General features: G+C 74.5%; 47 protein-coding genes and 2 pseudogenes (1 of these 49 running past the window's edge). 28 read left to right on the top strand and 21 right to left on the bottom strand.

The genetic code is table 11. From position 1 onward, the window contains the following. Nucleotides 1–14: 14 nt before the first annotated feature. From ABTY40_RS17835 to ABTY40_RS17860, 6 genes are all read left to right on the top strand, one after another. The gene (locus ABTY40_RS17835; protein WP_352060380.1) at nt 15–1,220 is read left to right on the top strand and encodes an RNA ligase; all 1,206 of its coding nucleotides are present in this window, start codon (nt 15–17) and stop codon (nt 1,218–1,220) included. A gap of 2 nt (nt 1,221–1,222) precedes the next feature. Beyond that, the gene (locus ABTY40_RS17840) at nt 1,223–2,140 is read left to right on the top strand and encodes a phosphatase domain-containing protein (RefSeq protein WP_352060381.1); all 918 of its coding nucleotides are present in this window, start codon (nt 1,223–1,225) and stop codon (nt 2,138–2,140) included. Nucleotides 2,141–2,215: 75 nt separating this feature from the next. Beyond that, on the top strand, nt 2,216–2,917 hold the full coding sequence (locus ABTY40_RS17845; protein WP_352060382.1) for a ribonuclease H family protein: 702 nt from the start codon (nt 2,216–2,218) through the stop codon (nt 2,915–2,917). Nucleotides 2,918–3,268: 351 nt separating this feature from the next. Beyond that, nucleotides 3,269–3,952 (top strand): GNAT family N-acetyltransferase, encoded by a 684-nt coding sequence (locus ABTY40_RS17850; protein WP_352060383.1) that lies wholly within the window; start codon nt 3,269–3,271, stop codon nt 3,950–3,952. A gap of 282 nt (nt 3,953–4,234) precedes the next feature. Continuing rightward, nucleotides 4,235–5,302, top strand: coding sequence for an enoyl-CoA hydratase/isomerase family protein (locus ABTY40_RS17855; protein WP_352060384.1), 1,068 nt, complete (start codon nt 4,235–4,237; stop codon nt 5,300–5,302). Continuing rightward, nucleotides 5,299–6,222, top strand: coding sequence for a glutaminase (locus ABTY40_RS17860; RefSeq protein ID WP_345282988.1), 924 nt, complete (start codon nt 5,299–5,301; stop codon nt 6,220–6,222). Before ABTY40_RS17855 ends, ABTY40_RS17860 begins: the two co-directional genes overlap by 4 nt. Nucleotides 6,223–6,353: 131 nt before the next feature. Here the strand turns inward: ABTY40_RS17860 and ABTY40_RS17865 are convergent. The 3 genes and pseudogenes from ABTY40_RS17865 to ABTY40_RS17875 all read right to left on the bottom strand — a co-directional run. After that, nucleotides 6,354–7,016: pseudogene (locus ABTY40_RS17865) on the bottom strand (lysophospholipid acyltransferase family protein); the annotation flags it as partial. A 137-nt stretch (nt 7,017–7,153) separates the two neighbouring features. After that, on the bottom strand, nt 7,154–9,301 hold the full coding sequence (locus ABTY40_RS17870) for a hypothetical protein (protein ID WP_352060385.1): 2,148 nt from the start codon (nt 9,299–9,301) through the stop codon (nt 7,154–7,156). Nucleotides 9,302–9,353: 52 nt separating this feature from the next. After that, complete coding sequence (locus ABTY40_RS17875; RefSeq protein WP_352060386.1) at nt 9,354–9,785, bottom strand: hypothetical protein; 432 nt, start codon at nt 9,783–9,785, stop codon at nt 9,354–9,356. A 159-nt stretch (nt 9,786–9,944) separates the two neighbouring features. Here ABTY40_RS17875 and ABTY40_RS17880 point away from each other — a divergent pair. Beyond that, nucleotides 9,945–11,997: pseudogene (locus ABTY40_RS17880) on the top strand (pectinesterase family protein). 102 nt (nt 11,998–12,099) lie between these two features. Here ABTY40_RS17880 and argG read toward each other — a convergent pair. The 6 genes from argG to ABTY40_RS17910 form a co-directional block, all read right to left on the bottom strand. Continuing rightward, the gene (gene argG, locus ABTY40_RS17885) at nt 12,100–13,545 is read right to left on the bottom strand and encodes an argininosuccinate synthase (protein ID WP_345282981.1); all 1,446 of its coding nucleotides are present in this window, start codon (nt 13,543–13,545) and stop codon (nt 12,100–12,102) included. Nucleotides 13,546–13,645: 100 nt separating this feature from the next. Beyond that, on the bottom strand, nt 13,646–14,812 hold the full coding sequence (locus ABTY40_RS17890) for a Cmx/CmrA family chloramphenicol efflux MFS transporter (protein ID WP_502990613.1): 1,167 nt from the start codon (nt 14,810–14,812) through the stop codon (nt 13,646–13,648). 434 nt (nt 14,813–15,246) lie between these two features. Then, complete coding sequence (locus ABTY40_RS17895) at nt 15,247–15,870, bottom strand: isochorismatase family protein (RefSeq protein ID WP_352060388.1); 624 nt, start codon at nt 15,868–15,870, stop codon at nt 15,247–15,249. 206 nt (nt 15,871–16,076) lie between these two features. Next, the gene (locus tag ABTY40_RS17900) at nt 16,077–17,114 is read right to left on the bottom strand and encodes a GlxA family transcriptional regulator (RefSeq protein WP_352060389.1); all 1,038 of its coding nucleotides are present in this window, start codon (nt 17,112–17,114) and stop codon (nt 16,077–16,079) included. Between the two features lie 136 nt (nt 17,115–17,250). After that, complete coding sequence (locus ABTY40_RS17905; protein WP_352060390.1) at nt 17,251–19,167, bottom strand: glycosyl hydrolase family 8; 1,917 nt, start codon at nt 19,165–19,167, stop codon at nt 17,251–17,253. A 423-nt stretch (nt 19,168–19,590) separates the two neighbouring features. Continuing rightward, a complete protein-coding gene (locus ABTY40_RS17910; protein WP_352060391.1) occupies nt 19,591–20,181 on the bottom strand; it encodes a TetR/AcrR family transcriptional regulator in 591 nt (196 codons plus the stop codon). 200 nt (nt 20,182–20,381) lie between these two features. Here ABTY40_RS17910 and pyrF point away from each other — a divergent pair, with 200 nt between their 5' ends. From pyrF to ABTY40_RS17925, 3 genes are all read left to right on the top strand, one after another. Continuing rightward, nucleotides 20,382–21,077 carry an orotidine-5'-phosphate decarboxylase gene (gene pyrF / locus ABTY40_RS17915; protein WP_352060392.1) on the top strand — a complete coding sequence of 232 codons (696 nt, stop codon included), beginning with the start codon at nt 20,382–20,384 and terminating at the stop codon, nt 21,075–21,077. Nucleotides 21,078–21,565: 488 nt separating this feature from the next. Then, the gene (locus ABTY40_RS17920) at nt 21,566–22,213 is read left to right on the top strand and encodes an alpha-ketoglutarate-dependent dioxygenase AlkB (RefSeq protein WP_345282969.1); all 648 of its coding nucleotides are present in this window, start codon (nt 21,566–21,568) and stop codon (nt 22,211–22,213) included. A 160-nt stretch (nt 22,214–22,373) separates the two neighbouring features. Further along, nucleotides 22,374–23,798: an FAD-dependent oxidoreductase gene (locus ABTY40_RS17925; RefSeq protein ID WP_352060393.1), complete on the top strand. Its 1,425-nt coding sequence runs from the start codon at nt 22,374–22,376 to the stop codon at nt 23,796–23,798. A 15-nt stretch (nt 23,799–23,813) separates the two neighbouring features. On the opposite strand, the gene xdhC is transcribed toward ABTY40_RS17925, so the two are convergent. The 3 genes from xdhC to ABTY40_RS17940 are packed head-to-tail and all read right to left on the bottom strand — an operon-like array spanning nt 23,814 to nt 28,628. Further along, a complete protein-coding gene (gene xdhC / locus ABTY40_RS17930; RefSeq protein ID WP_352060394.1) occupies nt 23,814–24,641 on the bottom strand; it encodes a xanthine dehydrogenase accessory protein XdhC in 828 nt (275 codons plus the stop codon). Further along, the gene (xdhB, locus tag ABTY40_RS17935; protein ID WP_352060395.1) at nt 24,634–27,102 is read right to left on the bottom strand and encodes a xanthine dehydrogenase molybdopterin binding subunit; all 2,469 of its coding nucleotides are present in this window, start codon (nt 27,100–27,102) and stop codon (nt 24,634–24,636) included. The genes xdhC and xdhB overlap by 8 nt, the downstream gene beginning before the upstream one ends. Beyond that, nucleotides 27,099–28,628 (bottom strand): xanthine dehydrogenase small subunit, encoded by a 1,530-nt coding sequence (locus ABTY40_RS17940; protein ID WP_352060396.1) that lies wholly within the window; start codon nt 28,626–28,628, stop codon nt 27,099–27,101. Before ABTY40_RS17940 ends, xdhB begins: the two co-directional genes overlap by 4 nt. Nucleotides 28,629–29,154: 526 nt before the next feature. Here ABTY40_RS17940 and gvpO point away from each other — a divergent pair. The 13 genes from gvpO (at nt 29,155) to gap (ending at nt 37,021) form a co-directional block, all read left to right on the top strand. Beyond that, entirely contained in the window at nt 29,155–29,490 is a 336-nt protein-coding gene (gene gvpO / locus ABTY40_RS17945) for a gas vesicle protein GvpO (RefSeq protein WP_345282958.1), read from the top strand. Between the two features lie 64 nt (nt 29,491–29,554). Continuing rightward, nucleotides 29,555–29,986 (top strand): gas vesicle structural protein GvpA, encoded by a 432-nt coding sequence (locus tag ABTY40_RS17950; protein WP_352060397.1) that lies wholly within the window; start codon nt 29,555–29,557, stop codon nt 29,984–29,986. Further along, on the top strand, nt 29,983–30,702 hold the full coding sequence (locus ABTY40_RS17955; protein ID WP_352060398.1) for a GvpL/GvpF family gas vesicle protein: 720 nt from the start codon (nt 29,983–29,985) through the stop codon (nt 30,700–30,702). The genes ABTY40_RS17950 and ABTY40_RS17955 overlap by 4 nt, the downstream gene beginning before the upstream one ends. A 1-nt stretch (nt 30,703) precedes the next feature. Continuing rightward, nucleotides 30,704–30,937 carry a gas vesicle protein GvpG gene (locus ABTY40_RS17960; RefSeq protein ID WP_345282952.1) on the top strand — a complete coding sequence of 78 codons (234 nt, stop codon included), beginning with the start codon at nt 30,704–30,706 and terminating at the stop codon, nt 30,935–30,937. Continuing rightward, on the top strand, nt 30,934–31,170 hold the full coding sequence (locus ABTY40_RS17965) for a hypothetical protein (protein WP_352060399.1): 237 nt from the start codon (nt 30,934–30,936) through the stop codon (nt 31,168–31,170). The genes ABTY40_RS17960 and ABTY40_RS17965 overlap by 4 nt, the downstream gene beginning before the upstream one ends. Next, on the top strand, nt 31,167–31,475 hold the full coding sequence (locus ABTY40_RS17970) for a gas vesicle protein (RefSeq protein ID WP_345282948.1): 309 nt from the start codon (nt 31,167–31,169) through the stop codon (nt 31,473–31,475). The genes ABTY40_RS17965 and ABTY40_RS17970 overlap by 4 nt, the downstream gene beginning before the upstream one ends. Nucleotides 31,476–31,518: 43 nt before the next feature. Beyond that, nucleotides 31,519–32,313 (top strand): GvpL/GvpF family gas vesicle protein, encoded by a 795-nt coding sequence (locus tag ABTY40_RS17975; protein WP_352060400.1) that lies wholly within the window; start codon nt 31,519–31,521, stop codon nt 32,311–32,313. Beyond that, nucleotides 32,310–32,495, top strand: coding sequence for a gas vesicle protein (locus ABTY40_RS17980; RefSeq protein WP_345282944.1), 186 nt, complete (start codon nt 32,310–32,312; stop codon nt 32,493–32,495). Before ABTY40_RS17975 ends, ABTY40_RS17980 begins: the two co-directional genes overlap by 4 nt. Beyond that, nucleotides 32,492–32,767, top strand: a complete 276-nt coding sequence (locus tag ABTY40_RS17985; protein ID WP_309049431.1) for a gas vesicle protein K — start codon at nt 32,492–32,494, stop codon at nt 32,765–32,767. Before ABTY40_RS17980 ends, ABTY40_RS17985 begins: the two co-directional genes overlap by 4 nt. Nucleotides 32,768–33,113: 346 nt before the next feature. Then, nucleotides 33,114–34,079: an LLM class F420-dependent oxidoreductase gene (locus ABTY40_RS17990; protein WP_352060401.1), complete on the top strand. Its 966-nt coding sequence runs from the start codon at nt 33,114–33,116 to the stop codon at nt 34,077–34,079. Between the two features lie 11 nt (nt 34,080–34,090). After that, nucleotides 34,091–34,831 carry an HAD family hydrolase gene (locus ABTY40_RS17995; RefSeq protein WP_352060402.1) on the top strand — a complete coding sequence of 247 codons (741 nt, stop codon included), beginning with the start codon at nt 34,091–34,093 and terminating at the stop codon, nt 34,829–34,831. Between the two features lie 79 nt (nt 34,832–34,910). Further along, nucleotides 34,911–35,867: a GlxA family transcriptional regulator gene (locus ABTY40_RS18000; protein ID WP_352060403.1), complete on the top strand. Its 957-nt coding sequence runs from the start codon at nt 34,911–34,913 to the stop codon at nt 35,865–35,867. Nucleotides 35,868–36,022: 155 nt separating this feature from the next. Further along, entirely contained in the window at nt 36,023–37,021 is a 999-nt protein-coding gene (gene gap / locus ABTY40_RS18005; RefSeq protein ID WP_352060404.1) for a type I glyceraldehyde-3-phosphate dehydrogenase, read from the top strand. 52 nt (nt 37,022–37,073) lie between these two features. On the opposite strand, the gene ABTY40_RS18010 is transcribed toward gap, so the two are convergent. From ABTY40_RS18010 to ABTY40_RS18040, 7 genes are all read right to left on the bottom strand, one after another. Then, complete coding sequence (locus ABTY40_RS18010; protein WP_352060405.1) at nt 37,074–39,611, bottom strand: helix-turn-helix transcriptional regulator; 2,538 nt, start codon at nt 39,609–39,611, stop codon at nt 37,074–37,076. 105 nt (nt 39,612–39,716) lie between these two features. Next, complete coding sequence (bdeA, locus tag ABTY40_RS18015; RefSeq protein WP_502990612.1) at nt 39,717–40,661, bottom strand: bis(hydroxyethyl) terephthalate hydrolase; 945 nt, start codon at nt 40,659–40,661, stop codon at nt 39,717–39,719. Nucleotides 40,662–40,786: 125 nt separating this feature from the next. Then, complete coding sequence (locus tag ABTY40_RS18020; protein ID WP_352060406.1) at nt 40,787–43,837, bottom strand: alpha-mannosidase; 3,051 nt, start codon at nt 43,835–43,837, stop codon at nt 40,787–40,789. Between the two features lie 79 nt (nt 43,838–43,916). Continuing rightward, nucleotides 43,917–45,254 (bottom strand): glycoside hydrolase 5 family protein, encoded by a 1,338-nt coding sequence (locus ABTY40_RS18025; RefSeq protein WP_352060407.1) that lies wholly within the window; start codon nt 45,252–45,254, stop codon nt 43,917–43,919. Continuing rightward, nucleotides 45,251–46,093: a carbohydrate ABC transporter permease gene (locus ABTY40_RS18030; RefSeq protein ID WP_345282922.1), complete on the bottom strand. Its 843-nt coding sequence runs from the start codon at nt 46,091–46,093 to the stop codon at nt 45,251–45,253. The genes ABTY40_RS18025 and ABTY40_RS18030 overlap by 4 nt, the downstream gene beginning before the upstream one ends. A gap of 1 nt (nt 46,094) precedes the next feature. Then, a complete protein-coding gene (locus ABTY40_RS18035; protein ID WP_352060408.1) occupies nt 46,095–46,967 on the bottom strand; it encodes a carbohydrate ABC transporter permease in 873 nt (290 codons plus the stop codon). 123 nt (nt 46,968–47,090) lie between these two features. Next, nucleotides 47,091–48,371 (bottom strand): ABC transporter substrate-binding protein, encoded by a 1,281-nt coding sequence (locus tag ABTY40_RS18040; RefSeq protein WP_352060409.1) that lies wholly within the window; start codon nt 48,369–48,371, stop codon nt 47,091–47,093. A gap of 127 nt (nt 48,372–48,498) precedes the next feature. Between ABTY40_RS18040 and ABTY40_RS18045 the strand changes: the two genes are divergently transcribed. The 4 genes from ABTY40_RS18045 to ABTY40_RS18060 all read left to right on the top strand — a co-directional run bounded on the left by ABTY40_RS18045 (nt 48,499) and on the right by ABTY40_RS18060 (nt 54,700). After that, nucleotides 48,499–49,524, top strand: coding sequence for a LacI family DNA-binding transcriptional regulator (locus tag ABTY40_RS18045; protein WP_352060410.1), 1,026 nt, complete (start codon nt 48,499–48,501; stop codon nt 49,522–49,524). Nucleotides 49,525–49,872: 348 nt separating this feature from the next. Continuing rightward, nucleotides 49,873–52,338 (top strand): endo-beta-N-acetylglucosaminidase, encoded by a 2,466-nt coding sequence (locus ABTY40_RS18050; protein ID WP_352060411.1) that lies wholly within the window; start codon nt 49,873–49,875, stop codon nt 52,336–52,338. 248 nt (nt 52,339–52,586) lie between these two features. After that, on the top strand, nt 52,587–53,825 hold the full coding sequence (locus tag ABTY40_RS18055) for an MFS transporter (protein ID WP_352060412.1): 1,239 nt from the start codon (nt 52,587–52,589) through the stop codon (nt 53,823–53,825). A gap of 41 nt (nt 53,826–53,866) precedes the next feature. Continuing rightward, nucleotides 53,867–54,700 (top strand): aldo/keto reductase, encoded by an 834-nt coding sequence (locus tag ABTY40_RS18060; protein WP_352060413.1) that lies wholly within the window; start codon nt 53,867–53,869, stop codon nt 54,698–54,700. 159 nt (nt 54,701–54,859) lie between these two features. On the opposite strand, the gene ABTY40_RS18065 is transcribed toward ABTY40_RS18060, so the two are convergent. After that, nucleotides 54,860–55,420, bottom strand: a complete 561-nt coding sequence (locus ABTY40_RS18065) for a TetR/AcrR family transcriptional regulator (RefSeq protein WP_352060430.1) — start codon at nt 55,418–55,420, stop codon at nt 54,860–54,862. An 85-nt stretch (nt 55,421–55,505) separates the two neighbouring features. Between ABTY40_RS18065 and ABTY40_RS18070 the strand changes: the two genes are divergently transcribed. Beyond that, nucleotides 55,506–56,684 carry an FAD-dependent monooxygenase gene (locus ABTY40_RS18070; RefSeq protein WP_352060414.1) on the top strand — a complete coding sequence of 393 codons (1,179 nt, stop codon included), beginning with the start codon at nt 55,506–55,508 and terminating at the stop codon, nt 56,682–56,684. A gap of 93 nt (nt 56,685–56,777) precedes the next feature. On the opposite strand, the gene ABTY40_RS18075 is transcribed toward ABTY40_RS18070, so the two are convergent. Then, nucleotides 56,778–57,517 carry the 3' portion of a hypothetical protein gene (locus ABTY40_RS18075; RefSeq protein ID WP_352060415.1) on the bottom strand. 367 nt of this gene lie beyond the right edge of the window, so the window shows 740 of its 1,107 coding nt (coding positions 368–1,107); its start codon lies off the right edge, out of view; the stop codon is at nt 56,778–56,780.

The raw sequence follows: 57,517 nt of genomic DNA on the forward strand, positions 1-57,517 counted from the left end.
CGGGAGGGACCCCCATGAGCCAGGCGACCCTGACTCTCCACGACCTGATACCGCCCGACGAGCTGACGGCCGCCCTCGCGGACGGACACGTCACCTGCAAGGCACACCCCGAGCTGCCGCTGTCGATCTACACCTACACCCGCGCCTGCCAGTACGCCCAGCACTGGAACACCGCCACCACCCGCTGCCGGGGCCTCGTCGCCGACGACGGCGGACGGATCGTCGCGCTGCCCTTCCCCAAGTTCTTCAACGTCTCCGAGCACGCCGAGGGCCGCCCCTACGCCCCGCCGCTGCCCGACGAGCCGTTCGAGGTGTACGACAAGGTCGACGGCAGCCTCGCCGTGGTCTTCCACTACGCGGGCGGCTGGCGCGCCGCCTCCAAGGGCTCCTTCACCAGCACGCAGGCCACCTGGGCCCAGCGCCGCCTGGACGCCGCCGACACCTCCGGACTCACCCCCGGCGTCACCTACCTCGCCGAGATCCTCTACCCGGAGAACCGGATCGTCGTGAACTACGGCGAGCGGCGCGACCTGGTCCTCCTCGGCGCCTTCGCCGCCGACGGCACCGAGATCCCGCCGGCCGAGGCCGCGGCCGGCTGGGGCCCGCTGGGCTCGGTCGTCCGCACCTGGCCCGTCACCGGCCTCGCCGAGCTGATCGCCCTCACCGCGTCCGACACGCTCCCCGGCGGCCGGCGCGCCACCGGCACCGACGCCGAGGGCTTCGTCCTCCGCTTCGCCTCCGGGGTGCGCGCCAAGGCCAAGCTGCCCGAGTACGTACGCCTCCACAAGGTGCTCACCGGCGTGACCGAGCGGGACATCTGGCGCGGCCACGGCATCCAGCGCTTCGCCGGGCTCCCCGCCGCCGAGGTGGCCAAGGGCATCGGCTGCGCCGTCTCCGAGGTGGAGGCGCACGGCGGCAAGCCCCTCGACGCGCTCCTCGAACAGGTCCCCGACGAGTTCGACGCCTGGGTCCGCTCCGTCGTCGCCCGGCTCGAAGAGGCCGCCGCCCGTCGCGAGCGGACCGTGGACGAGGCCTTCGAACGCCTCGCCCACCTCGCCGCCGACCGGGCCGCGTTCGCCCGCGCCGCCGCCGGTCTCACCGACCGCGGCCTGCGCGCCGCCGTCTTCCTGCGCCTCGACGGGCGCCGCACCGACCTCCTCGTCTGGCGGCAGCTCCGCCCCGAGGCCACCGACCCCTTCGCCCGTGACGAGGAGAACTGACCGTGCCCGTCGTCCACGTCATGACCGGCCTGCCCGCCTCCGGCAAGACCACCGCCGCCCGCGCCCTCCAGGAGGCCGCCGAGGGCCGGATGCGGCGCGTCAACCTCGACGATCTGCGCGCCATGCTCGACCGGCCCGAGGCCGGCCGGGGCCGCTCGCACGCCCACGAGCAGACCGTGCTCGGCATCCAGGACGCCGCCGTCCGCGCCGCCCTCGACGACGGCTTCGACGTCGTCGTCGACAACACCCACCTCACCCCGCACATCCCCAAGCGCCTCAAGGCGGCCGTCGCCGGCCGCTCGGCCACCTTCGTCGTCCACGACTTCACCACCGTGCCCGTCGAGGAGTGCCTCCGCCGCGACGCCGCCCGTGAGCGCCCGGTCGGCGAGGAGATCATCCGCCTGCTCGCCGACAAGCACGCCAAGGCCACCCGCGGCGGCTGGCGGCTCACCGGGGACTGGCTCAACGACCGGCCCGCCGCCCTGCCGTACGTGCCGGACCCGGCGCTGCCCTCCGCCGTCCTCTGCGACATCGACGGCACCCTCGCCCTGCGGGGCGACCGGGGACCGTACGACTTCACCCGCTGCGGCGAGGACCTCCTCAACGTCCCCGTGCGCGACGCCCTGCGCGCCTTCCGGCACAGCGAGCGCGACCGGATCGTGCTGCTCTCGGGCCGGAGCGAGGACCACCGGGCCGTCACCGAGGCCTGGCTCGCCCGCCACGAGGTCCCGTACGACGAACTGTGGATGCGGGCGGCCGGCGACGGGCGCGGCGACGACATCGTGAAGGCGGAACTGTTCGACGCGCACATCCGCGACCGCTACGCCGTCCGCGTCTCCCTCGACGACCGGGACCGCGTCGTGGCCCTCTGGCGCCACATGGGCCTGGCCACCTGGCAGGTCAACTACGGCGCCTTCTGACCCGCCCCGCCGGGAGGGCGGCCCGGCCTCCCGGGGGTGGTCGGGCCGCCCGCACGGCCGTGTCAGGATCGTGGGATGGTGCAGAAGATCATCGCGGCGTGCGACGGCGCGTCGAAGGGAAACCCGGGACCGGCCGCCTGGGCCTGGGTCATCGGCCGGGCCGACGGCGGCGTCGAGCGCTGGGAGGCCGGCCCGCTGGGCCGCGCCACGAACAACGTGGCCGAGCTGACGGCCCTGGAACGCCTGCTCGAAGCACTCGACCCGGCCGTCCCCGCCGAGGTCCGCATGGACTCCCAGTACGCCATGAAGGCCGTCACGACCTGGCTGCCCGGCTGGCGCCGCAAGGGCTGGAAGACGGCGGCGGGCACGCCCGTCGCCAACAAGGACCTCGTCGTCCGGATCGACGCCCTGCTCACCGGCCGTGACATCGACTTCGTGTACACCCCCGCCCACCAGGTCGACGGCGACCCCCTGAACGACGCCGCCGACCGGGCGGCCAGTCACGCGGCCCGTACGCAGGAGGCCATCGGCTCCGCCGCCGGCGCCGAACTCCCGCCCGCCGAACCGGGAACGCGCCCCCCGGCGCCCCGTACGCGCTCCTCCGCGCCCCGCGGGAGCGCCGCCGGCGCCGGTACCGGCACCGCGCGCCGCGGTCGCCCGTCCGGCGGCACCCTCAAGGCCAAATTCCCCGGCCGCTGCCGGTGCGGTCGCGCCTACGACAAGGGCGAGACCATCGCGAAGAACCCCGACGGCTGGGGTCACGCCACCTGCGTCTGATCCGCCCCCGCCCGCCCCTGACCTGCGCCCGAGCCGGACCGGGGGCGGGCGGGACCGGCGCGGGGAGGGACGGGCCGTCCGACTGGCGGGCGGGCGTGTCCGCCCGCTGAGACCGCGCGGGCGGCCCGCGCGGCAGCCTTCACCCGGGCGTGGACGCGGGTTCTCCCGGGGTTCTGTTCTCCGAGCGGTTGTGGCTGCATACTGTTCCTCCTCGCACCTGGTGACGAACCGTTTTACCTGCGCGTTTGTGCTTCCCACGACGTGCTCGGCACCCGGCGAGAACCTCCCCCCAGCTGCTGCCGCGGCGCATCCGCGGCAGAAGCTCCCTGCCCGTGAAAGACCCGAGGTTCCGTGCCAGTACCTGTTCTCCTGACCGGGCGCTCCGTGCGCCTGGAGCCGCTGGCGATGCGGCACGCCGAAGCCCTCGCCCGGGCCGGCGGGGCGGACCGATCGGCGTACGCCTTCACTCCCGTTCCCGACGGCCTGGAGTCGGCGCTCGACTACATCGCCCGTGCCCTCACCGATCAGGCGGCGGGCCGCTGCCTGCCCTTCGCCCTGGTGAGTACGGCCGACGACCGGGTCATCGGCTCCACACGCTTCCTCGAACTCGACTACTGGAGAGGCCCGCTCGTCTGGCCCCCCGTCCCCGGGATGCCCCACGGCGACCCCCTCACCGCCGTCCCGGACGCCGCCGAGATCGGCAACACCTGGATCTCCGGTGACGCCCGGGGCACCGGCATCAACAGCGAGGCCAAACTCCTCATGCTGCGGCACGCCTTCGAAACGTGGGGCGTGCGCCGGATCACGCTGCGCGCGGACGCCCGCAACACCCGCTCCCGCATCGCGATCGAACGGCTCGGTGCCACCTGCGAGGGCGTCCGCCGCGCGCATTCACGGGGGCTCGACGGCGCCGTCCGGGACACGGCCTTCTACTCGATCCTCGACGAGGAGTGGCCCACCGTCCGGGACATCATCGAGCTCCGTCTCTCCGCCCCCCGTCGCGTCCCGGGCCTGCAGGACCTGCTGCCCGCTTAGGGGGTGTCGCCACCCGGGCGCGAGCGCCCCGCCGGCGCTCGCGCCCCACGGCGCGCGGTGGTTCCATGGAGGGGACGGGAAGGACTCGCGTGAGGCGCGGAGCAGCGGCCGTCACCGGCCGCGCACCGCGCGATCAGGATCCGCGAGAAGCGGATGAGCCTTCCCGTCCTCCCGCCCCACCCCGTGTCCCCGGGCGCCCGCCACCGCCCGGTACGGTGGCCCCCGAGAGCGACCCGCGCCACGGGAAGGGACCCAGTGAACGTGCCGACCGGAACTCCTGACGTGCTCCTGAGGACGGAGGGCCGGGCGGGGTTCGTCACCCTGAACCGCCCCCGCGCCCTCAACGCCCTCACCCACGCCATGGTCCTCGCCGTCGACCACGCCCTGACCGCCTGGGCGGACGACCCCGCCGTCACCACCGTCGTCATCGACGGCGCCGGCGAGCGCGGGCTCTGCGCCGGCGGCGACATCCGCGCCATCCACGACGACGCCCGCGCCGGCGGCTCCGCCTCCGCCGCCTTCTGGCGCGACGAGTACCGGCTCAACGCCCGTATCGCCCGCTACCCCAAGCCGTACGTCGCCCTCATGGACGGCATCGTCATGGGCGGCGGCGTCGGCGTCTCCGCGCACGGCTCCGTCCGCGTCGTCACCGACCGCTCGCGCGTGGCCATGCCCGAGACCGGCATCGGCTTCGTGCCCGACGTCGGCGGCACCCACCTCCTCGGCCGTGCCCCCGGCGAACTCGGCACCCACCTCGCCCTCACCGGCACCCCCGTCGGCGCCGCCGACGCCCTCCTCGCCGGCCTCGCCGACCACCACGTCCCCGCCGAACGGCTGTCCGCCCTGGCCGGGGACCTCACCCGGCTCCCCGCGGACGAGGCCGTCGCCCGGCACGCCGAGCCCCCGGCCCCCGGGGTCCTCGCCGACCGGCGGGCCTGGATCGACCACTGCTACGCGGCCCCGACCGTCGAGGAGATCGTCGACCGCCTCTTCGAGACCGGGGAACCCGCCGCCAAGGAGACGGCGACCACGCTCCTCGCCAAGTCGCCCACCGCCCTCAAGGCGACCCTCGCCACCCTCCGCCGCGCCCGGGCCCTGGCCACCCTGGAGGAGGTCCTCGACCTGGAGTACCGCGTCTCCTGCGCCGCCCTGACCACCGCCGACCTCGTCGAGGGCATCCGGGCCCAGGTGGTCGACAAGGACCGCGACCCCCGCTGGTGCCCGGCGAAGCTCACCGAGGTCACCGACGCGGACGTGGCCCGCTACTTCGCCGTACCGGCCGGGGGAGACCTCGGCCTGGCCGCCGCCCGCCGCGCCGGGGACACCGCCGCCCGGGAGGGCGGCGCGTGAGCGACACCCACTCCTTCCGGCCCGTCCTCGACCGGATCGCCGAGGAGATCGCCGGACTCACCGAGCGCGGCCGGCCCGCCGACTACATCCCCGCCCTCGCGGCCGGCGACCCGGCCCGCTTCGGCATGGCCGTCGCGGAACTCGACGGCACCGTGTACGGGGTGGGCGACTGGCGGCACCCCTTCTCCACCCAGTCCGTCACCAAGGTCTTCACCCTCGCGCTCGCCCTCGCCGGAGAGGGCGACGCGCTCTGGGCCCACGTCGGCCGCGAGCCCTCCGGCGACCCCTTCAACTCCCTGGTCCAGCTGGAGTACGAGAACGGCATCCCCCGCAACCCCTTCATCAACGCGGGCGCCCTCGTCGTCACCGACCGGCTCCAGCGCCTCACCGGCGACGCCTCCGGAAGCCTCCTGGACTTCCTGCGGGCAGAGAGCGGCAACCCCGGCCTCGACTTCGACCCCGGGGTCGCCGGTTCCGAGGCCGCCCACGGCGACCGCAACGCCGCCCTCGCCCACTTCATGGCCTCGTACGGCAACATCACCGGCCCCGTCCCGGACCTGCTCCGCGAGTACTTCCGCCAGTGCTCCCTGGAAGCCTCCTGCGCCGACCTCGCCCTCGCCACCGGCTTCCTCGCCCGCCACGGCATCCGCGCCGACGGCAGCCGGCTGCTGACCCGCAGCCAGGCCAAGCAGGTCAACGCCGTGATGCTCACCTGCGGCACGTACGACGCGGCCGGCGACTTCGCCTACCGGGTGGGCCTGCCCGGCAAGAGCGGCGTCGGCGGCGCCGTGGTGGCCGTCGTCCCCGGCAGGTGCACGCTCTGCGTCTGGAGCCCGGGACTCGACAGCCGGGGCAACTCGGTCGCGGGCGTCGCCGCGCTCGACCGCTTCACCACCATCACCGGCCTGTCGATCTTCTGAGCCGCTGCCGCCGGCCGGCCGGGACCCGGGGTCCTTACGCCGCCGCCGGCCGGAGCGCCGGCGTGGACCCGCCGCGCACCGGGGCGGCGCCGCCACGCCGAACGGCGGGTCCCGGCGGGCCCGTCGGGGCCACCGGCGAAGGCCGCCGGTTCGCCGAGGGCCCGCGCCGCCGTCGCCCACGCCTCGGTCACCGCCCCGTGCGCCAGGGCGGTCGCGGCGGCCACGTCGGCCGGCAGCCGCAGCGGCGGGCCGATGTGCACATGCAGACCGGGCCGGCGGACCGGGGCCGTGAGGACCCCGGCGATCTGCTTGGCCCATCCGCCGGACGTGATCCGCCGGGCGCCGGCCTGTCCGACGGGGACGACGGGTGCCCCCGTGACCGCCGCGAGCCGGGCCAGTCCGGTACGGAACGGCTCCGGCGGGTTCTCGCCGGCGTCACGGCGCGGCGGGATCCGCCCCTCCGCGTACAGCATCACGGGGCGGCCCGAGGCGAGGGCGACGGCGGCGTGGTCCAGGGCGGCCGCCGCCCGCGCCGACCCCCGGTGCACCGGCACATGCCCCTCCCGCGACAGCGCCCGCCCCAGGCCGGGGATCCGCCACAGCCCCGCCGTGGCCAGCACCACCGGCTCGACGGCCATCCGCCGGCGCAGCGCGGCCAGGACGAGCGCCGGATCGGCCAGGGAGGTGTGGTTCACGACCAGGATGCTGCCCGGCTCGACCCGGGCCTCCGGGTCCGCGGTGACGGTCAACCGCCCGAAGAACGGCACGACATGGGCGGCGAGACGACTGAGCACGAGGAGCCCCCTGATCCCGAGGACGGACACGCTGACACCCCTCATGCTTCCGGCGGCGCACCGCCCGGACATGAGCACGCGTACTCAGCCGGCGCGCGTGCCGGAACCCAGGACGGCCGGCCCCGGCGCCCAGGTCCCTACGCGCCGCACGCCTCCAGGACCGTCCGGGCGCGGGCCAGCAGGAGTTCGTCGTCCGCGCAGTGGTAGCGCATCCGGCCCGTGCCGCCGGTGTTGTTGTGGCGCCGGACGGCGGCGATCTCCCGGCGCAGCAAGGGAACTGCGGGCGCGGCCGCCACCCCCATCTCGGCCCAGGCCCCCGCGACGGCGGGACGGTTGTCGTAGTGCTCCCCCCACGCCCACGCCAGCACCGGCAGGCACTCCGCCACGTCACCGCCCGCCCGCCACAGGGCGACCGCCAGACGTCCGGCCGACCATCCGCCGCACTCCTCCGGCGCGGCCACCAGGCGGCGCAGCTGCGGCAGGAGCGCCGCCGCCTCCGGCCCCATGCGGCCGACGAGTTCGAGCGCCTGGTACCGGCGCGTGCCCCGCCGCTCGCCGGTGAGCACGCCGGACACGGCCCGCAGGACCGCCGCGCTCTCGTCCGGGCCTCCCACCGACCACAGCGCGGCCGCGGCCAGGGGGCGTTCGTGCGCCGCGCCGCTCCCGGTGAGCTCCCGCAGGACCGGTACCGCCTCGCCCGCCACCGCGCCCAGCCGGGCCAGCGCGCGCAGCGCGTCCGGCCGCACCGGGCGCAGTACGTCCCCGGGCGCGCGCAGGATGCCGACGGCGACGCCCGTCGCACGGGCCGAGCCGGCGGCCGCCGCCGCCCGCAGCAGGTTCCCCGCACCGCGGAGCCGCCCGGCGGCGGCGCTCCGGGTGAGCCGCGACTCCAGGACGGGTGCCAGACGCCGTACCGCCGCCGGGTCCATGCGCCCGATCCACGCCTCCAGTTCCTCCGGCACCTTCCCCGCGCGCAGCACCTCCACGAGCCCCGGCACCGCCCGCCCGTCGCCCTGCGCGGCCAGCGCCCGCAGCGCCGAGCCGTAGGAGGTCTCGGCCCACGGGTGCTGGGGGGCGAAGGCGGGGCCCGCCGCCACCCGGTCGGCCAGCGCGTCCGCGGCCGGGCCGCCGATCGCGTACAGCCACGCCAGCTCGGCCCCGGCCCACCGCACGATGCGGGGATCCGCCTCGCGGAGCTGCTCGCCCAGGAGACGCACGGACAGCTCGTGCGGTCCCCGCCAGCCCGTGAGGAACTGGCCGGCCGTGTCGATCGCCTCGCGCCGCTGCCCCCAGTCGGGACTGCGCAACTGGTCCTCCAGGAGCGCGAAGCGCTCGGCCACCCGGTCGTCGAGGGCCTCGTGGAGCCGGGTCAGCAACTCCGTCGCCCAAGGGGCCCGTGCGGTGCGGCGGTGCGAGGCCCGGAGCCGGCGCAGGTGGCCGAGCAGGGTCGGCGTTTCGGGGGTCGCAGGCCCGGCGGTCCCGTCCGGCCCGGGGTCCTCCTCCCGCGCCCGGCGCATCACCTCCGAGGCGACGGCCGCGGTGGTCCCCGGCAGCCGGTCGGGCGCGCACCGCGCCAGCTGGACCAGGGCCGCGAGCGGCACCCCCGCGCCGGCCGCGTGCCCCGCGCCGGGCCCGGCCCCGCCCGGAGCCACGAGCGCGGTCAGGACGTCCACGGCCGCGAGCGCCGCCGCGGACCGCGCGCGCCGTACGGCGAGATCGCCCAGGGCCGCCACCACGGCCCGCAGCGCCGCCGGGTCGTCCTCCACGGCGAGCCGGCCGCGCAGCACCGCGAGGACCGCTTCCGGGTCGTCGTGCAGCCGCACCAGCGCCTTCGGCAGGGCACGCCGCAGTCCCGCGTCGGGGTCGGACGAGGCGTCGGCCCGCCTGAGCAGCCCCAGCAGCATCCCGGCCCCGGCCCCGACCTCCGACTCGGCGCGGGCCAGGAGCGCGGCCCAGGCCGCGTACTCCTCCTCGTCGTCGGACCAGAAGTCCATGGTCTCCGGATCGCGCCCGTCGCCGTGGATGCCGCACAGCAGCTCCACGACCTCCCCGCGCCCGGGCAGTCCGTCCGTCGCCACCAGTTCGAACAGGAACGGTACGCACGCCACCGTGCAGTCGTACACGTCCCCCTGGTGGTGCACCGCGCCGTACATGCCGTCCAGCGCGCTCTCGCGTTCCTCCGCGTCCGGGGACGCGAGGCCGCGCAGCAGAGCGGGCACGTCGTCGGCCGCGCCGTACGCGTGGCTCATGGACGCCCAGTCGATTCCGTCGATCCCCGTGAACATGATCGCCAGTCTGCCGCACCCCACGGACAACGGGCCGTCCGCGGCGTCCGGTTCACGTCCCGCCGGTGCGCCGGGGCCGCCGGATCAGGGAGGAGAAGGCGGTGACGGCCACCACGAGCGCGAGCGAGGACAGCGGCAGCACCGCTCCGGGCACGTCGTCGATCCGGCCGAGCCCCGTCCAGACCGCCACCGCCCAGCTCGCCGTGCCGGTCAGGACGAAGGCGCCGAGCCGGCGCTCGCCGGTGACACGCATGCCGGCCCACAGAACCACCGGCATGGTCAGCAGGGTGTTGACGAGCGCCGTGGTGAAGGCCTGGTCCGCCGAGTAGCCCGGACCGGCTCCCAGGGCGGAGGCACCCTGGGCGAGGAGCCCCATCCGCAGCGTGTCCGAGAGGACGACGTGGGAGGCGGCGACGGCGACCGGAGTGACGAGGAGCGCCTTGACCAGCCGGGTGGAGGGTGTCGTACGCAAGGTCGAAGCCATGCGGGCATTATACGCGTCATGTATACACACCGTGTATAGAAGGGGGTGCCGGGAAGTGCGTCGGCGACGGCAACCTTCCGGTGTCCGGCGGCCACCAAGCACCGTGCACCGATCGCCCCACGGGGCGGCGAACCCCCCACGTACGGAAGGAAGAACGACGTGAACCAGACGCGCGGCAGAGCGAGGCACCGCAGGCGCGGGAGGGCCCTGGTGGCCGGGGTCCCCGTGGCGCTCGCGGCAGCCGGGGGCACTGGCCTACGGAACCGCGTTCGGTCTGTTCGGCGAGGACGCGCGGCCCACCGCCGGGGCCGCCACCCCCGCCTGGGCCGAGGAGGCCGCCGACGGCTTCGCCTCCGCCGAGGCGTTGGGACAGAAGGGCACGTACGGCGGACGCGGCGGCCCGGTCGTCACCGTCCGCACCCTCGCCGACCTCGAGAAGTACGCCACCGCCCCGGGGCCGCACGTCATCGTCGTCGCCGGCACCATCCCGGTGAACCCGGTCGGCAAGGAGATCAAGGTCGCCTCCGACAAGACGATCATCGGCTCCGGCACCTCCGGCCACATCGTCGGCGGCGGCTTCTTCCTCGGCCCCGGCGTCCACAACGTGATCATCCGGAACCTCACGATCCGGGACACGTACCAGGGTGTGTGGAACGACAAGGACCACGACTTCGACGCCGTCCAGATGGACGGCGCGCACCACGTGTGGATCGACCACAACGACCTGCGTCACATGGCCGACGGCCTCATCGACAGCCGCAAGGACACCTCGTACGTCACCGTGTCCTGGAACCGGCTCGGCGACAACAACAAGACCTTCGGCATCGGGTGGACCGAGAACACCACCGCCGACCTGACGATCCACCACAACTGGTTCCGCGAGACCGAACAGCGCAACCCGTCCACCGACAACGCGGCCCACGCCCACCTCTACAACAACTACCTCCAGGACGACCCCGGGACGGCCGTGACCTCCGCCTACGGCAACTACGCCCGGGGACGGACCGCGATGGTCCTGGAGAACAGCTACTTCCAGGGCCTCACCAACCCCGTCATCAAGGACGCCACCGCCTCCCTCGTCCAGCGCGGGAACGTCTTCTCCGGGACCAGGGGGCGCAACGAGAGCGGCGGCACGGGCTTCGACCCGCGCCGCTTCTACCCCTACACCCTCGACGCCGCGGCCGACGTGCCCGCGATCGTCACGGCGGGCGCCGGTCCCCGGAGCGCGCTCGGCACCCCGCGGGCCGCCGCCACCCGTACGCTGACCGTCGCCAAGGACGGCAGCGGCCAGTTCACCAGCGTCCAGAAGGCCGTCGACGCCGTACCCGCCGGCAACTCCTCCCGGGTGGTCATCCAGGTGAAGCCCGGCACGTACCGGGAGGCGGTGAAGATCCCGTCGAACAAGCCGCACGTCACGCTCCAGGGCACGGGCGCGAGCCGCAAGGACACCGTCCTCGTCGAGGGCCGCGCCTCCGGCACGCCCCGGCCCGACGGCTCGGGCACGTACGGCACCGGCGGCAGCGCCACCCTCGCCGTCGAGGCCGACGACTTCCAGGCCCGCAACCTCACCGTCGCCAACGACTTCGACGAGGCGCGGAACCAGCACCTCACCGGCCACCAGGCCGTCGCCCTGCGGACCGCCGCCGACCGGGTCCTCCTCGACGCCCTGATCATCAGCGGCGACCAGGACACCCTCCTGCTGGACACGGCCGCCAAGGACCGGCCCGGCCGCGTCCGCCTCACCAACTCCTACGTCATCGGCAACGTCGACTTCGTCTTCGGCCGCGCCACGGCCGTCATCGACCGTTCGGTCCTCACCCTGAAGAAGCGCTGGGACGGCACCTCGGCCGGCTATGTGACGGCGCCGAGCACCCCGGCCGGACGCAAGGGCTTCCTGATCACCCGCTCGACGGTCAACGGCGACGTCACCGCCGGAAGCTTCTTCCTCGGCCGGCCCTGGCACGCCGGCGGGGACGCCACGCTCGACCCGCAGACCACGGTCCGCGACAGCGTCCTGAGCGCCGCCGTCCGGCCCGCCCCGTGGACGGACATGGGCGGCTTCTCCTGGAAGGACGACCGCTTCGCCGAGTACCGCAACACCGGTCCCGGCGCCGGACCGGCGGGCGCGGACCGGCCGCACCTGACCGACGCGCAGGCGGCCGACCAGGAGATCGCCGACTGGCTCGGCGACTGGACCCCCGCCGCCGGCTGACCCGCCGCCCCACAGGGGAGGCCACGGCGAAGGCCGGTCCGGCGCGTCGCGCGCCGGACCGGCCTTCACCACGGGGCGGACGGCCGGGGCCGCCGGCAGGGGTCAGTCCGTGCCGAACTCCATCGCCGCGCGGTCCAGCATCTCGTCGTCGCCGGAACCCTCGCCCCGGGAGGCGATGGCCTCGGCGCCGCCCTCGGGCATGGTGCCGATGAGACCGGTCGCGGCGGCCTGAGCCGCCCCGATCGCCGGGTTGGCGGAGCCGATCAGGCCCATGCCGGCGTACTGCTCCAGCTTGGCGCGGGAGTCGGCGATGTCCAGGTTCCGCATGGTCAGCTGGCCGATCCGGTCCACCGGGCCGAAGGCCGAGTCCTCGGTGCGCTCCATGGACAGCTTGTCCGGGTGGTAGCTGAACGCCGGGCCCGTGGTGTCGAGGATCGAGTAGTCCTCACCGCGCCGCAGCCGCAGCGTCACCTCGCCGGTGACGGCCGCGCCCACCCACCGCTGCAGGGACTCACGGACCATCAGGGCCTGCGGGTCCAGCCAGCGGCCCTCGTACATCAGCCGCCCGAGACGCCGGCCCTCGGTGTGGTACTGGGCGAGGGTGTCCTCGTTGTGGATGGCGTTGACGAGCCGCTCGTACGCGGCGTGCAGCAGGGCCATGCCCGGAGCCTCGTAGATGCCCCGGCTCTTGGCCTCGATGATCCGGTTCTCGATCTGGTCGGACATGCCCATGCCGTGCCGGCCGCCGATGGCGTTGGCCTCCATCACCAGGTCGACGGCGGAGGGGAACTCCTTGCCGTTGATCGACACCGGGCGGCCCTGCGCGAAGCCGATCGTCACGTCCTCGGCCGGGATCTCGACCGACGGGTCCCAGAACCGCACCCCCATGATCGGCTCGACGGTCTCCACACCCGTGTCCAGGTGCTCCAGCGTCTTGGCCTCGTGGGTGGCGCCCCAGATGTTGGCGTCGGTCGAGTACGCCTTCTCCGTGCTGTCCCGGTAGGGGAGGCCGTGGGCGAGGAGCCACTCCGACATCTCCTTGCGGCCGCCGAGCTCGGTCACGAAGTCGGCGTCCAGCCACGGCTTGTAGATGCGCAGGTGGGGGTTGGCCAGCAGGCCGTAGCGGTAGAACCGCTCGATGTCGTTGCCCTTGAACGTCGAGCCGTCGCCCCAGATCTGGACGTCGTCCTCCAGCATCGCCCGGACCAGCAGCGTGCCGGTCACGGCGCGGCCGAGGGGGGTGGTGTTGAAGTAGGCGCGTCCGCCCGAGCGGATGTGGAACGCCCCGCACGCGAGCGCGGCCAGGCCCTCCTCGACGAGCGCCGCACGGCAGTCGACCAGACGTGCGATCTCGGCGCCGTACGTCTTGGCGCGGCCGGGCACCGAGGCGATGTCGGGCTCGTCGTACTGGCCGATGTCGGCGGTGTAGGTGCACGGGACGGCGCCCTTGTCGCGCATCCACGCGACCGCCACCGAGGTGTCGAGGCCGCCCGAGAAGGCGATGCCGACGCGCTCGCCGGCCGGAAGGGAGGTGAGGACCTTGGACATAGGAAGAGTATGCATCATCGCGCATGTTCATGCAATCCCGAGGTCGGGTCCGCGTACGGAACACGCCGGGGGGCGCCCACCCGGCCCGGGCGGTCGGCGTTCAGGGCCGCGCGCCCACGGACGCGGACACGGTACGGCCCGTCCGCGAGGCCACCAGGACCACGAGGGCCAAGACGGCGAGGACCGCGCTCGTCCAGACGGCGGCCCGGTGGTCCCCCGTAGCGCCGGCCGCGGCCGCCGCGAGCAGGGGACCGGCGAAGGCGCCCGCGTTCAGGGCCACCGTCGCGGCCGCGCCACCCAGGGCCGGAGCCCGGTCCGTCAGCGACAGGATCCGGTCCACCAGGGCCGAACCGGCGCCGAAGGACAGCGCGCCCAGCACCAGCGCCAGCGCGAACAGCGCCACCGGACGGGCGCCGCCCACCGCCAGCGCCGCCCACGCGGCCGGCAACAGGCCGAGCGGGACGAGCAGCCCTCGCCGCCGCACCTCCTCACCGGCCCGCCCGGCCACCGTCACCCCGAGGAAGGAACCGGCGCCGAAGACGGCCAGGAGCGCGGGGACCGCGCCACCCGGCAACCCGGCCACCTCGGCGCCGAGCAGCCCGAGATGGGCGAAGGTCGCGAAGGTCGCGCCGTTCGTGAGGGCCGCGAGCAGCAGGACACGCCGGACCGGCCGCGCCCCCAGCACCCGCAGTTCGCGCCGGACCGGCACGCCCGCCCGCCCGGCCGCGCCGGCGGGGGCGTACCGGAAGACGAGGACCAGCGCGGGGAGGCACAGGACGCCCACCGCCCAGAACGCGGCCCGCCAGCCGTACCGCTCCGCGAGCAGCGCGCCGGCGGGGACGCCCGCGACGCACGCGAGGGTGACCCCCGACAGCAGGACGGCCGTCGCGCGGGCGCGCCGCTCCGGGGCGACGAGCGCCGGCGCCATGGACAGGGCGACCGCCAGGAAGCCGGCGTTCGCCACGGCGGCCACGACCCGGGTGCAGAAGAGGACGGTGAAGTGGGTGGTGACGGCACCGACGGCGTGGGCCGCGACGAACGCGGCGAGGAAGACGGCCTGCGCGAGGCGCGGCCGGCGCGCGCCGGTGACGGCCATGAGAGGCGCGCCGATGATCATCCCGACCGCGTAGGCGGAGGTGAGACTCGCGGCGGCTCCCGCCGGGACGGACAGATCGCGGCTGATGTCCGGCGCCAGACCGGACAGCATGAACTCCGAGGTGCCCTGCGCGAAGACGGCGAGGCCGAGGACATGGACGAAGAAGGGCAGGTGGTGGCGTGAGGGACGGGGCACGGGACGACTCCGGAACGGGCGTACGCGGTCGGGGGAAGCGCGTGCCGGGCGTCGGCCGCCCGCCGGAGGCGGGCGGAGGAAAACCGCTGCCGGGAGGGCGGAGGGAGAGCCGGGCACGCGGAACGCGTGGCCGGTCGCGGGGAAGGCGGGTCCGGTGCCGGGGGCGGTCGGCGCTCCACCGGCGCGCGGGCGGCGCGGGGGAGAGGGGCGACCGGAAAGACCGGTGGGCTACCGGTGGTGGGTCCGCCGCCGGGCGACCGGCGGCTCGGTTCTGTCGGACTCGGGGCTCGTCACCCGCCCCACGCTAACGGGCGGCGCGGCCGTCCCTCCACCGCTTTTCCGCCCGGCGAACCGGGGGCGGTGGCGGGACACCCCGCCACCGCCCCCGCGCACCTCCGTGCCGCGCGGGATCAGTCCGTGAGCCCGTCGACGGCCGGGACGACCAGACCGAACAGGTCGGTGACCGTGGTCAGCGCGGCCGTGTGGAGCGTGGCCGCCGGGACGACCGTGCCGTCGGGCGCCGTGAGGGAGCGCGTGGCCGTGGCCTCCGCGACGACCGTCGGCCGGTATCCGAGGTTGAACGCCCCCTGGGCGGTGAACGCGACGCACATGTGCGTCATGAACCCGGCCAGCACGAGGTCCTTGCCGCCGCCCGGCGCGAAGCCGAGGCCGGTCAGGGTCTTCTCCAGGTCGGTGGCGTGGAAGGCGTTCGGGAACTGCTTGACGACGACCGCCTCGCCCTCGGCCGGGGCGACCTCGTCGCTGAGGGAACCGATGTGGGCGCGGATGTCGTACGGGGTGTTCTCGCCGCCGTCGTTGAGGATGTGCACGACCGGGGTGCCGGCGGCCCGGGCGCGCGCCAGCAGACGCGCGCCGGCCGCCAGGGCCTCCTCGGCGCCTTCGAGGGCCATCACGCCGGAGCGGTACGTGTTCTGGAAGTCGATCATCACCAGCGCGGAGGCGCCGAGCCGGGGCGGAGTGGCGTCCAGGCCGACGACCTGGCGGAGGGACGCGGAGGGCTGCTGGTTGCTCATGGAAGACCTTTCGTAGGGAGAACTCAAAAGAAGGTGCGGGGCCCGTCCGCGAGTGTCAGCGCGGAGCGGCGGGCGCCGCGCCGGTGGAGGGAGGCCGGACCGTCCGGGCGGGTGGCCGCGCATGGGCGGACGCGTTGCGGACGGTGGCGGACAGGTGGTGCACGGGGGCAAGCCGGCCGGGCGCCGGGCCGCGACGGCCGGCGGAGTCAGACCGTGTGCGTACGGAACCGCCGGCGGTAGGCCGCCGGTGTGGTGCCCAGGCGCCTGCGGAACGCCCGGTGCAGGGTTTCGGGCGAGCCGAGCCCCGCCGCGGCCGCCACCCGGTCGAGCGGGCAGTCGGTGGTCTCCAGGAGCCGGCGGGCCGCCTCGACGCGCGCCGACTCCACGTACGTGGCCGGACCGACCCCCGTCTCCTGGGCGAAGACCCGCGCGAAGTGCCGCTCGCTCAGGCACATCCGGGCGGCCAGGGCCGCCGCGGACAGGTCCTCGTCGAGGTGCTCGGCGATCCACACCCGCAGCTCGTCGATGTCCCGGCGGGTGGCCGGGGGACGGCTGAGCGGCACGGAGAACTGGCTCTGGCCGCCCTGCCGTTTGAGGTACATGACCAGCTGCCGGGCCACGGCGAGGGCAAGCTCCTCGCCGTGGTCCTCCGCGACCAGGGCGAGCGCCAGATCGAGGCAGGCGCTGATCCCGGCCCCGGTCCACAGCCGGCCCCGGTCGGTCCGGACGAAGATCGGGTCCGGGTCGACCGTGACGCGCGGATGGTCGGCGGCCAGCTGGGCGGCGGTCGACCAGTGGGTGGTCGCCGTCCTTCCGTCCAGCAGCCCGGCCGCCGCCAGCACATGCGCGCCCACACACACCGAGGCCACCCGCCGGGTGTGCGGGGCGGTCCGGCGCACCCAGTCGACCACCCCGGGGTCGACACGGGCGACGGGACCGGCGTCGGTCATGTCGACCGCGCCGGGCACCAGCAGCGTGTCGACGTCCGCGCCGACCTCCTCGAAGGGGAGGTCGGCGAGCAGCCGCACCCCCGCCGACGTCCGCACCGCGCCGGCGGCCGGTCCGGCGAGACGGACCCGGTAGCCGGCCCGGCCGCCGCTCTCCCGGTTGGCCAGCGCGAAGACCTCGGCCGGCCCGGTGACGTCGAGAAGGTCAACGTCCGGGAAGACCGCGACGACGACGCGGTGCGGATGAGGTGCGTCCGGCGTGGAATCCGCGCCGGGCGCCTGGGGGGCTGAAGGCATGCCCCCACCCTCGCCCGCCGGCCCCCGTGGCCGCAATGACGATTCCCTGTCACATCCGGACATGGCCGTGCCCACCGGTCCGACGGGGACCGATGGGCACGGAGAGGGGGCGGTGCCAGGGGGCGCCGCGGCCGGGTCACGGAACCCAGTGGTTACCGCTCGCCGTGATCATCACCTGGAGCTGGATGCTCGCCGAGAAGTAGCTGCTGGTGTCGACGGGCGTGGCCACCATCTTGTTCCACAGCGCGTCCAGCCACGCCTGGCTGCCCGGGTCGGTCATCGCCGCCACCGCGAAGGGGGCGAAGAAGGCCGCCTCGCTGCCCGCGGAGATCTGCGTGCCGTTGAGCCGGTACCCGATGGCGATCTTGTCCGGGTCACCGCCGGTCTTCGCCTTGATCCACGTGTTGAGCTTCCGCGCCGCCGCGAGCGAGGCGGCGTCACCGCTGGTCACCGCGTCGTCCCCGATACGCCACGGGGTGCGGCAGGCGTTCCACCAGTACGCGCCGTCGTTCGGGTCCTCCAGGACCTGGCCGGGCGCCGGCTTCGGCGTCGTGTCGGTGTTCACCACGAAGTCGGGCAGCAGGCCCGTGCCCGGGGAGTACGTCGACTGGAGGCCGGCGATGCGGTTCTGGTGGGCGGTGCGGATCGTGTCCCAGGCCGTGTCACCGGTCGCGGACCGGAACGCCCGGAAGTGGTCGGCCATCCAGTCCGAGGTGCGGGAGATGTAGTAGTACGGGTCGCCGGAACTGCTCCAGTCGCCCAGTTTCAGCAGGTTCGTCGCCGGGTTGACCTCGTCCTTCTTGATCGCGTTGATGTGCTTGATCGCGAGGTCCTTGTAGTTGTACGTGCCCGCGCTACCCCACTGCTTGTCCGCGAGCAGCAGCCCGTACGCCACGTCCATGTCGCCGTCGGTGGCGGCGTCTCCGCCGTTGACGCTGCGGCAGTTGACGTCCTGCTCGGCCGCCAGCAGGTTCGGGTTGATCGAGGAGGGGTGGTCGATCTTCCACTTCACCAGACCGTCGAAGATCTTCTTGGCGTCGGGGTCCGCGCCCGCCATCGTCGCGGTGATCACCATGCCGTAGCCCTGCGCCTCGGCGACGTAGGGGTGGTCGGCGTCGGGCGAGTAGATCTGGTACCAGCCGTTGCCGCAGTTCTGCCGGACGAAGGCGGCCTTCCAGGACTTGTAGAGGTCGACGACCTTCTGGTCCAGGACCGCCTGCGCGCCCGACGGCCTCAGGATGCCGGCGGCGTACGGCTTCAGGTGGCTGCCGAAGGGTACGGCCGGGCCCGTGCCGGTGGCCGGGGTGGTGACGGAGAGCGCGTTGCTCGCGGCCGACACGTTCCCGGCGGCGTCGCGTGCCCGCACGGTGTACGTGTACGCGGTCGAGGCGCTCAGGCCGGAGTCGGTGTACGAGGTGCCCGAGGGGGAGGCGACGAGGGTGCCGTTGCGGAACACCTGATAACCCGTCACCCCCACGTTGTCCGTCGCCGCGTTCCAGGCGAGGGCGGCGCTCGTGGAGGTCGTCGCGGTCGACCGGAGGCTGCCGGGCGCGGTCGGCGCGGTGGTGTCGGCCGGGGCGGGGGAGCCGTAGACCTCGAACTCCCAGAGCGAGTAGCCGTACGGGGTGCCGCGGCCCGTCCCGTACATCCGGACGTACCGCCCGGTGCCGGAGACGGCGAGGTCGTCGATCGCCCCGTCGCCCGCGCCGGTCGTGTGGACGTCGGTCCAGGTCGTACCGTCCTGAGAGGTCTGGATCCGGTACGTCCTGGCGTACGCCGCCTCCCAGTTGAGTTTCACGCGGGAGATCGTGTGGCTGGATCCCAGGTCGATCCGCAGCCATTGCGGATCGACCCCCTCGGCGCTGGCCCACCGGGTGGTCGTGTCGGCGTCGACGGACCGACCGGGTTCGAACCCGGCCGCCTCGATCGACGAGGACGTCGCCGGCTTGCCGGTGGACACGAGTGTGTCGGCGGCGGCGGCCGGGGGTGGCCCGGCGAGCGGCAGGGACAGCAGTCCCGCCGCGACGAGCAGGGAGGTGACGCTTCGCCTCATGGCAGTGGTCGTTCCTTTCGTGACGTGACCCGTGGACGTCGAACTCCGGGACGGGCGACGGGAGATACGGGGGCGCTTCAGGTCCGGACCAATCGTTAGGAAATTTTCCTAACCATTCGCCCCGGAGGGTAGAGAGGCGGAACGCGAGCGCGCAAGACCCCGGCGGGAAGCGGCTCCCCGAGCGCCGCGAACCGCACGGCGAGCGCTGCGGGCCGTGCGGCGGAGCGGGAGCGCCCGGACGACCGGCGCCGAGCGTCGGGCGAGCGGCCCCGAAGGGCCGTGAGAACGGGCCGGAGGCGACCCCGGGTGGGAGGGGGAGATGGATGTGCCCCGGCGGGCCGCGTACTCCGGCCGGGCAGGCAGGGGCCGTGCGGGGCCTTCCTCGCGTGCGCAGAGGTGGGGTGTCCCTCCGGGGGCGGCCGATCAGGGGCCGACCGAGCGCCAGATCCTGTCCGGGAGGAGGCGCGCGGCCTCGTCGAGGTCGACGTCCCCGAGGGCGATCCAGCGGCGCGCGAGTCCGACGACCGGGCCCAGGACGAGGGCCTCGATCACCGGCACGGGCAGCGGGGCCAGTTCGCCGGCCCCGACCCGGGCCTCGATCCACTGGGCGATCGGGGAGAGGCGGGCCTCCTGGGAGTCCCGGATCTCCGCCGTGCGGGTCATGCCCTCCTGGTCGGCGGTGGTGGAGTGCAGGAGCCGGGCGGCGGCCGGATGGTCGCGCACGAAGCCGAGGTAGGCCCGGACGACCGCCTCCACTCCGGTCCGGGCGTCGTCCGTCGCGGTCAGGGCCGTGGCCAGTTCCCCCAGGAGCCGGCCGAGCCAGCGCAGGGCGAGCGCGGTGAGGACACCATGGAGGCTGCCGAAGTGGTGGTAGACGCTTCCGGTGCTGACCCCGCTCGTCCGGGTGAGCGCTCCGACGGTCACGCCGGCCTCCCCGGAGGAGGCGTAGAGGCGCAGGGCGGCGTCCAGGACCTGCTCGACGGTGGCTTCCCCGCGTTGCTGCTTCGGGCTCATCGAGCCGGGTCCCTCGCTCTCTCCTCGTACCGGGCCGCACCGGCCACGGCCGCGGTCGCGCCTCGGCGCATGCGCCGGGCAGCCAGCATAGGCCACCCGTTCTAGAACGCAGTTTCAGGGGAGCCGGTCGGAAAGGGTGCCCTCCGGGGTGCGGGTCACGGGCCTGCCCTCCGGCGGCCGTCGTGATCCACAATGGCCGCGTGGACACCACCGGTTCGATCATCGTCGCCCTCGACTGCGACCACCGCGCGAGGGCCGAGGAGGTCGTCGCCCGGCTCGGTGACGACTGCGGCTTCTACAAGGTCGGCCTGGAACTCCTCACCGCCGCGGGGCCCGATGTCGTCACGCGGCTCGTCGCCGGGGGTAAGGAGGTGTTCCTGGACCTCAAACTCTTCGAGATACCGCACTCGGTGGCCGGCGCGGTACGGGCCGCCGGGGCCCTCGGCGTCTCCCTCGTGACCGTCCACGCCATGGGCGGCAGGGAGATCATGGCGGCCGCCGTGGAGGCGGCCCGGGACTTCCCCCGGCTGCGCGTCCTCGCCCTGACCGTGGTCACCAGCATGACCGACCGCGATCTCGCCGACATCGGCGTCGGCGCCTCGACCGGGACGCAGGTCCTGCGCCTCGCCCGTCTCGCGGCCGACGCGGGCTGTCACGGGGTGATCGCCTCACCCCAGGACGTCGCCGGCCTGCGGAGCGTGCTCGGCGGGGACGCCCTCGTGGTCACCCCCGGCGTCGTCCTGCCGGGCGAGGACCCCGCGGACCACGCCCGCCCAGGGACCCCCGGGGCCGCCCTCGCCGCGGGCGCCTCGCACATCGTCGTGGGCCGTTCGGTCACCGCGGCCGGGGACCCGGCCGCCGCTCTGCGGAGCATCCGCCGCGGCCTCACCGGCTGATCGCGTCCCCGGAGGAGAAGCGGTGTGACCGGGCCCGGGGAGCGGTGACCGGTCCCGAGGAAGCGGTACGGATCGTCACGGGGGAGCTGGACCGTGAGAACCGGGCAGCGGGGCCGCCCTCGGAGGGGAGGGAGGGTGTCCGGCCGTCCTCGACGTCACCGGGCCCCAACCGTGTGGCGGGTGCGGTCGGAGGGGGCCGTGCGCGCCGAGGGCATCGCCCGCCACGCTCGCCGGGTACCGCCCGTGTCCGGGGCGGGCGTCACCGTCCGTGACGGGGTGAAGGCGGTCCACCGGTTTCGGGCCCGGGGCTTCGTGGCGTACGGCGGTCGACGGCGCCCACGACCGGGTCGAGGCCGTTTCACGCCACGCCGGGGCGGTTGCCCGCCGTGCCCGCGCTCCGGCAGGCGTGACCTGCCCTCACCCGCCGACGACTGCTGCCCCCGCCCCTGATTCGCTCGTATGTTCGGTTGCGTGGCTATGCTGGAGGCATGAACGCCGCAGCACCCGACCTCCCCGGATTCCAGGGCTCCCTCTTCGACCAGGGGACCGACATCGGACCCGGGCCCCTGCGCGGGCTGCGGCGTACGGAACTCGCCGGAGGCGCGTGGGTCGACCATCTCCCGGGCTGGTTCCACGGGGCCGACGCCCTGTTCGAGGAACTCGTCGCCCAGGTGCCCTGGCGCGCCGAGCAGCGGCGGATGTACGACGGCGTCGTCGCCGTACCGCGCCTCCTCGCGTACTACCCGGAGGGCAGGCCGCTCCCGCACCCCGCGCTCCGCGAAGCCCGTGAGGCCCTCAGCGCGCACTACGCCGCCGAACTCGGCGAGGCCTTCACCACCGCCGGGCTCTGCCTCTACCGGGACGGGCGCGACAGCGTCGCCTGGCACGGCGACCGGCACGGCCGCTCCGCCACGCGGGACACCATGGTCGCCATCCTCTCCCTCGGAGACCCCCGCGACCTCGCCTTCCGCCCGCGCGGCGGCGGCCCCGTCGCGCTCCGCGTGCCCGCCGGCCACGGCGACCTCGTCGTCATGGGCGGCTCCTGCCAGCGCACCTGGGAACACGCCGTACCCAAGACGCGCAGGGCCGTCGGGCCCCGCGTGAGCGTCCAGTTCCGGCCGCACGGCGTCGGCTGACCGGGCCCGGCGCCCCCGCACCTCCGGCGGGCCCGGGCCCCGGGGTATTCCGCGCCGCGCAGGGTAGCCGCCCCCGTGAGCGAGCCAAGCAGCACGTCCCACGAGCGAGCCGCGGGAGACGGGCCGCGACACGCGAGCCGTTCCGCGCGGAGGAGGCACCATGCGCCCGTACTGGCTGGAGAGCAGTCCCTCGGCCACCGAACACCCGCCGCTGGACGGCGACCTCACCGTCGACGTCGCCGTCGTCGGCGGCGGAATCGTCGGCCTGTGCACCGCGCGGGAACTCGCCCGCGCCGGATGCGACGTCGTGGTCCTGGAGGCGGACCGGATCGCGGGCGGGGTCAGCGGGCACACCACCGGCAAGGTGCCCGCCCTCCACGGCCTCTGCTACGACCGCCTGCGCCACGACCACGGCCCGGAGGCCGCGTCCCTGTACGCCGACGCGCAGCAGGAGGCCCTCCGGGAGGTCGAACGGCTCTGCGCGGGCCTCGGGCAGGACGTCGAACTGGAGGACCTGCCCGCCTTCACCTACACCACGGAGGCCGGACGGGCCGGGGACATCCGGGCCGAGGCGGCGGCCGCCTCGGCGGCCGGACTTCCCGCGACCTGGGTGAACAGCCCCGCCGAGACCGGCCTGCCCTATCCCGTCGAGGCCGCGGTACGGGTCGGGAACCAGCTCCAGTTCCACCCCCGGCGCTTCCTCCTCGGCATCGCCGAGGACGTCCTCGCGCACGGCGGCCGGATCCACGAGCGCACCCGCGTCACCGGCGTCAAGGAGGCCGCCGAGTGCCGGCTCACCACCGAGGGCGGCCACACCGTGCACGCCCGCGACGTCGTTCTCGCCACCCAGTTCCCGCTCCGCTGCCACAGCAGCCTGCTCGTCCGTCTCGGCGTCCGCCGCGAACTGGTCGTCGCCGCCCCGGTCCCCGCCGACCGCGCGCCGCGCGGCATGTACCTCACCCCCGACCACGGCACCCGCTCGGTGCGTACGGCGCCCTTCGGCCCCGGTCGGCGGCTGCTGATCGTGGCGGGGGAGTCGTACGAACCCGGCGCGGGCGGCGTGGAGGAGCGCTTCGCCCGCCTCGAGTCCTGGGCCGCCCGCAGCTTCCCCGACTTCGCCGCCGGCGCCGACGGGGGCGGCGGCGGGGGAGCCGCTCCGTACCGCTGGAGCGCCCAGGACGTGACCACGGTCGACGGCGTCCCCTACGTCGGCCACGAACACCCCGACACCCAGCACGTCTACGTGGCCACCGGCTTCGACGGCTGGGGCCTGTCCAACGGCGTCATCGCGGCCGGGCTCCTCACCGCTCACGTCACCGGAGCACCGCGTCCCGCGTGGACCGAACTCTTCGACCCGCGCCGGCGGCTCCCGCTCCGCGAACTCCCCGACGTCGCCAAGCACCAGGCCACCGTGGCCCGTCACTTCCTGGCCGGCAGGCGCGGTGGCCGGCGCTGCACCCACATGGGCTGCGAACTCGGCTTCAACGAGACGGAACAGACCTGGGAGTGCCCCTGCCACGGCTCCCGCTTCGCCGCCGACGGCAGCGTCCTCCAGGGCCCGGCCACCGAACCCCTCAAGGACTAGGGCCTGTCTTTCGGATCAGGCCGGCGCGGCATCCTCGGACTCGAAGGCGCGCAGCAGGTCGGCCGCGACGCTCACCGCGATCGTGGCCGGCTGCTTGCCCGTGATGCCGGGGAGGCCGATCGGCGTCTTGATCCGGCCGATCGCGGCCTCGTCGTGGCCACCCTCGGTGGCGAGCCGCCCGCGGAAGCGGGCCCACTTGGCCGCCGACCCGATGAGCCCGACCGAACCCAGCCGGGGCAGCCGCAGGGCGGCGTCGCACAGGGCGGCGTCCTCGGCGTGATCATGGGTCATGATCAGGACGTGGGCGCCGTCCGGCAGCTCCTCCAGGACCTCCTCGGGCAGCAGCGGCGTGTGGTGCACGCGCACCCGCGCCACCGCGTCCGCGAGGACCCCGAGGCGCTCCTCGGCGAGGACGTGGGCGCGGCTGTCGATCAGGTGGAGGTCGAGGTCGTGGCGGGCCAGGATCCGGGCGAGTTCCAGGCCGACGTGACCGACGCCGAAGATCGCGACCGCCCGCGCCACCGGCAGCGGTTCGAGCAGGACGGAGACGGCGCCGCCGCAGCACTGCACGCCGTACTCGTTGATCACCTTGTCGTTCAGCGCGAAGTCGATCAGTTCCGGTGCCGCCTCCGCCGCCTCGATCATGGTCCGCGCCCGGTCGATGGCGACCGCCTCGACGTTGCCGCCGCCGATCGAACCCCACGTCCCGGTCCGGCCGACCACGAGCTTCGCCCCGGCGTCGCGCGGAGCGTGACCGCGCACGGTCGCGACGGTCACCAGAACGCCGGGTTCCCGGCGTTCCCGCAACCGCGCGACCGCGCCGATCCACGTGCTGTCAGGCACCGCTCAACGCTTCCGCGCCGGCCGGGAGCGCGCCGCCCCCGGCACCGTCCACCGCGGGACCGGCCGCCCCGGGGGCCAACACCACCGGACCGTCCGTAGCGGTGCCGTCGCCGGTGGAACCGGACCCGCGGGCACCGGCCTGCCGGACGGCCTCGACGGCCCAGTACACCGCTTCGGGCGTCGCCGGTGAGGCCAGTTCCACGGAGACCCCGCCCGGCCCGAACGCGGCGACCGCCTCGCGCAGGGCCTCCCGCACCGAGAACGCCAGCATCAGCGGCGGCTCGCCCACCGCCTTGGAGCCGTACACCGCGCCTTCCTCGGCGGCGTTCTCCAGCAGCGTGACATGGAACTCCTCCGGCATCTCGGAGAAGCTCGGCAGCTTGTAGGTGCTCGCCGCCTGGGTCAGCAGCCGGCCCCGGTCCGGTCCCGTGCCGGTGTCCCAGCGCAGGTCCTCCAGAGTCAGCCAGCCCGCCCCCTGCACGAAACCGCCCTCCACCTGACCGATGTCGATCATGGGGGAGAGACTGTCGCCCACGTCGTGCACGATGTCCACCCGCCGGATGCGGTAGGCGCCGGTGAACCCGTCCACCTCCACCTCCGTCGCGGCCGCGCCGTGCGAGAAGTACTTGAACGGCGAGCCGTGGAAGTTCCCGGCGTCCCAGTGCAGGCCCTCGGTCCGGTAGAAGCCCGCGGCCGACAGCTGCACCCGCTGGAAGTACGCGGTGCGCACCAGGTCGTCCCAGGCCAGCTCCCCGTCGCCGCCGAGGACGCGGGCGACGCCCTCCACGACGCGTACGTCCGAGGGGTTCGCCCCCAGCCGGGTGGCTGCCACCCCCAGCAGCCGGGCGCGCAGCTGCTCGCAGGCGTTCTTCACCGCGGCGCCGTTGAGGTCCGCCCCCGCGCTGGCCGCGGTGGCCGAGGTGTTCGGCACCTTGTCGGTACGGGTGGGGGCCAGCCGCACCTTGTGCAGCGGGACGCCCAGGGTGGTCGCGGCCACCTGGAGCATCTTGGTGTGCAGGCCCTGGCCCATCTCGGTGCCGCCGTGGTTGATCAGGACCGAGCCGTCCTTGTAGATCAGCACCAGCGCGCCGGCCTGGTTGAAGGCGGTGAGGTTGAACGAGATGCCGAACTTCAGGCCGGTCAGCGCGAGCCCCCGCTTGGTGTGCGGGTGCGCGGCGTTGTGGGCGGCGATCTCCCGGCGGCGCTCGGCGAGACCCGCGTTCTTCTTGACCCGGTCCCAGACGGCGGTGATCCGCTCGGGCTGGACGACCGGCTGCCCGTACGGTGTCGTCTGCCCCCGCCGGTAGAAGTTGCGCTCGCGCAGCTCCATGGGGTCCAGGCCGAGGAGCGGCGCGCACCGCCCCATGATGTCCTCGATGACCAGCATGCCCTGCGGGCCGCCGAAGCCGCGGAAGGCGGTGTTGGACACCTTGTTCGTCCGGGCGACCCGTCCGGCGACCCGCGCGTGGGGGATCCAGTACGTGTTGTCGATGTGGCAGAGCGCGCGGGCGACCACCGGCTCGGAGAGGTCCAGGCTCCAGCCGCCGTCCGCCGTCAGGGTGGCGTCCAGGGCCTGGATGCGGCCCTCGGCGTCGAAGCCGATCCGCCACGCGGCGTGGAAGCCGTGCCGCTTGCCGGACATGGTCAGGTCCTGGGTCCGGTTGAGCCGCACCCGGACCGGCCGGCCGGTCAGCTTGGCGCCCAGGGCGGCGACCGCCGCGAAGCCGTGGGGCTGCATCTCCTTGCCGCCGAAACCGCCGCCCATCCGCAGGCACTGCACGGTCACCTCGTGACTGTGCAGACCGAGCACGTGCGCGACGATCTCCTGCGTCTCCGAAGGGTGCTGGGTGCTGCTCTGGACGAAGACCTGCTCGGACTCGTCGAGGTACGCGAGTGCCGCGTGGGTCTCCAGGTAGAAGTGCTCCTGGTCGGAGAACCGCAGCTCGCCGGTGAACACGTGGGCGGAGTCGGCGAAACCGGCCTCGATGTCGCCCGTCACCATCACCGGGCGGGCGCCGTGGAAGCTCTCCGCCGCGATCGCCTCCTCCAGGGTGATCACCGAGGGCAGTTCCTCGAGGTCCACCTCGACGGCCGCGGCGCCGAGCCGGGCGGCCTCGAGCGTCTCGCCGAGCACCCAGGCGACGGCGTGGCCGTGGAACATGACCTCGTCGGGGAACAGCGGCTCGTCGTGCTTCATCCCGGCGTCGTTGACGCCCGGCACGTCGGCGGCGGTCAGCACGCGGACCACCCCGGGCACGGCCAGCGCGGGAGCGGTGCGCAGCGCCGTGATCCGGCCGTGCGCCTTCATGACCTGCACCGGGTGGGCGTGCAGCACCCCCTTGGTCCGGTGGACCAGGTCGTCGGTGTAGAGCGCGGCGCCCGTGACGTGCAGGACGGCGCTCTCGTGCGGCAGGGGGAGCCCGACGACGGGCTTCTCGGGGCGTTCGGACAGATGACTCATGACGACACCGCCTCGGTGGTTCGCGCGTACAGCTTCAGAAGGCTCCGGCCGAGCATGGCGGAGCGGTACGCGGCACTGGCCCGGTGATCGTCCAGCGGCGTGCCCTCCGCCCGCAGCAGCGAGGCCGCAGTCTCGGCGGTCCGCGCCGTCCACGGCTTCCCTTCCAGGGCCGCCTCGGTGGTGAGGGCACGGATCGGGGTGGCGGCCACACCGCCCAGACCGATCCGCGCCTTGCGGACGACGCCGTCCTCGACGTCGAGCGCGAAGGCGACCGCCACGCTGGAGATGTCGTCGAAACGCCGCTTGGCGATCTTGTGGAAGGCCGTGACCGGCGACAGCGGGAGCGGGACGCGGACCGCGCGGATCAGCTCTCCGGGGCGGCGCACGCTCTGCCGGTACCCCGTGAAGTACTCGGCCAGCGGGACCTCGCGCTCACCGTCGGCGTCCGCGAGCACCACCGACGCCTCGAGCGCGAGCAGCACCGGCGGGCTGTCACCGATGGGGGACCCGGTCCCGAGGTTGCCGCCGAGGGTGGCGCCGTTGCGGATGAGCCGGGACGCGAACTGCGGGAACAGTTCGGCGAGCAGCGGTACGCGGCCGTCGAGCCGGCGCTCGATCTCGGTGAGCGTCAGCGCCGCGCCGATCTCGACGTGCTCGGACGTGACGTGCAACTCCCGCAGTTCGGGCAACCGGTCGACGGCGACCACGCAACGGGCCCGCCGGGAGCGGATGTTCACCTCCACGCCCCAGTCGGTGGAGCCGGCGACCACCACGGCGTCGGGCCGTTCGCGCAGCAGCCGCAGAGTGTCGGCCAGGGTGCTCCGGCGCAGGAAGGCGCTCTCGCCCCGGGTGTACGCGGTGGCGACCGGGGCGGGCGGCGCCTGCTCGCGGCGGCGGGCCAGCGGGTCCTCGTCCGAGGGGGTTCCGACGGCGAACGCGGCGTCCCGGATCGGCCGGTAGCCGGTGCAGCGGCACAGGTTCCCGCTCAGCGCGTGCAGGTCGAATCCGTTCGGACCGTGCTCGGCGTCGGTGCGGTGCGCGCCCGGCCCCGCGTCGCAACCGTGTCCGACGCCGTCCGTGTCGTCGTCACCGCTCTCGCCCGTCCCCGAGGCCTCCCGGGGGCAGCGGTCGGGCCGGTAGTACTCGGCGGCCATGCTGCAGACGAAGCCCGGTGTGCAGTAACCGCACTGGGAGCCGCCACGGACCGCCATCTCCTCCTGCACCGGGTGCAGTACGGGAGGCGTGCCGGGCTCACCGGGGGTGGCGAGGCCCTCGGAGGTGACGATCTCCTGGCCGTCGAGCGCCGCGGCCGGCACCAGACAGGCGTTGACCGCCACCCAGTCGGTGGGCTTGTGCACCCCGGGGCGGGCCACCAGGACGGCGCAGGCCCCGCACTCCCCTTCGGCGCAGCCCTCCTTGGTGCCCGTCAGCCCGCGGTCGCGGAGGAAGTCCAGGACGGTGGTGTGAGGTTCGGCCGGGGCGATCGGCGTCCCGGTCCCGTTGACCGTGATCCGCGGCGCTACCACGACGGGCCTGCGATCCGGTGCGGGGTCGGACGGTTCGGCATGTGAGGCAAGGCAGACAGCTTTCTGTGTTCGGGGCGCCCCGGGACGGCGGTGGGCGCGGAACGGCACGCGACGGAGACGTACCGGAAAGGGAGAAAGGAGAAGAAAAGGAAGACGCGTCGTCAGGTGCCCTGAGGGGCACGTGCACGAAGGGGCGCCGTCAGTGGCCGTGCGCGATGCGGCCGTGGACCCAGACCGTGCTGTGAGTGAGGCGCCTCAGGTCGGAGCTGGTGTACATCCGACGGTCGCCTCCTCTCGTGCTCGCGGGTCATGTGAGCCGCAAGGTAGTGGCCGGGGCCACGACGGGTCAAGAGGCCGTCCGCCGACCGGACACGGCTCCGTCTCGGGGCGGACGTGTGTGGAGCGGCACGCGGCGGGCACGCGGAACGGGAGTGCCCGTCCGGACGTCCCGGAGGCGTTCGTGAAAAGGAGTCACATCAACCGGTTTGTCTCGAATGGACCCGGTAAGGCGGAGGAGGAGCAAGGTATGACCCGTTCATCGGACGACGGATCGGACAGCAAGGCGGAGACGGAGCACGCGGAGCGTCCGGCGCGGAATCGGTCCGCACCGGTCGGCACGGTGATCCGGACGGCGACGGAGCAGCTCGCGCAGCTGCTCGACCAGCCGGCGGAGGCCGTGAGTTCCTGCGAGCGCCACGAGAACGGCGACTGGCGCCTGACGGTCGAAGTCGTGGAACTGCGACGCGTGCCGGACACCATGAGTCTGCTCGCCTCGTACGAGGTGCAGGCCGACCCCGAGGGGCAGCTGCTCGGCTACCGCCGCGCCCGCCGCTACGAGCGCGGCCGGGCCGACCGGCGCTGAGCACCGCGCCCCGCCCCCGCCGCCCCCCGCCGTCCGTCCCGAGACGAGAGGGAGACCGAGAAGCATGACTGTCGTTCCTGCCCAGACCGCCCCGGCCGCCTCCGGAGGCGGCTCCAGCGGACTGTACGACGTGCTCGAACTGGTTCTGGACCGCGGCCTGGTGATCGACGCGTTCGTCCGCGTCTCCCTGGTCGGCATCGAGATCCTGAAGATCGACGTCCGTGTCGTCGTCGCGAGCGTCGACACCTATCTGCGGTTCGCGGAGGCGTGCAACCGGCTGGACCTGGAGTCCGGCCCCCACAAGAACCCCGGCCTGCCGGAGCTGGTCGGTGACATCACCGAGTCCGGCGCGCGGGCCAAGACCAAGGGCGCGCTCGGCGGCGCCGCGCAGACCATCTCCGACGCCTTCCACCAGGCACGTGACGAGGCCGTCGAGGAGAAGGCCGGCAGCGGGACGCGCGGGCGCGGCTCGAGCCGCCGGGAGGAGAAGGAATGAGCACCTACGTCTACGGCATCGCGTCCGCCGACCGGACGCTCCCCGAGGCCATCGAAGGCATCGGTGACCCGCCGAGCCCGGTCCGCACCGTACGCAGCGGCGACCTGGTGGCCCTGTGCAGCGACGCGCCGGCCCAGCCCAAGGCGAAGCGCCGCGACCTGCTCGCGCACCAGCACGTCGTGATCACGGCGGGCAAGGACGGACCCGTCCTGCCCCTCCGGTTCGGCGGCATCGCCCCCGACGACGCGGCCGTCGCCGACATCCTGGCGGAGCACCAGGACCGCTACCTCGAGCGGCTCGAAGCCCTCGACGGCAAGGACGAGTTCAACGTCAAGGTGCACCACGACGAGGACAGCGTGCTGCACCTCGTCGTCACCGCCGACCCCGACCTGATGGCCCTGCACGCCGCGCAGCGCGCGGCGGGCGGCGGCACCCACGAGGAGAAGATCGCCTTCGGCGAGCGGGTCGCGCGGGCGGTCGCCGAGCGCGAGAGGGCCGACGCCGCGCTCGTCGAGGAGACCCTCGCCCCCTACGCCGCCGCGGTGGTGCGGGGGCCCGAGGACACCGGGCACCTCGCCAACCTGTCGTTCCTCGTGGAACGCGAGCGGCGGGACGTGTTCCTGGAGGCCGTACGTGCCCTGCGCCAGGAGCACGAGCACCTGCGCGAGCAGGTGACGGGCCCGCTGCCCCCGTACAGCTTCGCCGGAGCGGGCTGACATGGGACTGCTCACGGAAGTCCTCCTCCTGCCGGCCGCCCCGATACGGGGCACGGCCTGGGTGCTGCGGCAGGTCGTCGAGGTGGCCGAGCGGGAGTACTACGACCCGGCCGTCGTCCAGCGCGAACTCGCCGCCCTGGTGGCGGCGTTCGAGGCCGGGGAGATCGACGAGGAGGAGTTCGACCGCCGGGAGGACGAGCTCCTGGCCCGACTGGAGGTGAGGGGAAACCAGTGAAGTCCATGACCCACCACCCCGCGCTCGCCGCGGCCCGCCGGGCGGGTTCGCCACGCAGCCGCCGTCTGGCGGCGCTGACCCTGGCGGTCGCCCGCGCCGCCGGCCGCGCCAGCGGAACCGCGCACGCCGTCGCCACCTCCGCCGGCGAGCGCCTCCGCCGCCTCCGCCGCCTCACCGGGCGGCGGGGGCGCCGCGCCGCGCCGCACGAAGCCGACCGGGAGGAGACGGCATGACGATGCCCTCGGGGCTGCCGCGGTCCCCCGACACCCAGTCGGCCAACCTCGCCGACATCCTCGAACGCGTCCTCGACAAAGGCGTGGTGATCGCCGGGGACATCCGCATCAACCTCCTCGACATCGAACTCCTCACCATCAAGTTGCGCCTCGTCGTGGCCTCGGTCGAACGAGCCAAGGAGATGGGCATCGACTGGTGGGAGCAGGACCCCGCCCTGTCCTCCCGGGCCCGCAGCGGAGAACTCGGCCGTGAGAACGAGGAGTTGCGGCGCCGTATCGCCGAACTGGAGGCGAGGGGGGCGTGAGTCGGCAGCGAAGCGGGAGCGAGCCCGGAACGAGGCAGGAGCGATGAACGACGAAAACCTCTGGTACGTGTACGCCGTCGTCCGGTCCCCGGGCACCGTCGGGCCGCCCGCCGGCGACACCCTCGGCGGGGGCCTCGCGACCGTCGACCACCGGGGCCTGACCGCGCTCGCCGAGCGGGTCCCCGCGGCCGACTTCGACGAGGCGCCCCTGCGCGAACGGCTCGAGGACCTGGACTGGCTGGCGCGGGTGGCCCGCGCCCACCACGGCGTGGTGGCCGAGGCGGGCCGGCACACCACCGTCGTCCCGCTGCGGCTCGCCACCGTCTGCCGCGGCGAGCAAGGCGTGCGCCGCCTGCTCGAAGAGGGGGAGGACCGCCTGCTCGAAGCGCTCGAGCGCCTGGCGGGAGCCCGTGAATGGGGCGTCAAGCTCTACGTGGACGAGACGGCGGGCCCGCCCGCGGCCGAACCCGCCGGGAGCGACCGCCCGGACCGGGCCGGTTCCGGCCGCGACTACCTGCGCCGCCGGCTGGGGCAGCAGCGGGCCCGGCAGGACGCGGACGACGCGGCCGCCCGCACCGCCCGCCACCTGCACGAGGCGCTGGCCCGCGCCGCCGCCGACACGGTCCTCCACCCGCCCCAGCAGGCCCGGCTCTCCGGAGTCCCCGGCCGGAACGTGCTCAACGCCGCGTACCTCGTCCCCGAGGACCGGGAACAGCGGTTCCGTGACGCGCTGCCCCCGCCCGACGACCTCCACACCGGTCTGCGCGTGGAGGTCACCGGCCCCTGGGTGCCCTACTCCTTCACCCGGACCGGACCCGAGGAGGGAACCGGACCATGACCGACCAACGGGAGATCGCCCTGGTCGACCTCCTCGACCGGCTCCTGGCCGGCGGGGTCGTCCTCGCCGGGGACATCACCCTCCGGATCGCCGACATCGACCTCGTACGCGTCGACCTGAAGGCCCTCATCAGCGCGGTCGGCGAGAACGTGCCGTCCCCGTGGAGGCAGGTGAGCCCATGACGACCCGGCCGCGCCGCGTCGAACTCGACCCCGACACCGTGGAGCGCGACCTGGCCCGACTGGTCCTGACCGTCGTCGAACTCCTGCGCCGCCTCATGGAAGGCCAGGCGCTGCGCAGGGTCGAGTCCGGCGACCTCACCGAGGAACAGGAGGAACGGCTCGGCCTGACCCTCATGCTCCTGGAGGACCGGATGGCCCTGCTGCGCGACCGCTTCGGCCTCGAACCGGAGGACCTCAACATCGACCTCGGGCCGCTCGGCAACCTCCTGTGACGGGCCCCGGAGGGCGCCGGCCCCGGTCCGGCGCCCTCCGGGGCGCTCCGCACGGACCCCCGCGCGGCCACTGCCGGATCGCGTGCGAGGGTCGCCCCGGGCGCCCGACGCCTGGTGGACGAGCCGCAGACCGCCCTCGTCCGCTTCGCGGGGCCGTGGCCGCCGTCTCGCACGACCGCCGCTTCCGCGAACGGTTCGGCGGCACCTCCCCGGGGCCGCGCGCCGGGCGGCCGGTGGCCCCGCGGCACCGGCCGCGACACGCGGGAGAGCCCGCCATCCGCCCCGACGGAGGGAATGGGCCCTTCCGGCCCGTTTCGGGAGCGGCGGGCCTGGCAAGTCGCCCGTCATGATGCACTTCGGCTACACGATGATGACCGAGCAGGCGGGGCCCCGGGAGCTGGTCGACCACGTGGTCGAGGCGGAACGGGTCGGATTCGACTTCTCCGTCATCTCCGACCACTCCTTCCCCTGGCTGGAGTCCCAGGGGCACGCCCCGTACGCCTGGAGCGTCCTCGGCGCGGCGGCGCAGGCCACCTCCCGCATCCCGCTGATGACGTACGTCACCTGTCCGACCTTCCGCTACCACCCCGCCGTGATCGCCCAGAAGGCGGCGACCCTCCAGCTCCTGTCCGAGGGCCGCTTCCGGCTGGGCCTCGGCTCGGGGGAGAACCTCAACGAACACGTCGTCGGCCGCGGCTGGCCCTCCGCCCGCGTGCGCCTGGAGATGCTGGAGGAGGCCACCGAGATCATCCGCGCCCTGTTCGACGGCGGATACGTCACCCACCACGGCAAGCACTTCCAGGTCGACAACGCCCGGGTCTGGGACCTCCCCGACACCCCGCCGCCGGTCGGCATCGCCGTCTCCGGCTCCCGCTCCTGCGAACTGGCCGGGCGCCTGGGCGACCTCCTGATCGCCACCGAACCGAAGCGGGAGCTGGTCGACGCCTTCGACGCCCACGGCGGGGCGGGCAAGCCCCGGATCGGGCAGCTGCCCATCTGCTACGGCGCCGACCGCGAGGAAGCCGTCGCCCGCGCCCACGAGCAGTTCCGCTGGTCCCTCGGGGGCTGGCGCCTCAACGCCGAGCTGCCCCTGCCGTCCGGCTTCGACCAGGCCACCGCGTACGTCACTCCCGAGGACGTGGCGCAGAACATCCCCTGCGGCGACGACGTCGACGCGGTCATCGAGGCCGTCCGCCCCTACGCCGAAGCGGGCTTCACCGACCTCGCCCTCGTCCAGATCGGCGGCGACCAGCAGCTCCCCTTCCTCCGCTGGGCCGAGACCACCCTTCTGCCCGCCCTCCGAGAGCTGTGAGGAGGACCCCCGTGGCCCCCGACCCCGACCACGACCCCGGGCGCGCCTCCGGCACCGGCCGGGCCGCCCTCTTCGACGTGGACGGCACCCTCGCCGACACCAACCACCTCCACGTCGTCGCCTGGTGGGAGGCGCTGCGCCAGGGCGGCCACCAGGTGCCCGCCCATGCCATCCACCGGGCGATCGGCCTCCCGGGCGACCAGCTCCTCGACCACCTCCTGGGCGAGGACCGCGACCACGCGGGCGACGAGCGGCTCAGCCACGCCCACGACACCCTGTACGGCACCTTCTTCGAGCGGCTGACCGCCCACGACCGGGCGGCCGACCTGCTCAGGGCGCTGGCCGACGACGATTGGAAGGTCGTCCTCGTCACCTCCGCCAAGGACCGGGAGCTCGCCGCGCTGCGCCGGGCGATCGACGCCGACGACGCGATCGCCGCGACCGCCACCTCCGAGGACGTCGACGCGGGTAAACCCGCGCCCGACCCCGTCGAGCACGCGCTCTCCCTGGTGGGGGTCGCTCCCGACCGTGCCGTGTTCGTGGGGGACAGCGTCTGGGACATGCGGGCCGCGAGCCGGGCCGGTGTCGCCCGGGTCGCCCTGCTGTGCGGCGGAATCCCCCGGGCCGACCTCACCGAGGCGGGCGCCACCGCCGTGTACGACGACCCGGCCGGCCTCCTCGCCGCCCTCGGCACCAGCCCCTTCGCCGGCGTGCCGGACCCGGACCCCGCCCCGCCACCCGGCGCCGGGTGACCGGCGCGCCGCGGACACCGGCGGAGGACGGGGGAGGGGGCCGGCGGGAGACGGTCCCCTCCCGGCATACCCTCGATCCGTGAAACCCTCCCGCCTGCACCGCGTCGCCGTCCTCGTCCTCGACGGCGCCAAGCCGCTCGACGTCGGCATACCCGCGCAGGTCTTCACGACCCGCGCGAGCATGCCGTACGAGGTCAGGGTCTGCGGCGCCGAGCCCGGCACCGTGACCGGCGGCGACGGACTCTCCTACCAGGTCGCCCACGGCCTTTCCGCCCTCACCTGGGCCGACATCGTCTTCGTCCCCGGCTACCGCTTCCCCGACCGCGAGGACCCGCCGGCGCCCGTCGTCGACGCGCTGATCGCCGCCCACGCGCGCGGCGCGCGCCTCGCCGCCATCTCCACCGGCGCCTTCGCGCTCGCCGCGACCGGCCTCCTCGACGGCAAGCGCGCCACCACCCACTGGCACTACACCCAGGCGCTCGCGGCCAAGCGCCCGCGCGTCCGCGTCGACGAGAACGTGCTGTTCGTCGACGAGGGCAGCGTCCTGACCTCCGCAGGCGCCGCCTCCGGCATCGACCTGTGCCTGCACATCCTGCGCGGTGACCTCGGCGTGGCCGCCTCCAACCACGCCGCCCGCCGTCTCGTCGCCGCCCCCTACCGCAGCGGCGGCCAGGCCCAGTACGTGCCGCGCAGCGTGCCCGAACCCCTCGGCGAACGGTTCGCCGCCACCCGCGAGTGGGCCCTGCACCGCCTCGGCGAACCCCTCACCCTCGACGTCCTCGCCCGGCACGCCGCCGTCTCCCCCCGCACCTTCTCCCGGCGCTTCGTCGAGGACACCGGCTACACCCCCATGCAATGGGTCATGCGCGCCCGCCTCGACATGGCCCGCGAGCTCCTGGAGCGGTCGGAGCGCGGCGTCGAACAGATCGCGGCCGACGTCGGCCTCGGCACCGGCGCCAACCTGCGCCTGCACTTCCAGCGGATCCTCGGCACCACGCCCAGCGAGTACCGGCGCACCTTCGCCCAGAACGACTGACGCCGATCCCGAGCCGTTCCTCCGCACCCGCGCTGACCTGCCCGGACCGTCCCCGGCGTCGGCTGGCGTGATCCTTTCGGACCGTGGCGATCACGCCGCTGTCACCGGCGGTCGCGCCCGGCGAACCTGGGGTCGAAACGGAAGGGACCCCGCTCATGACTCGCATCGCCATCAACGGATTCGGCCGCATCGGACGCAACGTGCTGCGCGCCCTGCTCGAACGCGACTCCGCGCTCGAGATCGTCGCCGTCAACGACCTGACGGAGCCCGCGGGCCTCGCGCGGCTGCTCGCCTACGACTCCACCTCCGGCCGCCTCGGCCGGCCGGTCTCCGTGGACGGCGACACCCTCGTCGTCGACGGCCGCCGCATCAAGGTGCTCGCCGAGCGCGAGCCCGCCAACCTGCCGTGGGCCGAACTCGGCGTCGACATCGTCCTGGAGTCGACCGGCCGCTTCACCTCCGCCAAGGCGGCCCGCGCGCACCTCGACGCGGGCGCGAAGCGCGTCCTCGTGAGCGCCCCCGCCGACGGCGCCGACGTCACCCTCGCCTACGGCGTGAACACCGACGCGTACGACCCGGACCTGCACACCATCGTGTCGAACGCGTCCTGCACCACCAACGCGCTCGCCCCGCTCGCCGCCGTCCTGGACGAACTCGCCGGCATCGAGCACGGGTTCATGACCACCGTGCACGCCTACACCCAGGAGCAGAACCTCCAGGACGGCCCGCACCGCGACGCCCGCCGCGCCCGCGCCGCCGCCGTCAACATCGTGCCGACGACCACCGGCGCCGCCAAGGCGATCGGCCTCGTGCTGCCGAACCTGGACGGCAAGCTCTCCGGCGACTCGATCCGCGTCCCCGTCCCGGTCGGCTCCATCGTCGAGCTCAACACCACCGTCGCCCGCGACGTGACCCGCGAGGACGTCCTGGCCGCCTACCGCGCCGCCGCCGAGGGCCCGCTCGCCGGTGTCCTGGAGTACTCGGAGGACCCGCTGGTCTCCTCCGACATCACCGGCAACCCGGCCTCCTCCATCTTCGACGCCGACCTCACCCGCGTCGACGGCCGCCACGTCAAGGTCGTCGCCTGGTACGACAACGAGTGGGGCTTCTCCAACCGCGTGATCGACACGCTGGAGCTGCTCTCCGCCCGCTGACGGCACCCGCTCCGGCTCCCCGCGGCGGCCCTGCCCGCCTCCTCCTCGCGGTTCACCCCCGGTGGGGAGCCGGCTCACCCTCCGGGTCGAACCATCCCAGAGCGGCGGGCAGTTCGACCCGGGACCGGATTCCGAGCCGCGCGTACACGCCCCGCAGATGGTGGTCGACCGTCCGCGGGCTCAGGCCCAGCCGCGCGGCGATCTCCCGGTTCGTGGCGCCCCGCGCGACGAGCCGGGAGATCCGCTGCTGCTGCGGGGTGAGCTCGCCCACCGCCTCCGGATCGGCGGCGCTGCCGCTGGTCGCCCCGGTGGCCCGCAGCTCGCCCCGGGCGCGCTCCGCCCAGCCCGGCGCGGCCGCCCGCTCGAAGGTCACCAGCGCGTCCCGCAGCGGCCCGCGCGCCTCACCGGGACGCCGGCGCCTGCGCAGCCAGGTGCCGTACGCGAGGAGGGTGCGGGCCCGCTCGAAGTCGTTGCCGGTGCCCTCGTGCCGCAGCACCGCCTCCCCGAACCAGCGGGCCGGCTCCTCGCCCCGCGCCAGCAGCGCCCGGCACCGCGCCCACTGGGCCGGTGCCTGCCCGTCCACCCCGAGGCCGGCCCACACGGCGTACCGGGCCGTCGCCTCCCGCGCCTCCGCCGGCCGCCCGGCCGCGACCGCCGCCTCCACGAAGCACGGCACGACCATCATCCGCAGCGCGAAGTGCCCGCCGCGGGGCCCGGGGCGCACGAGCGGCCGCAGCCGCGCCGCCGCCTGATCGGCCAGCCCCCGCCCCAGCTCGCCGCGGGCCAGCGCCCACTCGGCCAGCGTCACCGCCTGCGCAAGCCCGTGCGGCCTTGCGATCGCCAGCGCCCGCCCGGCGTGCTCCACCACCGCCGCGCCGTCGTCCGTGACCGACGCCACCAGCGCCAGCACGGCGTGCTGATGCGCCGCGACATTGCGCTGGCCCGTCAGCTCGGCCGCCCGCAGCCCCTCCCGGGCGGTGCGCGCCGCCCGGCTGTGGCATCCGGCCCGCAGCTCGGCGTAGGCCAGGTGCTCCAGGGCGCGCGGCAGCAGAGCCGTACGGTGCTCGGCCCTGGCCCGGGCGAGCGCGCGCCCGTGCACCCGGGCCGCCGCGGCCGTGTCGCCGAGCACGAGCGCCGCCGAGCCCGCCCGCAGCAGCAGCCGCGGCTCGTCCGACGCCCCGTCGAGGGCGACCACCCGGGAGAGCGCGGTACGGGCCTCGTCGAGCCGCTCGGTCAGCGCGGCCCGCAGCCCGTCGAGGAAGTCCCGCTCCGTGCCCCGCCGTTCCCGCGCTCCCTCCAGGGCGGCCAGACACGCCGGGACGTCCCCCGCCGCCCAGGCCGCCTCCATCGCCAGGAACCGGGCGTCGGAGGCCTCCACCGGCGCCTCGCCGCCGAGGAGTTCGGCCGCTCGCAGCAGCGACTCGTGCGCGTCCATCACCGGGCCGCCCGCCAGCGCCGCGAGCCCGCGCACCAGCAGGGAACGTCCGCGGGCCGCGGCGCCCCGGGCCCGCACCGCCGCGGGCGGACCGAGCCGGTCGGCCCGGTGGCGTTCACCGGGGCTCCGCCCGTCCGCCCCGCCCGCCGCCGGCGCCGGACGGCCGGCGAGCGCCGCGCGCCGCAGGAACGGGTCCTCGAACCCCAGCACGCCGCCCGTCCGGCGCAGCAACCCGTCCGCGACCAGCCCGTCCAGCGGCTCGGCCGGGACCCGCGCCTCCCGCGCCCGGTCCAGGACCGCCCCCACCGTCGCACCCCGGTCCCCGTCCGCACCCCCGCAGGCCCCGGCCACCACGGCGAGCAGGCGCCGGCCGTCCACCGGGAGCGAGCCCAGCAGCCCGCCGTACACCTCGGCGAGGACGCCGCCGCCGGCCACGTCCCCCGGCAGCGGCGCCCGCCCCGAGAGCTGCGCCGGGGACAGGCGCCGTACCGCCGCGGCCAGCACCCCGGGGTGTCCGTCCGCCGCGTCGAGCAGCCGCTCCGCGACCGGCCCGGCGGGCGGCACCGGGCACAGCTCACCGAGGAGCGCCCGCGCCGCCTCCCGTCCGAGCCGCCCCAGCCGTACCGTCCGGGTCCCGGCCGGTCCCGGCACCCGGTGGTGGCGGGCCGAGGACACGACCCAGCCCGTCCGCCGCGCCCAGGGGCCGGGCTCCTGCCAGGTCGCGGCCAGCGCGGCCCGCGAATGCGCGTCCCACAGGTGCAGATCGTCCAGACAGAACAGCGCGGGGCGGCCGGGGACGAGCCCGGCGAGGGCCGCGCCGAGCCCGGCCGGGCCGCGCGCGAGCCGCAGTGCCCGCCGGACCGCCGCCTCGCTCGGGGCGAGAGCGGCGCACAGGGCCCGCGCCCCGCTCCACGGCACCCGGTGGCCCGGCGCGGCGACCAGCGCCGCCGTACCGGGGAAGTCGCGTACGGCCCGCGCCAGCAGGGTGCTGCGGCCCTCGCCGGGACCGCCGGTGACACACACGACGCCGCCGCCGGCCCCGGCGGCGACGCGCGCCGACAGCTCCTCCACCACGGCGAGTTCGGCCGTCCGGCCGTACCACCGGACGTCCGGTCCCGGCCCGGCGGCCGCAGCGGTGTGCGTGGCTCCCCTCACGCCGGTCACCGTACCCGCGCGACACCGGGGCGGTCGCCGCGAGGGCGCGGGGTCTGGGCGTCCGCCCAGACCCCGCGGTCCTCCGCTGTGACGGCGCACAGGGGGTCAGGAACCGAGCGGGCAGCTGCCCCGGTACTCCTCGATCGTCAGACTCGGCCGCGGCAGCGGACACAGGAACTGCTCGTAGCGGGTGTCGTTGTCGAGGAACCGCTTGAGCCAGGAGAGGGAGTACTTCCCGATCGTCGTGTCCGAGGTGTTCGGGGTGAAGTGCGAAGCCCCGTTCAGCTCCAGATAGGCCTTGTCCAGCGAGGCGGGCAGGCTCTCGTAGAAGGGCTCGGAGTGGGTGGCGACCGGGGCGATCGTGTCCCCGTCGGCGCCGATGACCAGCGTGGGCGTGGAGATCTCCGGCCAGGTCTTGTCCGTGTTCCAGCCGGTCAGCGGAATGGCCGCCTTCAAGGACGGCCGGCTCTTGGCGGCCTCCAGGGTTCCCCCGCCGCCCATCGAGTGCCCCATCACCCCGAGCCGGGTCGCGTCGACGCGGCCCCGGACCGTGCTGCGCTGCGTCAGGTGGTCGAGCGCGGCGAGGAGCTGGCGGCCCCGGCTGTCGGGCTGGTCCATCGTGGTGAGGGTGTCGATGGTGAACACCACGAAGCCCTGCGAGGCGAGGCGCGGCCCGAGCCAGGCGATCGACGACTGGGTGGCGGTGAACCCGGGCGAGATCACCACGGCCGCGAAGGTCCCGTCGGCGGTGGTCGTCGGATAGTAGATGGTGCCGCCGCCGAAGCCCGTGGCGGCCAGGGACGAGACGCTGGTCTGCGACACCGCGTACGGGCCGCGGGACGCCAGGACGCTCGCCTCCGTGGGGGCGGGACCGCGCTCGTACGGGTTCGCGGCCAGGGCGGCCGAGGAGGTGGCGGGAGCCGCGGTGGCCCCCGGGGCGAGGAGCAGGGCGGCGAGGCAGGCGGCGGCCGCGCCCGCGGCGCCGGCAAGGTGTCGTCTCACGACGGAGTCGTCCTCTCGTTGGTCCTGCGGCGGCCATCCCCCGGACATCCGGCGGACGGCCCCGCTTCGGTTCCGCCACTGTCGGGCCGGCGCGCCCGGCGGGCATCGGCACAATCACCGGCCTCGCCACCGGGCGGCCCGCCCCGCCGGCTCCGACGCCTTCCGCCTGGGCCCTACACCCCTCCGGCCGGGCGGGCGAAGCGCAGCGTGAGCAGTTCGAAGGGCCGCAGCCGCAGCCGCAGCCCGCCGTCCACCCCGCGCACCGCGCCCTGTGGGGCCTCGGCGAGCGGCCGCTCCAGCAGGTCGCACACCGCCACCTCACCGCTCCCGCCCAGATCGGTGGTCAGCAGCGCCTCGGCCCGGCCTCCCCGGGACTCGTAGAGCCGCACGACCACGTCACCGCTGCCGTCGTCGGCCAGCTTCACCGCGCTCACCACCACCGCCTCCTCGTCCACGCGCACCAGCGGCTCCACGGCGGCGTGGCCCGGCAACCGCCGCTCGGGGAGGTTCACCCGGTACCCCTCGCGCACCGCGTCACCCACGCCCGCCCCCGGCACCAGGGCGTGCCGGAAACGGTGCACGCCCTGGTCGGTGTGCGGATCGGGGAAACGGGGCGCCCGCAGCAGCGAGGCCCGTACGGTCGTCGTGGTTCCCCGGTCCTCGGCCCGTACCGTCCGCGTCACGTCGTGACCGTAGGTCGAGGCCGTCACCAGGGCCACGCCCCAGCCCGGCTCCTCCAGGTGGACGAACCGGTGGTTGCACGCCTCGAACTTGGCCGCCTCCCAGCTGGTGTTGGTGTGGGTCGGCCGGTGGAGGTGGCCGAACTGCGTCTCCGCCGCGTACCGGTCCGTGTGGATGTCCAGCGGGAAGGCCAGCTTCAGGAACTTCTCCGTCTCGTGCCAGTCCACCTCGGTGTCCAGATCGAGCCGCCCCGAGCCGGAGTTCAGCGTCAGCGTCTGGACCGCGCGCGAGGAGCCGAACGACCGGGTGACCCGCACCGCCACCGTGTCCGGCCGGTCCACGGCCACCGCCACCTCCTCGGCCTCCGTCAGATCGGTGACGGTGTTCCGGTAGAACCGGTCCACGTCCCACGCGTCCCACATGTTCGGGAAGTCCGGGTGCAGTTGGAGCAGATTGGCCGCCGCGCCCGGAGCGATCGTCTCGCGGCCGCTCGCCGAATCGACCACCGACACCACCAGCCCGCGCGCGTCCACCGTCACCCGCAGCAGCCCGTTGGTCAGCACGTACCCGCCGCCGGGAGCGGCCTCCACCGCGCAGCCGCCGCCCACGGGCCCCGCCGGGCGCGCGCCGCCCGCCGGCACCCCGGCCCGCGCGTGCGGCGCCGCGTTGAACACGACCTCGCCCCCGCCGCCGCCCGCCAGCGCCCGCTGCGCGCGCTCCACGATGCCGGTCAGCTCCCCGGTGACCGCCGCGTACGTCCGCTCCGCCTCCCGGTGCACCCACGCGATCGACGAACCCGGCAGGATGTCGTGGAACTGGTGCAGCAGCACCGTCTTCCAGATCCGGTCCAACTCCTCGTACGGGTAGGGAAGTCCGGCACGCACGGCAGCCGTGGCCGACCACAGCTCCGCCTCCCGCAGCAGGTTCTCGGCGGCCCGGTTGCCCTGCTTGGTCCGCGCCTGGCTCGTCAGCGTCGCCCGGTGCAGCTCCAGGTACAGCTCACCCACCCACACCGGCGCGTCCCGGTACTCCGCCTCGGCGCGCGCGAAGAACTCCGCCGGACGCTCCCACCGCACACGCGCCGAACCCTCCAGGTCCCGCAGCCGCGCCGCCTTCGCCACCATCTCCCGCGTCGTACCGCCGCCGCCGTCACCCCATCCGGTCGGCGCGAGCGAGTGCCGCGCCCGACCCTTGTCCTTGAAGTTCCGGACCGCGTGGGCGATCTCCTTGCCCTGCATCGAGCAGTTGTACGTGTCGATCGGCGGGAAGTGCGTGAAGATCCGCGTCCCGTCGATCCCCTCCCACCAGAAGGTGTGGTGCGGGAAGGAGTTGACCTGGCTCCACGAGATCTTCTGCGTGAGCAGCCACTTCGCACCGGCCGCCCGGATGATCTGCGGCAGCCCGCCCGCGAAGCCGAAGGTGTCGGGCAGCCACGCCTCCTCGTTCTCGACCCCGAACTCCTCCAGGAAGAACCGCTTCCCGTGGACGAACTGACGGGCCATCGCCTCCGAGCCCGGCATGTTCGTGTCGGACTCCACCCACATGCCGCCGGCCGGTACGAACCGGCCCTCCGCGACCGCCTTCTTCACCCGCGCGTACACCTCGGGCCGGTGTTCCTTGATCCACGCGTACTGCTGCGCCTGCGACATCGCGTACACGAAGTCCGGCTCGTCCTCCAGGAGCGCCGTCATGTTCGCCGTCGTCCGCGCCACCTTGCGGACCGTCTCGCGCAGCGGCCAGAGCCAGGCCGAGTCGATGTGCGCGTGACCCACCGCGCTGATCCGGTGCGCCGACGGCTCGGCGGGGGAGGAGAGCACCCCGGCCAGCCGCTCGCGGGCGGCGGCCGCCGTGCCGCCCACGTCCTGGAGGTCCAGCGCGTCGAGAGCCCGGTCCACGGCCCGCAGGATCTCCCAGCGGCGCGCTCCCTCCACCGGCAGTTCCGCCATCAGCTCGCCCAGCACCTCCAGGTCCATCACCAGCTGCCACACCGTCTCGTCGAAGACGGCCAGGTCCAGCCGCGCCAGCCGGTACTGCGGCGCGTCACCGGCCGTCTCCCGGTCGCCGAGATCCGTCGGCAGGAACGGGTGGTAGTCCAGGATCACCGGGTTCGAGGCCGCCTCGACGTGCAGCAGCACCTCCTCGCCACCGGCCGCCGGGGACGCGATCCGCACCCACTGGTTGCGCGGATGCAGCCCCTTCACGGGTGAGCCGTCGGGCCGGTAGACCAGCCCCTCGCACTGGAAACCGGGCATGTTGGCGTCGAAGCCCAGGTCGATGAGCGCCTCCACGGTCCGGCCCGCCCAGGCCTTCGGAACCCTCCCCGACACGGTGAGCCAGCTCGTGCCCCAGGGGGCTCCCCAGGCGTCGCCGACGGCGACCGGGGTGCGGGGGGCGGCGAGGCCTTCGGCCACCGGAACCGGTTCGCCGGGGGCCGTCCAGATCCCGGCCTCCAAAGGCACGGACTCCGGGTGGATCGCGGGGCGGACGCGTTCGTCGAGGACCCGCTTGAGCCGGGCTTCGGTCAGACGGCGGTCGTCATGCATGGGGCGCTCCATCACGTGGCTGGCTGGCTGGCGGACGGGAAGGGAAGGGCGGACAGGGGCCGGACGGGCCTCGGGCGGGTCAGGACCGGTGCACGGCGTCGGGGGTCACCGTCTCGGTGATGCCCCGCGCCGTCAGATGCTCCCGGTCCCCGGCGCGGGACGCCAGGACGACGGCCGGCCGCGCGCCGTCGGCCGCCAGCCGCATGTACGCCCCGAAGAACGCGCCCTCCGGGCCGCACACCGCCCGCTCCGGCGCGTCCTCGGGCAGGTCGAGCACGAGCGCCGTGGTGCGCGGTGCCGGCGGCGTCCAGGCCTCCCGCACGTCGGCGGCGGCCCGGGCCAGTGCCCGGCCCGCGGGCTTCACCCGCCGGTCGGTGGTCAGCACCCCGAGGGTGTATTCCAGCTCGGGGAAGTCGGCCAGCGACCGGTCGACGTCGTGGGAGCACCACCAGGTGACCCCCCACAGGTCCGGGCAGTCCAGCGCGGCGGCGAGCGTCGTCCGGGTGAAGCCGGCGGCCCGGCCGGCGGCGATGTGCGGCGCGGGCGCCCCCACCTCCTGGAGCCAGACCGCGCGGTGCGGGTCCTCGGCCCACGCCTTGGACAGCTCGATCATGTACGCGGCGTGGTGACCGGTCGCGAAGGAGTCCGGGCCGTGGCGCTGGGCGGTCCCGTTGAAGACCCACGAGTGGACCGCCGTCGCCGCGCCCAGCCGGGCGGCGTGCGCCGGCGTGAAGGGGTGGCCGTCCAGGTACCAGGCGGCGTCGTACGCGGCGTGCAGGTGCGCGCGGCCCGGCGCGCCCTCCTCGCAGGCCGCCAGCATCCGGCGCAGCCAGCGCTCCGCCTGGCCGGGCGTGATCCGGTCCGGGTCGGGGTGCGGATCGCCGGAGAACTGGTTGATCTCGTTGCCGAGGGTCATGCCGAGGAACGCCGGGCGGTCGGCGAGGGCCGAGGCGAGCGTCCGCAGGTAGGCGGCCTGCCCGTCGAGGACGTCGGGGTCGGTGAACAGGTTCCGCCGGTGCCAGGTGACCGTCCACGACGGCAGGAAGTCGAAGCTCGACAGATGCCCCTGGAGGCCGTCGACGGCGACGTCGAGTCCCCGTTCGGCCGCCGCGTCGACCAGGCTCACCAGCTGCTCGACCGCCCGCGGCCGGATCAGGGCCCGGTTGGGCTGGAACACCGGCCAGAGCGGGAAGACCCGCACGTGGTCCAGGCCGAGGCCGGCGATCGAGTCCAGATCGGCCCGGACGGCGTCCAGGTCGAAGTCGAGCCAGTGGTGGAACCAGCCCCGGCTCGGCGTGTAGTTGACGCCGAAGCGCGGCGCCGGGCGTGCCGGCCCGGCCGGACGGTTCTCGCGGCCGGTCGAGGGGATCGGTCCTCCGTGGCCCGGTGAGGGGGATCCTCCGTGGGTGGTGTTCATCCTTTGACCGCTCCTTCCTCGACGCCCTTGAAGAAGAACCGCTGGAGCGCGGCGAAGACGGCGACGACCGGCAGGAAGGCGATCATCGTGCCGGCCGCGATGAGCCGTGGGTTCGCGGCGAACGTGCCGTCGAGGTACTGGAGGCCCACAGTGAGGGTGTAGCGCGCGGGGTCGTTCAGCACGATCAGCGGCCACAGGAAGTCGTCCCACGCGCCGATGAACGTGAAGATCACGACCACGCTCAGCATTCCCCGCACGTTGGGCAGTCCCACGTGGACCAGGCGCTGCCACACGTTGGCCCCGTCCACCAGGGCGGCGGCGTCGAGGTCGGGCGGGATCGCCCGGAACGCCGTGTACATCAGCAGGACGTTGAGCATGGCCAGGGCGCCGGGGAGGGCCACCCCGAGCAGGGTGTCGGTGAGACCGAGGCTGCGGATCGTCACGTACTGCGAGACGATCGTGACCTCGCCGGGCAGCACGAGCGTGGCGAGGAACAGGCCGAGCACCAGCCGGGCGCCCCGGAAGCGGAGCCGGGCCAGGGCGTAGCCGGCGAGGGTGGCGCCGACGACGTTGCCGGCGACCGCGATCCCCGCCACCACCAGCGAGTTGACGGCGTACGTCCACACCGGGACCGTCTCGGCGACCTGCCCGTAGTTGGCCGGCGTCGGGTCGGAGGGCAGGAAGTCGGGGGTGGGGGAGTACACGTCCTCGCCCGGCCCCTTCAGCGACGTCGACAGCTGCCACAGGAACGGGCCGACGGTCAGCAGGAGGACGAGGACGAGCAGGACGTAGCGCACGGCCTTCTCTCCGGCGGACGGGGTGGCGAAGCTCCGGGACACCTCAGGCCCCCTTCCGGTTGAGCCGGGCGAGCAGCAGCATCGGGCCGACGGTGAGGAGGAACAGCAGGATGCTCAGCGCGGAGGCGTAGCCGATGTGCCCGGTGAAGCCCCTGCTGTACATCTGGATGAGCATCACCACCGACATGGTCCGCCCGCCCGGTCCGCCGGTGCCGTCCGACAGGACGTACAGCTCGGAGAAGACGCGCAGCGCGGAGACCGCGATGAGCACGGAGACGAGCATCATCGCGGGGCGTACACCGGGAAGTGTGACGTGCCAGAAGCGGCGCGGGGCGGAGGCCCCGTCGACGGCGGCGGCCTCGTGGAGTTCGCGCGGCACGTTCCCGAGGGCGGACAGGTAGATGACCATGTAGTAGCCGAGGCCCTTCCACACCGTCAGCGCGATGGCGCTGAACAGCAGCAGCCAGCGGTCGGTGAGGAAGGGGACGGGCCGGTCCGCCACGCCGAGGGCGCCGAGGATCCCGTTGAGGAGGCCGCGGTCGTCGAGCACCCAGCCCCAGATCAGTCCGACCACGACGGCGGAGGCGACGACCGGGGTGTAGAAGGCGGTGCGGAAGAAGGTGATGCCCGGCAGCTTCTTCTCCACGAGGAGCGCGAGCAGCAGGGGCAGGAAGGTGAGCAGGGGCAGGCAGATCAGCAGGTAGATGACGCTGTTGAGCAGGGCGTCGGCCAACTGCTCGTCGTCGAGGGCGCGTTCGTAGTTGGCCAGGCCCGTGAAGCGGCCGCCGCCCAGCGGTTTGGCGTTGGTGAACGACAGGATCACCGTGTTGACGGCGGGCCACAGGTTGAACACGGCGAGCCAGACCACGGCGGGCGCGGCGAGCAGCCACGGGGTGAACCAGCGCCGGTGTGTCATGGGGTGCCTTCCTCGGGGGAGTACGGCGGTGCGGGGCCCGGGGCCTTCCGGGGCCGGTGGGGCCGGGGGAGAGGGCCACGGGCCGGACGGTGCGGACGGCGCGCCGTCCGCACGGGGCCGGACTCAGTCCTTCAGGAGCTCGTCGGCGCGGGCGACCGCCGTGTCCAGCGCTTCCCGGGAGGAGGCCTGGCCGCTGAGGGCGAGGGCGATCTGCTGGTTGACGACGGTCTTGACGGCGTCGTTGGCCTGGACCGGTTCCAGCATCCGGGCCCTGGCGAGCGAGGCGAAGGCGGTGACCTTCGCGTCGCCCGCGTTGGTGCCGTCGCTGCGGCTGAGGAAGGCGTCGCCGGCGGAGGCCTTCGTGGACGGGAAGATGCTGGTGAGGCGGGCGAACGCGGCCTGGTTCGGGGCGTTGGTGATCCAGCGGGCGAGCGCCAGTGCGGTGGCCCGGTTCCCGCTCGACCGCGCGACCGACAGCCCCTGGACGTACAGCGGCGGCGTCCCCATGGCGGGGGAGGAGACCACCTTGGGCGCGAGGGTCGGGTTGTCGACGGCGAGCGAGGTGATGTAGTTGCCGCCGGCGGTGGTCCAGGCGGCGGTGCCGGAGCTGAAGAGCGCGGTGTTCCCGGCATACGTCTCGGTCAACACGTCCTTGGGGAGCAGCCCCTCCCTGAACGCCTCCCGGTACCGGTCGAGGAGCGCCGCGGCCTCGGGGGTGTTGAACGTGAAGCGGGTGCCGTCCTCGGACATCAGCCGCACCCCGGCGTTGGCGAAGTCCATCAGGCCGGGCTTGCGGCTCATCAGATGGACCTTCCCGCCGGACCGCTGCTTGACCGTGCGGGCCGCCGCGATCAGCTGGTCCAGGTCGGCGGGCGGCTTCTTCGGATCCAGGCCGTAGCGCGTGAGCTGTTCGGCGTTCCAGTAGTTGACGTCGGTGTTGAGATACCAGGGATAGCCGTACGTGCCCCGGGTGCCGGGGAAGCGGTACGCGTCGACGCCGCCCTTCACGTAGTCGGCGGTCAGGGCCGGATCGGCCGCGCCCACGTCGAGCAGCATGTTCCGCCGCACCAGCGGCAGCGCGAAGTCGGGCGGCAGATTGACCACGTCGGGCAGGGTGCCGCCGGCGGCCTGGCTCAGGACCTTCTCGGAGTACCCCTCCCCGGGCTGGTCGAGCCACTGGACCTCCACGCCCGGGTGCTTCTTCTCGAAGGCGTCGATGAGGCCCTCCATGTACGCGGTGAACTTCGGCTTCAGGGCCCAGGTCTGGAGCGAGACCCGGCCCTTCACCTCACCCTTGGCATCGTTGTCATCGCTCGCGCCGCCCGGGTCGCCGAGCCCGCAGCCGGCGAGGGTCACCGCGACGAGCGCCGCGACGGCCGGTCGGATCCAGAGGCTTCTTCGCATCGAGGTCTCCCGGTCTGTGCTGTCCGACGGTGGATCAGTATGACTAAACCGGTCTAGCGAAGGGGGACTATGCTCCCGTTAGACTCCGCTGTCAAGGGAGAGCTCGAGGACGGAAGAGGGGCGCCCCGTGGCCAGACCCACCATCGCCGACATCGCCAGCCGCGCCGGAGTCTCCAAGGGCGCGGTCTCCTTCGCCCTGAACGGGCGCCCCGGGGTCAGCGCCGCGACCAGGGAGCGGATCCTGCGCGTCGCCGAGGAGATGAACTGGCGCCCGCACAGTGCCGCCCGCGCCCTCGGCGGCGCCCGGGCCGGCACCGTCGGGCTCGTCCTCGCCCGCCCGGCCCGCACCATCGGCCTCGAACCGTTCTTCGGTCAGCTGCTCAGCGGGCTGCAGGCGGCCCTGTCGACGCGCGGCACGGCCCTCCAGCTCCTCGTCGTGGAGGACACCGCCGCCGAGATCGAGGTCTACCGCCGCTGGGCCTCGGAACACCGCGTGGACGGTTTCGTGCTGGTCGACCTCCAGGTGCGCGACCCGCGCGTCCCCGTCCTGGAGGAGCTCGGCGTACCGGCGATGGTCATCGGCGGCCCCGGCCGCCACGGCCGCCTGCCGAGCGTCTGGGCCGACGACCGCGAGGCGATGCTCTCCCTCGTGGAGTACCTCGCCGCGCTGGGGCACCGCAGGATCGCCCACCTCGCCGGGCTCCCGGCCTTCCAGCACACCCGCCGCAGGATCCGGGCGGTACGGGACGGGGCGCGGCGGCTCGGTCTGGAGGCCGTCTCGCTGCCGACGGACTTCAGCGACGCGGAGGGCGCCGCCGCCACCCGGACCCTGCTCGCCCGGCCCCGGCGGCCCACCGCGCTCATCTACGACAGCGACGTCATGGCGGTGGCCGGACTCGGCGTCGCCGCCGAGATGGGCGTCGCCGTGCCCGGCGAGCTGTCCGTCGTCTCCTTCGAGGACTCCGCGCTCGCCCGGATCGTCCACCCCGCCCTCACCGCCCTCACGCGTGACACTTTCGCCCTCGGCGAGCAGGTCGCGCGGGCGCTGCTCGCCCTCCTGGACGACCCGGAAGAGGCGCGGGACATCAAGAACCCCACCCCGCGCCTGACGGTCCGCGAGAGCACGGCGCCCCCGGGGGACCGCACCGCCTGACGCCGGGGCCACAGCCGGCTGCGCCCCGACGCGCGGCCCGCACCCCGTCTCGCCGGGTGCCGCGCCCCACCTGGGCGCCGCCCGCACCTGGGGCGGCGCCCGGGTCCGCACCCCGCCTCACCGGTACCTCCCCGGCGTCCGACCGGTGCCCCGTCCGCGCCGCCGTTCCGTACCGGGGACGCCGGTCCCGCCCCGTACCGACCGCCGCCCCACCCACCCTTGACCGCCCTACTAAAGCCGTTTAGCCTCCCGGCGGACGGCCGCCTCCCGTGAGCCGTCGCTTCATCCGCACCACCTGTACCTCCAGCACGTCCAGGACCCCACCCTCCCGCTGGACCGGAGCTTCGGATGAGACAACGTTTTCCCGCCGCCCTCCTGGCGGCGCTGACCGCCGCCCTTCTCGGCCTCCTCCCCGCCGCGGGCGCCACGGCGGCCCCCGCGGACCCCGCACCCGTGGCGGCTCCCGTGCCGCGCCCCGCGGAGGAGCGGGGGGACCAGCCGTACGCCTCGTACTGGCACCCCACCACCCTCCTGAACTGGGACCCGGCCACCGACCCCGACGCGCGGTTCAACCGCTCGCGCGTCCCCCTCCGCCCGCGCGTCTCCGACCCCGCCCTCAAGGCCAACCCCCACGCCCGCCCCGGCGAGGGCAAGGTCGCCTCGCTGGTCTCCTTCGCCCCGACCTCGAACAACCCGTCCCAGGGCTCCGCGAACCCGCACTACTACGCCTTCGGCCACTGGCAGTACGTCGACACCCTCGTCTTCTGGGGCGGCTCGGCGAGCGAGGGCCTGATCCTCGCCCCCAACGCCACCGTCATCGACGCCGCCCACCGCAACGGGGTCAAGGTCTACGGCACCGTCTTCTTCCCGCCCACCGCCTACGGCGGCCAGATCCAGTGGGTGCGCGACTTCACGCAGAAGAACGGCAGCCGCTACCCGGTGGCCGACAAGCTCGTCCAGGTCGCCCAGCACTACGGCTTCGACGGCTGGTTCGTCAACCAGGAGACCGCCGGCGGCGACGCGGCCCTCGCCACCGCGCTGCGCGAGCAGATGCGCTACGCCCGTTCCCTCGGCCCGGTCGAGTTCATGTGGTACGACGCGATGACCGAGTCCGGGTCCGTGAGCTGGCAGGACGCCCTCACCTCCGCCAACGACTCCTTCCTCCAGGAGGGCGACCGGCGCACCTCGGACGCGATGTTCCTCGACTTCGGCTGGAGCGCCTCCGGTCTGGACTCCTCCCGCACCCTCGCGCGCGGGCTCGGCCGCGACGAACACGAGCTGTTCGCGGGCATCGACACGGAGGCCAACGGCTACCAGACGTCCGTCCCCTGGTCCGCCGTCTTCCCGGCCGGCCGGGAACACGTCACCTCGCTCGGCATCTACCGCCCGGAGTGGACCTACACCTCCTCCGTGAACCGCGCCGACGCCGAGGCCCGCGAGGCGCGCTTCTGGGACGGCGCCAACGGCGACCCGTCGAACACCACGACGAGCTCCGCGTGGAAGGGCCTGGCCCACTACATCCCGGAGTCGAGCCCCGTCACCGCCAAGCCGTTCGTCACCTCCTTCGGGGCGGGCCAGGGCGACTTCTACCACGCGCGCGGCGTCCGGGTCTCCTCGGCCGGCTGGAACAACCTCTCGCTCCAGGACGTGCCGCCCACCTACCGCTGGCTCGTCACCACCACGTCTCCCGGCGGCACGAAGCTGACCCCGTCGATCGACCACACCGACGCCTACGAGGGCGGGTCGTCGCTGCGCCTGACCGGGCGGCTCGACGGGGTGAACACCGTCCGCCTCTACCAGACCAGGCTGCCGGTCGCCGCCGACACCCGTCTCTCCGTCGTGCTGAAGACCCCGGCCGCCGGGCCGACCCGGCTCAAGGCCGCGCTCTCCTTCACCGACGCCCCCACCACCTTCACCACCCTGGACCTGGGCGCCACCACCTCCGCCGGCTGGGAGCGCAGGACGCTCGACCTGTCCGCGTACAGCGGCCGGACCATCGCCCAGATCGGACTGGAGGCCGCAGGCTCCGTGCCCGCGTACGACGTACGGATCGGTCAGCTCGCGGTCCACGACGGGGCCGTGGACACGGCCTCGGCGCCCACCGGTGTGACCGTCCTCGGCGCGGCCGACGTGAGCGCGGGCCGCAAGTCGCTGCGGCTGGCCTGGACGCCGTCGGCCACCGGTTCCGTCCGTCACTACGAGGTCTACCGCCGCGACGCGGACGGCGGGCGCACCTTCCTGGGCGCCACGCCCAACGACGCCTACTTCGTCTCCCGGCTCGACCGGGCGGGAACGGAGAGCACCACGACCCTGGAGGTGGAGGCGGTCTCGGCCGAGTACGGCCGCTCCCCGGCCGCGACGACCACCGTCACCTGGGCGGACACCACCGCGACCAACCTCGCCCTGAACCGTCCCGCCACCGCCTCCGGCCAGTGCAACGCGGCCGAGACGCCGGCCAAGGCGGTGAACGGCACGGTGACCGGCGGCACCACCGACAAGTGGTGCACGACCACGACGGCCAAGTGGCTGGAGGTGGACCTGGGATCCGCCCGCGCCCTGAACCGCTTCGTGGTCCGCCACGCGGCGGCCGGCGGGGAGGACGCGGCGTGGAACACCCGGGACTTCACCGTGAAGGTACGCGCCTCCACGGCCGACCCCTGGACCACCGCCGTCACCGTCACCGGCAACACGGCGGCCGTCACCACCCACCCGGTGTCCGCCACGGCCCGGTACGTCCGCCTGGAGATCACCCGGCCGGCCCAGACGTCGGACCCCGCGGCCCGGATCTACGAGTTCGAGGCCTGGGGGCCGTGACGGCGAGCGGCTGAGCCGCAGGGCACCGGCCCGAAGGACACCGCCCGGTGGCGAGGAAGCGGGGGACCGCCGCTTCCCCCCACCGGTTTCTCGTGCGCGGCGACGGGCCGCCCCCGCGAGGCGACGCGGATGCTTGCAGGCGACGGAACACTCCGCCCGAAGATGCCTGCGCTTGCATGTATGGCGCGTCTGCAAGTATTGTCGACGCACGTAAGACCTCCTCGCAATGACCTGGAAAGGCTCTCCTCATGCCTCTCGCGCTGCTGGCCCTGGCCATCGGGGCCTTCGGGATCGGAACCACGGAGTTCGTGATCATGGGCGTGCTGCCCCAGGTCGCGGGTGACTTCGGGGTCTCGATCCCCACCGCCGGCTGGCTGGTGACGGGCTACGCCCTCGGCGTCGTCCTCGGCGCGCCGCTGCTGACCGTGCTGGGCACCAAGGTGTCCCGCAAGAAGATGCTCATGTTCCTCATGGGTCTCTTCGTCGTCGGCAACACGCTCTCCGCCCTGGCGCCCGCGTTCGGCCTGATGCTGGCCGGCCGGGTCGTCGCCTCGCTGGCCCACGGCGCGTTCTTCGGCATCGGCTCCGTCGTCGCCGCCGACCTGGTGGCCCCCCACAAGAAGGCCTCCGCCATCTCGCTGATGTTCACCGGCCTCACCGTCGCCAACATCGTCGGTGTCCCGCTCGGCACGTACATCGGACAGGCCGCGGGCTGGCGCACCACCTTCGCCGTCGTCGCCGCCCTCGGCGTGATCGGCCTGCTCGGCGTCGCCCGGCTCGTCCCCGAACAGGGCCGCCCGCCGGCCCCGAGCGTGCGCGGCGAGTTCGCCGCCTTCCGCCGGGCCCAGGTGTGGCTCGCGATGGGCATGACCGTCCTCGGCTTCGGCGGGGTCTTCGCCGCCGTCACCTACATCACCCCGATGATGACCGAGGTCGCCGGCTACTCCGAGGGCGCCGTCACCTGGCTCCTCGTCCTGCTCGGCACCGGCATGTTCCTGGGCAACCTGCTGGGCGGCAGGTTCGCCGACCGCCACCTCATGCCCATGCTGTTCACCACCCTGGGCGGCCTGGCCCTGGCCCTGCTCGCCTTCACCTTCACCGCCCACGACAAGGTCCTCGCCGCGCTCACCCTCACCGTGATCGGCGCGCTCGGCTTCGCGACCGTACCCCCGCTGCAGAAGCGGGTCCTCGACCAGGCCTCGGCCGCACCCACCCTGGCCTCCGCCGCCAACATCGGCGCCTTCAACCTCGGCAACGCGCTCGCCGCCTGGCTGGGCGGCGCCGTGATCGCCGGCGGCCTCGGCTACACCGCCCCCAACTGGGTCGGCGCCCTCCTCGCCGGCACCGCGCTCCTGCTCGCCGTCCTCGCCGCCGGGCTCGACCGCCGCGAGCGGACCGCCGGCCGCGTCGTCGCGGGCTCCCCGCGCCCGGAGCGAGCCGCGCCCGCGGCGGACGCCGCACCGGCCCCCGCCGCCCTGCACCACTGACCGTCCCTCCCGTCACACCCATCCCGTACGGAAGAAGCACCATGAGCACCACCCCCGCCGTCCCCACCGTCACGCTCCACAACGGGGTCGAGATCCCCCAGCTCGGCTTCGGCGTCTTCCAGGTCCCCGACGACGAGACCGCCACCGCCGTCGGCCACGCCCTGGAAGCCGGCTACCGCTCCATCGACACCGCGGCGGTCTACGGCAACGAGGCCGGCGTCGGCAAGGCGCTCGCCGCCTCCGGCATCCCCCGCGAGGACCTCTTCGTGACCACCAAGCTGTGGAACGCCGACCAGGGGTACGACAGCACCCTGCGCGCCTTCGACGCGAGCCTGGCCGAGCTCGGCCTCGATCACGTCGACCTCTACCTGATCCACTGGCCCGCCCCCGCCCAGGACCGCTACCTCGACAGCTGGCGCGCCCTCCGGACCCTCGTGGCCGACGGCCGCGTCCGGGCCGCGGGCGTCTCCAACTTCCAGCCCGCGCACCTCGCCCGTCTCCTGGACGACGGCGGCCCGGTGCCCGTGGTCAACCAGATCGAGCTGCACCCGGGCCTCCAGCAGCGGGAGCTGCGCGCCCTGCACGCCGCCCACGGCATCGTCACCGAGGCGTGGAGCCCGCTGGCGCAGGGCGCGGTCCTCGGGGACCCGGTGATCCGGACGATCGCCGACCGCCACGGGAAGTCGCCCGCCCAGGTCGTCCTGCGCTGGCACCTCCAGCTCGGCAACGTCGTCATCCCCAAGTCGGTCACCCCGGCCCGGATCCGCGAGAACCTCGACGTCTTCGACTTCACGCTCACCGACGAGGAGACGGCCGCGATCGCCACCCTCGACGCCGGCCTGCGGACCGGCCCGCACCCCGACACCCTCGACTGAGCGAGGCGGCGCGTCCCGGCCCCGGGCCCGGTTCCACCGGCCCGGGGCCGGGCGTGTTCCGGGCCGGAGGGTTCCGCTCGCCCTCACCTGCCGCGTCCCGGGCCGTGGGTCCCGCACGCCCGAGGCCTGCCGCGTTCCGAACCGGTGGGTTCCGCCCCCTCAGGGCCGCAGGGCGGTCGCCAGCAGGCCGTCGATCTCCGCCCGGGCCACGCTCCCGCCGTGTACCAGACGGTCGAAGACGAGTCCGTCCACGCAGGTCAGGAGCGTGATCGTCCGGCCCTCCGGGTCGTCGACCCCCTGCCCGGCGAGGAAGTCGCGCACGATCCGCCGCCCCGCGTTCTCGCGCGGCGCGAGGATCTCGCGCAGTTCGGGGTGGTGGACGCTCTCGACGGCGCAGGCGTAGCGGGCCAGGGAGCGCCGGCGTCCGTCCCCGGTGAGCCGCCCCTCGGCGAAGGCGGCGAGCTCCGCCGCCAGTTCCTCCGCGTCGGCCGGGGGTGGGGCCGCCTCCCCCGCGGCCTCCAGCTCCGCTTGGTCGAGCGCGACCAGCCGCCGGACGAGAGCGGTGAGCAGGGCGTGCCGGGTGCGGAAATACGCGGAGGTGGTGCCCGGCGGCAGCCCGGCCGCCCGGTCCACCGCCCGGTGCGTCAGGCCGCGCATGCCCTGGTCGGCGAGCACGCGCACGGCCGCGTCGGCGAGGACGGTACGGCGGTCGGAAGGCACGGAGGACATGGACCTCTTTCTACACCCGTAGAGAGGAGGCGTACACTTCTTCTACATCTGTAGAAGACCCAGGGAGGGAACCGGCATGGACGGCGGCAGCGCGGTGGTGGTGGGCGGCGGCATCGGCGGACTCGCCGCGGCGATCGGACTGCGCCGGGTGGGCTGGGACGTCACGGTGGTCGAACGCGCCCCCGTGGCGGACGACGCCGGCGCCGGGATCTCGCTCCACGCCAACGGCATCCGCGCCCTGGACGCCCTCGGCGCCGGTGAACCGGTACGCGCCGCCGCGCGCCCCCAGTACACCGGGGGCACCCGGGTCCCCGGCGGAGGCTGGCTCTCGCCGATGGACGGCGCGGCCCTGGAACGCGAACTCGGCACCCCGATCGTCGGCATACCCCGCGCCACCCTCCACCGGCTGCTCCGCGCGGAACTGCCCGCCGGAAGCCTCCGCATCGGGACCGAGGTGACGGACGTCGAGGACACCGGACCGGGCCGCGTACGGGTGAGAGCCGGCGACGACGTCCTGGAAGCCGATCTCGTCGTGGCCGCCGACGGCGTACGCAGCCGACTGCGGAGCCGGGTGTTCCCCGATCACCCCGGCCCCGTCTACAGCGGCTCGACCGTGCTGCGCGCCATCACCGCGGAACCGGTCCCGCTCGCCACCGACTTCTCCCTGACGTGGGGGAGGGGCGCGGAGTTCGGGCACATCGCCTTCGCCGACGGCCGGGCCGAGTGGCACGCCGTCCTCAACGCCCCGCCCGGCATCCGCCACGCCGACGTCCTCGCCGTCCTGCGCCGCCGCTTCGGCACCTGGCACGACCCGATCCCCGCCCTCCTGGACGCGACCCGGCCGGAGGCCGTCCTGCACCACGACATCCACGAACTGGTGACGCCCCTGCCCGCGTACGCGTCCGGCCGCGTCGCGCTCCTCGGCGACGCCGCCCACGCCATGACCCCGCACCTCGGCCAGGGGGCCTGTCAGGCCCTGGAGGACGCGGTCACCCTCGCCGCCTGTGTGGCCGCCGGGCCCACCGTCGCCTCCGCGCTGGCCCGCTACGACGCCGAACGCCGCCCGCGCAGCCAGGCCGTCGCCCGCGCCGCCCGCCTGGCCGGGCGTACGGGCCAGGGCCTGAGCCATCCCGTGGCGGTGGCCCTGCGCAACACCGCCCTGCGTCTGGCGCCCTCCCGTGCGACGGTCCGCGCGATCCTCCGCCACGCCGACTGGGCGCCGCCGAGCCTGCGTACCGCACCCGGCGCCGCCTGAGCACCCGCACCGTCGCCGTACGGCGGAAGGGCCGGGAACACGCCCTCCCGGCCCTTCCGTCCTCTTCGCCCCCGAGCGGCCGGCCGGCCGCTCTCAGGAGCGCGTCGCGGTGCCGCACTCCTCGTCCCCGCCGGCGCCCATCCGCTCGTCCATCGAGGTGCTGCGGTCGTACGGATCGACCGCGGGCCCGCTCGCCGTACCGCTGCCGCCGCCCCCGAACGACGGGGTCAGACGGCCGGTGGCCGGCCCGCAGCCGGCGTTCGTCATGTCGGCCTTGTACGAGACCAGCGAGAAGGTCCCCGGCTCGGTGATCACCTTCGCGGGGTCGTCCCAGCTCATGACCACCTCGCGCCGCACGATGGTGCGGACGACCGCGTCGCCGCCGCCCGCCGGGGCGACCGGGTACACGAACGTGACGTCGGCGGTGACCCGTACGGCGCCCTTCTCGCCCTCCGCGAAGGTGAGGCGGCCCCGGGTCTTCACGACGTCCCCGACCAGGCGCGCCTGCGCGGGATCGAACCGGCTGAAGAGGAGCACCGGGTCGTTCGCCTCGCCCGGCGAGCGGAACGCCGCCGCGAGGTAGTCCTGGACGTCCCGCTGACGCGGGTTGATCAGGGCGATCGCCCCGGCCGGGCGCTCGCCGCGCAGTACGCCCGGCTCCAGGTTGGAGGCGACGAGGAAGTCGCGGCTCAGCCGGAGCGTGCGGGCGACCGCCGCGCGGTCCATCCATCCGGTCGCCCGGGCCTCGGGCACCGTGATCCCGGCCGGGCCGTCGGCCCACCGGGCCGCCGGCGAACCCTTGAACGGTTCGGCGAGCGTGGGCCGGGCCGCCT

Origin of the sequence: Streptomyces sp. NPDC126503, assembly GCF_040302405.1 — a bacterium.
Taxonomy (GTDB): domain Bacteria; phylum Actinomycetota; class Actinomycetes; order Streptomycetales; family Streptomycetaceae; genus Streptomyces; species Streptomyces gulbargensis.

Excerpts from the sequence above, each read along its gene's own strand:
- ABTY40_RS17960 (WP_345282952.1), top strand. The coding sequence starts at position 30,704 with ATGGGACTGCTCACGGAAGTCCTCCTCCTGCCGGCCGCCCCGATACGG.
- ABTY40_RS17980 (WP_345282944.1), top strand. The coding sequence starts at position 32,310 with ATGACCGACCAACGGGAGATCGCCCTGGTCGACCTCCTCGACCGGCTC.
- bdeA (WP_502990612.1), bottom strand. The coding sequence starts at position 40,661 with ATGTCCGGGGGATGGCCGCCGCAGGACCAACGAGAGGACGACTCCGTC.
- ABTY40_RS17975 (WP_352060400.1), top strand. The coding sequence starts at position 31,519 with ATGAACGACGAAAACCTCTGGTACGTGTACGCCGTCGTCCGGTCCCCG.
- ABTY40_RS17920 (WP_345282969.1), top strand. The coding sequence starts at position 21,566 with ATGAACGCCGCAGCACCCGACCTCCCCGGATTCCAGGGCTCCCTCTTC.
- ABTY40_RS18035 (WP_352060408.1), bottom strand. The coding sequence starts at position 46,967 with ATGACACACCGGCGCTGGTTCACCCCGTGGCTGCTCGCCGCGCCCGCC.
- ABTY40_RS17835 (WP_352060380.1), top strand. The coding sequence starts at position 15 with ATGAGCCAGGCGACCCTGACTCTCCACGACCTGATACCGCCCGACGAG.
- ABTY40_RS17925 (WP_352060393.1), top strand. The coding sequence starts at position 22,374 with ATGCGCCCGTACTGGCTGGAGAGCAGTCCCTCGGCCACCGAACACCCG.
- ABTY40_RS17910 (WP_352060391.1), bottom strand. The coding sequence starts at position 20,181 with ATGAGCCCGAAGCAGCAACGCGGGGAAGCCACCGTCGAGCAGGTCCTG.
- ABTY40_RS18050 (WP_352060411.1), top strand. The coding sequence starts at position 49,873 with ATGAGACAACGTTTTCCCGCCGCCCTCCTGGCGGCGCTGACCGCCGCC.
- xdhB (WP_352060395.1), bottom strand. The coding sequence starts at position 27,102 with ATGAGTCATCTGTCCGAACGCCCCGAGAAGCCCGTCGTCGGGCTCCCC.
- ABTY40_RS17990 (WP_352060401.1), top strand. The coding sequence starts at position 33,114 with ATGATGCACTTCGGCTACACGATGATGACCGAGCAGGCGGGGCCCCGG.
- ABTY40_RS18025 (WP_352060407.1), bottom strand. The coding sequence starts at position 45,254 with ATGAACACCACCCACGGAGGATCCCCCTCACCGGGCCACGGAGGACCG.
- gap (WP_352060404.1), top strand. The coding sequence starts at position 36,023 with ATGACTCGCATCGCCATCAACGGATTCGGCCGCATCGGACGCAACGTG.
- argG (WP_345282981.1), bottom strand. The coding sequence starts at position 13,545 with ATGTCCAAGGTCCTCACCTCCCTTCCGGCCGGCGAGCGCGTCGGCATC.
- ABTY40_RS18040 (WP_352060409.1), bottom strand. The coding sequence starts at position 48,371 with ATGCGAAGAAGCCTCTGGATCCGACCGGCCGTCGCGGCGCTCGTCGCG.
- ABTY40_RS17895 (WP_352060388.1), bottom strand. The coding sequence starts at position 15,870 with ATGAGCAACCAGCAGCCCTCCGCGTCCCTCCGCCAGGTCGTCGGCCTG.
- ABTY40_RS18070 (WP_352060414.1), top strand. The coding sequence starts at position 55,506 with ATGGACGGCGGCAGCGCGGTGGTGGTGGGCGGCGGCATCGGCGGACTC.
- ABTY40_RS17985 (WP_309049431.1), top strand. The coding sequence starts at position 32,492 with ATGACGACCCGGCCGCGCCGCGTCGAACTCGACCCCGACACCGTGGAG.
- ABTY40_RS17870 (WP_352060385.1), bottom strand. The coding sequence starts at position 9,301 with ATGTTCACGGGGATCGACGGAATCGACTGGGCGTCCATGAGCCACGCG.
- ABTY40_RS17950 (WP_352060397.1), top strand. The coding sequence starts at position 29,555 with ATGACTGTCGTTCCTGCCCAGACCGCCCCGGCCGCCTCCGGAGGCGGC.
- ABTY40_RS17845 (WP_352060382.1), top strand. The coding sequence starts at position 2,216 with ATGGTGCAGAAGATCATCGCGGCGTGCGACGGCGCGTCGAAGGGAAAC.
- ABTY40_RS17875 (WP_352060386.1), bottom strand. The coding sequence starts at position 9,785 with ATGGCTTCGACCTTGCGTACGACACCCTCCACCCGGCTGGTCAAGGCG.
- ABTY40_RS17955 (WP_352060398.1), top strand. The coding sequence starts at position 29,983 with ATGAGCACCTACGTCTACGGCATCGCGTCCGCCGACCGGACGCTCCCC.
- gvpO (WP_345282958.1), top strand. The coding sequence starts at position 29,155 with ATGACCCGTTCATCGGACGACGGATCGGACAGCAAGGCGGAGACGGAG.
- ABTY40_RS17970 (WP_345282948.1), top strand. The coding sequence starts at position 31,167 with ATGACGATGCCCTCGGGGCTGCCGCGGTCCCCCGACACCCAGTCGGCC.
- ABTY40_RS18055 (WP_352060412.1), top strand. The coding sequence starts at position 52,587 with ATGCCTCTCGCGCTGCTGGCCCTGGCCATCGGGGCCTTCGGGATCGGA.
- ABTY40_RS18020 (WP_352060406.1), bottom strand. The coding sequence starts at position 43,837 with ATGCATGACGACCGCCGTCTGACCGAAGCCCGGCTCAAGCGGGTCCTC.
- ABTY40_RS17900 (WP_352060389.1), bottom strand. The coding sequence starts at position 17,114 with ATGCCTTCAGCCCCCCAGGCGCCCGGCGCGGATTCCACGCCGGACGCA.
- ABTY40_RS18060 (WP_352060413.1), top strand. The coding sequence starts at position 53,867 with ATGAGCACCACCCCCGCCGTCCCCACCGTCACGCTCCACAACGGGGTC.
- ABTY40_RS17905 (WP_352060390.1), bottom strand. The coding sequence starts at position 19,167 with ATGAGGCGAAGCGTCACCTCCCTGCTCGTCGCGGCGGGACTGCTGTCC.